54 protein-coding genes (2 of these 54 running past the window's edge) are annotated in these 57,671 nt (G+C 42.6%); 28 read left to right on the forward strand and 26 right to left on the reverse strand.

Features of this window, described 5'->3' with window-relative positions; genetic code table 11:
* Positions 1–181: the 3' portion of an alpha-L-arabinofuranosidase C-terminal domain-containing protein gene (locus tag BMW86_RS26905; RefSeq protein WP_089786025.1), read on the forward strand. The gene continues 1,307 nt to the left of window position 1, outside the view; 181 of the gene's 1,488 nt are visible here — the last part of the coding sequence; its start codon lies beyond the left edge, outside the window; its stop codon occupies positions 179–181.
* Here BMW86_RS26905 and BMW86_RS26910 read toward each other — a convergent pair.
* The 5 genes from BMW86_RS26910 to BMW86_RS26930 form a co-directional block, all read right to left on the reverse strand.
* Positions 164–457 (reverse strand): chaperone modulator CbpM, encoded by a 294-nt coding sequence (locus BMW86_RS26910; RefSeq protein WP_089786027.1) that lies wholly within the window; start codon positions 455–457, stop codon positions 164–166. The two genes, BMW86_RS26905 and BMW86_RS26910, sit on opposite strands and share 18 nt — an antisense overlap.
* An 18-nt stretch (positions 458–475) precedes the next feature.
* Complete coding sequence (locus tag BMW86_RS26915) at positions 476–1,369, reverse strand: DnaJ C-terminal domain-containing protein (RefSeq protein WP_089786029.1); 894 nt, start codon at positions 1,367–1,369, stop codon at positions 476–478.
* A 35-nt stretch (positions 1,370–1,404) separates the two neighbouring features.
* On the reverse strand, positions 1,405–1,611 hold the full coding sequence (locus BMW86_RS26920) for a YwbE family protein (RefSeq protein ID WP_089786031.1): 207 nt from the start codon (positions 1,609–1,611) through the stop codon (positions 1,405–1,407).
* 35 nt (positions 1,612–1,646) lie between these two features.
* On the reverse strand, positions 1,647–2,531 hold the full coding sequence (locus tag BMW86_RS26925) for an AraC family transcriptional regulator (protein WP_089786033.1): 885 nt from the start codon (positions 2,529–2,531) through the stop codon (positions 1,647–1,649).
* A 136-nt stretch (positions 2,532–2,667) separates the two neighbouring features.
* On the reverse strand, positions 2,668–4,170 hold the full coding sequence (locus BMW86_RS26930) for a sigma-54 interaction domain-containing protein (RefSeq protein ID WP_089786035.1): 1,503 nt from the start codon (positions 4,168–4,170) through the stop codon (positions 2,668–2,670).
* A gap of 409 nt (positions 4,171–4,579) precedes the next feature.
* Between BMW86_RS26930 and BMW86_RS26935 the strand changes: the two genes are divergently transcribed.
* The 9 genes from BMW86_RS26935 to BMW86_RS26975 all read left to right on the forward strand — a co-directional run bounded on the left by BMW86_RS26935 (position 4,580) and on the right by BMW86_RS26975 (position 11,821).
* Positions 4,580–5,437: an AraC family transcriptional regulator gene (locus tag BMW86_RS26935; RefSeq protein WP_255373021.1), complete on the forward strand. Its 858-nt coding sequence runs from the start codon at positions 4,580–4,582 to the stop codon at positions 5,435–5,437.
* 171 nt (positions 5,438–5,608) lie between these two features.
* The gene (locus BMW86_RS26940; protein WP_089786040.1) at positions 5,609–6,733 is read left to right on the forward strand and encodes an NAD(P)/FAD-dependent oxidoreductase; all 1,125 of its coding nucleotides are present in this window, start codon (positions 5,609–5,611) and stop codon (positions 6,731–6,733) included.
* Complete coding sequence (locus BMW86_RS26945) at positions 6,733–7,446, forward strand: methyltransferase domain-containing protein (protein ID WP_089786043.1); 714 nt, start codon at positions 6,733–6,735, stop codon at positions 7,444–7,446. Before BMW86_RS26940 ends, BMW86_RS26945 begins: the two co-directional genes overlap by 1 nt.
* A complete protein-coding gene (locus BMW86_RS26950) occupies positions 7,443–8,495 on the forward strand; it encodes a type III polyketide synthase (RefSeq protein WP_089786045.1) in 1,053 nt (350 codons plus the stop codon). The genes BMW86_RS26945 and BMW86_RS26950 overlap by 4 nt, the downstream gene beginning before the upstream one ends.
* Positions 8,489–9,286 (forward strand): SDR family oxidoreductase, encoded by a 798-nt coding sequence (locus BMW86_RS26955; RefSeq protein WP_089786048.1) that lies wholly within the window; start codon positions 8,489–8,491, stop codon positions 9,284–9,286. Before BMW86_RS26950 ends, BMW86_RS26955 begins: the two co-directional genes overlap by 7 nt.
* A gap of 55 nt (positions 9,287–9,341) precedes the next feature.
* Positions 9,342–9,785, forward strand: a complete 444-nt coding sequence (locus BMW86_RS26960) for a 3-hydroxyacyl-ACP dehydratase FabZ family protein (RefSeq protein ID WP_089786050.1) — start codon at positions 9,342–9,344, stop codon at positions 9,783–9,785.
* Entirely contained in the window at positions 9,778–11,046 is a 1,269-nt protein-coding gene (locus BMW86_RS26965; RefSeq protein ID WP_089786052.1) for a beta-ketoacyl-[acyl-carrier-protein] synthase family protein, read from the forward strand. Before BMW86_RS26960 ends, BMW86_RS26965 begins: the two co-directional genes overlap by 8 nt.
* Positions 11,047–11,301, forward strand: coding sequence for an acyl carrier protein (locus BMW86_RS26970; RefSeq protein WP_089786054.1), 255 nt, complete (start codon positions 11,047–11,049; stop codon positions 11,299–11,301).
* A 19-nt stretch (positions 11,302–11,320) separates the two neighbouring features.
* On the forward strand, positions 11,321–11,821 hold the full coding sequence (locus BMW86_RS26975; RefSeq protein WP_089786056.1) for a 4'-phosphopantetheinyl transferase family protein: 501 nt from the start codon (positions 11,321–11,323) through the stop codon (positions 11,819–11,821).
* On the opposite strand, the gene BMW86_RS26980 is transcribed toward BMW86_RS26975, so the two are convergent.
* From BMW86_RS26980 to BMW86_RS26990, 3 genes are all read right to left on the reverse strand, one after another.
* Positions 11,782–12,414 carry an HAD-IA family hydrolase gene (locus BMW86_RS26980; protein ID WP_089786058.1) on the reverse strand — a complete coding sequence of 211 codons (633 nt, stop codon included), beginning with the start codon at positions 12,412–12,414 and terminating at the stop codon, positions 11,782–11,784. The two genes, BMW86_RS26975 and BMW86_RS26980, sit on opposite strands and share 40 nt — an antisense overlap.
* 3 nt (positions 12,415–12,417) lie before the next feature.
* A complete protein-coding gene (locus BMW86_RS26985; RefSeq protein WP_089786060.1) occupies positions 12,418–13,545 on the reverse strand; it encodes an MFS transporter in 1,128 nt (375 codons plus the stop codon).
* 276 nt (positions 13,546–13,821) lie between these two features.
* The gene (locus tag BMW86_RS26990) at positions 13,822–16,263 is read right to left on the reverse strand and encodes a hypothetical protein (protein WP_089786062.1); all 2,442 of its coding nucleotides are present in this window, start codon (positions 16,261–16,263) and stop codon (positions 13,822–13,824) included.
* Between the two features lie 152 nt (positions 16,264–16,415).
* Between BMW86_RS26990 and BMW86_RS26995 the strand changes: the two genes are divergently transcribed.
* A complete protein-coding gene (locus tag BMW86_RS26995) occupies positions 16,416–16,997 on the forward strand; it encodes a Crp/Fnr family transcriptional regulator (RefSeq protein WP_089786063.1) in 582 nt (193 codons plus the stop codon).
* Here BMW86_RS26995 and BMW86_RS27000 read toward each other — a convergent pair.
* Genes BMW86_RS27000 through BMW86_RS27025 form a run of 6 tightly spaced genes read right to left on the reverse strand, consistent with a single transcriptional unit; the run spans position 16,994 to position 20,434 of the window.
* Positions 16,994–17,608 (reverse strand): alpha/beta hydrolase, encoded by a 615-nt coding sequence (locus tag BMW86_RS27000; protein WP_089788152.1) that lies wholly within the window; start codon positions 17,606–17,608, stop codon positions 16,994–16,996. The genes BMW86_RS26995 and BMW86_RS27000 overlap by 4 nt on opposite strands.
* Before the next feature lie 5 nt (positions 17,609–17,613).
* A complete protein-coding gene (locus BMW86_RS27005) occupies positions 17,614–17,916 on the reverse strand; it encodes a GNAT family N-acetyltransferase (protein ID WP_089788154.1) in 303 nt (100 codons plus the stop codon).
* A gap of 4 nt (positions 17,917–17,920) precedes the next feature.
* Positions 17,921–18,781 carry a pirin family protein gene (locus BMW86_RS27010; RefSeq protein ID WP_089786066.1) on the reverse strand — a complete coding sequence of 287 codons (861 nt, stop codon included), beginning with the start codon at positions 18,779–18,781 and terminating at the stop codon, positions 17,921–17,923.
* Positions 18,778–19,107 (reverse strand): hypothetical protein, encoded by a 330-nt coding sequence (locus tag BMW86_RS27015; RefSeq protein WP_089786068.1) that lies wholly within the window; start codon positions 19,105–19,107, stop codon positions 18,778–18,780. The genes BMW86_RS27010 and BMW86_RS27015 overlap by 4 nt, the downstream gene beginning before the upstream one ends.
* Positions 19,108–19,112: 5 nt before the next feature.
* Positions 19,113–19,688 carry a nitroreductase family protein gene (locus BMW86_RS27020; protein WP_089786070.1) on the reverse strand — a complete coding sequence of 192 codons (576 nt, stop codon included), beginning with the start codon at positions 19,686–19,688 and terminating at the stop codon, positions 19,113–19,115.
* Positions 19,689–19,717: 29 nt separating this feature from the next.
* Positions 19,718–20,434, reverse strand: coding sequence for a pirin family protein (locus tag BMW86_RS27025; protein ID WP_089786072.1), 717 nt, complete (start codon positions 20,432–20,434; stop codon positions 19,718–19,720).
* A gap of 130 nt (positions 20,435–20,564) precedes the next feature.
* Between BMW86_RS27025 and BMW86_RS27030 the strand changes: the two genes are divergently transcribed.
* Positions 20,565–21,179, forward strand: a complete 615-nt coding sequence (locus BMW86_RS27030; RefSeq protein ID WP_089786074.1) for a DUF4760 domain-containing protein — start codon at positions 20,565–20,567, stop codon at positions 21,177–21,179.
* A gap of 168 nt (positions 21,180–21,347) precedes the next feature.
* Here the strand turns inward: BMW86_RS27030 and BMW86_RS27035 are convergent, their stop codons facing one another.
* The 4 genes from BMW86_RS27035 to BMW86_RS27050 are packed head-to-tail and all read right to left on the reverse strand — an operon-like array spanning position 21,348 to position 24,934.
* Positions 21,348–21,962, reverse strand: a complete 615-nt coding sequence (locus BMW86_RS27035) for a class I SAM-dependent methyltransferase (protein WP_089786076.1) — start codon at positions 21,960–21,962, stop codon at positions 21,348–21,350.
* Entirely contained in the window at positions 21,962–23,500 is a 1,539-nt protein-coding gene (locus BMW86_RS27040) for a DHA2 family efflux MFS transporter permease subunit (protein ID WP_089786079.1), read from the reverse strand. Before BMW86_RS27040 ends, BMW86_RS27035 begins: the two co-directional genes overlap by 1 nt.
* Positions 23,501–23,556: 56 nt before the next feature.
* Positions 23,557–24,297, reverse strand: coding sequence for an SDR family oxidoreductase (locus tag BMW86_RS27045; protein ID WP_089786081.1), 741 nt, complete (start codon positions 24,295–24,297; stop codon positions 23,557–23,559).
* Positions 24,298–24,349: 52 nt separating this feature from the next.
* Positions 24,350–24,934, reverse strand: a complete 585-nt coding sequence (locus tag BMW86_RS27050) for a TetR/AcrR family transcriptional regulator (RefSeq protein WP_089786083.1) — start codon at positions 24,932–24,934, stop codon at positions 24,350–24,352.
* Positions 24,935–25,135: 201 nt separating this feature from the next.
* Between BMW86_RS27050 and BMW86_RS27055 the strand changes: the two genes are divergently transcribed.
* From BMW86_RS27055 to BMW86_RS27090, 8 genes are all read left to right on the forward strand, one after another.
* Positions 25,136–27,532, forward strand: coding sequence for an ABC transporter permease (locus tag BMW86_RS27055; protein WP_089786085.1), 2,397 nt, complete (start codon positions 25,136–25,138; stop codon positions 27,530–27,532).
* A gap of 191 nt (positions 27,533–27,723) precedes the next feature.
* The gene (locus tag BMW86_RS27060; RefSeq protein ID WP_089786087.1) at positions 27,724–28,017 is read left to right on the forward strand and encodes a DUF6660 family protein; all 294 of its coding nucleotides are present in this window, start codon (positions 27,724–27,726) and stop codon (positions 28,015–28,017) included.
* Positions 28,018–28,062: 45 nt separating this feature from the next.
* Positions 28,063–31,188, forward strand: coding sequence for an efflux RND transporter permease subunit (locus tag BMW86_RS27065; protein ID WP_089786089.1), 3,126 nt, complete (start codon positions 28,063–28,065; stop codon positions 31,186–31,188).
* Positions 31,166–32,305 carry an efflux RND transporter periplasmic adaptor subunit gene (locus BMW86_RS27070; protein ID WP_089786091.1) on the forward strand — a complete coding sequence of 380 codons (1,140 nt, stop codon included), beginning with the start codon at positions 31,166–31,168 and terminating at the stop codon, positions 32,303–32,305. Before BMW86_RS27065 ends, BMW86_RS27070 begins: the two co-directional genes overlap by 23 nt.
* A gap of 9 nt (positions 32,306–32,314) precedes the next feature.
* Positions 32,315–34,246 carry a heavy metal translocating P-type ATPase gene (locus BMW86_RS27075; protein ID WP_255373022.1) on the forward strand — a complete coding sequence of 644 codons (1,932 nt, stop codon included), beginning with the start codon at positions 32,315–32,317 and terminating at the stop codon, positions 34,244–34,246.
* A gap of 75 nt (positions 34,247–34,321) precedes the next feature.
* Complete coding sequence (locus BMW86_RS27080; protein ID WP_089786096.1) at positions 34,322–34,516, forward strand: hypothetical protein; 195 nt, start codon at positions 34,322–34,324, stop codon at positions 34,514–34,516.
* Between the two features lie 8 nt (positions 34,517–34,524).
* Positions 34,525–35,292, forward strand: a complete 768-nt coding sequence (locus BMW86_RS27085; RefSeq protein ID WP_089786098.1) for a hypothetical protein — start codon at positions 34,525–34,527, stop codon at positions 35,290–35,292.
* 16 nt (positions 35,293–35,308) lie between these two features.
* Positions 35,309–35,815 carry a TlpA family protein disulfide reductase gene (locus BMW86_RS27090; protein ID WP_089786100.1) on the forward strand — a complete coding sequence of 169 codons (507 nt, stop codon included), beginning with the start codon at positions 35,309–35,311 and terminating at the stop codon, positions 35,813–35,815.
* Here BMW86_RS27090 and BMW86_RS27095 read toward each other — a convergent pair whose 3' ends face one another.
* From BMW86_RS27095 to BMW86_RS27105, 3 genes are read right to left on the reverse strand one after another with little or no spacing between them, the layout of a single operon-like run.
* A complete protein-coding gene (locus BMW86_RS27095; RefSeq protein ID WP_089786102.1) occupies positions 35,816–36,697 on the reverse strand; it encodes a hypothetical protein in 882 nt (293 codons plus the stop codon).
* 58 nt (positions 36,698–36,755) lie between these two features.
* Positions 36,756–38,186, reverse strand: coding sequence for a hypothetical protein (locus tag BMW86_RS27100; protein ID WP_089786104.1), 1,431 nt, complete (start codon positions 38,184–38,186; stop codon positions 36,756–36,758).
* Between the two features lie 17 nt (positions 38,187–38,203).
* On the reverse strand, positions 38,204–41,035 hold the full coding sequence (locus BMW86_RS27105) for a TonB-dependent receptor (protein ID WP_089786106.1): 2,832 nt from the start codon (positions 41,033–41,035) through the stop codon (positions 38,204–38,206).
* A 245-nt stretch (positions 41,036–41,280) separates the two neighbouring features.
* Here BMW86_RS27105 and BMW86_RS27110 point away from each other — a divergent pair, with 245 nt between their 5' ends.
* The 6 genes from BMW86_RS27110 to BMW86_RS27135 all read left to right on the forward strand — a co-directional run bounded on the left by BMW86_RS27110 (position 41,281) and on the right by BMW86_RS27135 (position 51,551).
* Positions 41,281–41,877 carry an RNA polymerase sigma factor gene (locus tag BMW86_RS27110; protein ID WP_089786108.1) on the forward strand — a complete coding sequence of 199 codons (597 nt, stop codon included), beginning with the start codon at positions 41,281–41,283 and terminating at the stop codon, positions 41,875–41,877.
* Between the two features lie 53 nt (positions 41,878–41,930).
* Entirely contained in the window at positions 41,931–43,031 is a 1,101-nt protein-coding gene (locus BMW86_RS27115) for a FecR family protein (protein ID WP_089786110.1), read from the forward strand.
* Positions 43,032–43,239: 208 nt separating this feature from the next.
* Entirely contained in the window at positions 43,240–46,836 is a 3,597-nt protein-coding gene (locus tag BMW86_RS27120; protein WP_177189412.1) for a SusC/RagA family TonB-linked outer membrane protein, read from the forward strand.
* A gap of 7 nt (positions 46,837–46,843) precedes the next feature.
* Positions 46,844–48,262, forward strand: a complete 1,419-nt coding sequence (locus BMW86_RS27125; RefSeq protein ID WP_089786115.1) for a RagB/SusD family nutrient uptake outer membrane protein — start codon at positions 46,844–46,846, stop codon at positions 48,260–48,262.
* A 77-nt stretch (positions 48,263–48,339) separates the two neighbouring features.
* Positions 48,340–49,275: an ABC transporter ATP-binding protein gene (locus BMW86_RS27130; RefSeq protein WP_089786117.1), complete on the forward strand. Its 936-nt coding sequence runs from the start codon at positions 48,340–48,342 to the stop codon at positions 49,273–49,275.
* Positions 49,272–51,551, forward strand: coding sequence for a Gldg family protein (locus BMW86_RS27135; protein WP_089786119.1), 2,280 nt, complete (start codon positions 49,272–49,274; stop codon positions 51,549–51,551). The genes BMW86_RS27130 and BMW86_RS27135 overlap by 4 nt, the downstream gene beginning before the upstream one ends.
* Positions 51,552–51,605: 54 nt before the next feature.
* Here BMW86_RS27135 and BMW86_RS27140 read toward each other — a convergent pair whose 3' ends face one another.
* Positions 51,606–52,454: an SDR family oxidoreductase gene (locus tag BMW86_RS27140; protein ID WP_089786121.1), complete on the reverse strand. Its 849-nt coding sequence runs from the start codon at positions 52,452–52,454 to the stop codon at positions 51,606–51,608.
* A gap of 166 nt (positions 52,455–52,620) precedes the next feature.
* On the opposite strand from BMW86_RS27140, the gene BMW86_RS27145 reads away from it, so the two are divergent.
* Positions 52,621–52,992: a winged helix-turn-helix transcriptional regulator gene (locus tag BMW86_RS27145; RefSeq protein ID WP_218149238.1), complete on the forward strand. Its 372-nt coding sequence runs from the start codon at positions 52,621–52,623 to the stop codon at positions 52,990–52,992.
* A 34-nt stretch (positions 52,993–53,026) separates the two neighbouring features.
* Here BMW86_RS27145 and BMW86_RS27150 read toward each other — a convergent pair whose 3' ends face one another.
* Positions 53,027–53,740: a DsbA family oxidoreductase gene (locus tag BMW86_RS27150; protein WP_255373023.1), complete on the reverse strand. Its 714-nt coding sequence runs from the start codon at positions 53,738–53,740 to the stop codon at positions 53,027–53,029.
* A gap of 86 nt (positions 53,741–53,826) precedes the next feature.
* On the opposite strand from BMW86_RS27150, the gene BMW86_RS27155 reads away from it, so the two are divergent.
* Positions 53,827–54,192: a winged helix-turn-helix transcriptional regulator gene (locus tag BMW86_RS27155; RefSeq protein WP_089788162.1), complete on the forward strand. Its 366-nt coding sequence runs from the start codon at positions 53,827–53,829 to the stop codon at positions 54,190–54,192.
* Here BMW86_RS27155 and BMW86_RS27160 read toward each other — a convergent pair.
* From BMW86_RS27160 to BMW86_RS27170, 3 genes are all read right to left on the reverse strand, one after another.
* On the reverse strand, positions 54,189–55,463 hold the full coding sequence (locus tag BMW86_RS27160) for an acetyl-CoA hydrolase/transferase family protein (protein ID WP_089786123.1): 1,275 nt from the start codon (positions 55,461–55,463) through the stop codon (positions 54,189–54,191). The two genes, BMW86_RS27155 and BMW86_RS27160, sit on opposite strands and share 4 nt — an antisense overlap.
* 62 nt (positions 55,464–55,525) lie before the next feature.
* Complete coding sequence (locus BMW86_RS27165) at positions 55,526–56,344, reverse strand: MBL fold metallo-hydrolase (RefSeq protein ID WP_089786125.1); 819 nt, start codon at positions 56,342–56,344, stop codon at positions 55,526–55,528.
* A 31-nt stretch (positions 56,345–56,375) separates the two neighbouring features.
* A protein-coding gene (locus BMW86_RS27170) for a glycoside hydrolase family 127 protein (RefSeq protein WP_089786127.1) crosses the window boundary here: on the reverse strand, positions 56,376–57,671 show its 3' portion. The gene runs 1,098 nt beyond the window's last position; only the last 1,296 of its 2,394 coding nucleotides appear in the window; its start codon lies beyond the right edge, outside the window — the gene reads right to left on this strand; the stop codon is at positions 56,376–56,378.

Here is a 57,671-nt window from a genome sequence, read left to right on the forward strand (position 1 = left end):
CGTAAAGATCAATGCAAAGATTACAGGCAGCTGGACTGCCCACGAACTGAATGCCCCGTCTATAGATGCTGTAAATACACTAAAGGGTCCAAACGTAGTGGATTATAAGCAACGGACGGTAAATTCAAAGAATTATACCATCGCTGCACACAGTATTGCCATCTTACAGGCCAGAGTATAACTGTAGCTTATGCTGTAACAGTTCCATCTCTCTCTGCATCACCTTAATCTTTTCCAGCAGGTATTTGATGATATCAATACCTTCTGTATTGATGCCCATCTCTGCATGCCAGCGGGTATAAATCTCAAGGTCGGACAGCTGTTCGGGTTCTATATAACTGCCTCCTTCAACAATGGTTACCGCTATCAGTCCTTCATCAGCCAGAGCGCTGATAAAAGAACTGTCTATATTATGTACGCTGCAATACTGACTGATAGCTATTAATTCTGTTTGCATAGAGCGTGGATTTTAATATTAAGACTTCGATAATTCCCTGAATAATTCTTTCTGTTTTTCAGTAAGGTTAGTCGGTATCTTCACATTATACGTAATGATAAGGTCTCCAGACTCACCCTCTTTTTTATACACAGGAAATCCTTTGCTTTTCAATCTTACTTTTGTTCCATTCTGCGTCTCTGGTTTCACTTTCAGCTTCACTTTACTATCCAGCGTATCTATCATTACATCTCCACCTAATACCGCTGTGTAAAGATCAATCTCAACAGTTGTATAGAGGTCATTCTCCAGTCGCTTAAACACCGGATCTTCCGTAATTACAAAAGTAATATACAGGTCACCGTTAGGTCCGCCATTAGCGCCGGGCGCCCCATGTCCTTTCAGTTTAATTACTTGTCCGTTCGCAATACCGGCAGGAATAGTGATTCTCACCTGTTTGCCGTTAACGGTTAATGTCTGTTGATGTGTTTTATGTGCATCACGCAGGCTCAGGTGTAACTCTGCATTAAAATCCTGACCACGGTATTTACGTCCGCCACCACCGCCACTGCTGCGGTTGCCAAAGAGGGATTCAAAGAAATCTGAGAAATGTTCATCTCCAAAGTCGCCGGAGAAACCGCCACCACTGGCATAACCAGCCTGGGACCTGCCACCACCCTGAGATCTCGCCTGCTCGTATTGATCAGCATGTTTCCAGTTCTCCCCGTATTCATCGTATTTCTTACGCTTCTCGGGATCACTCAGTACTTCATTCGCTTCGTTAACCTGTTGAAATTTGGTATTTGCTTCCTTATCGTTAGGGTTAATGTCTGGATGATATTTCCTGGCCAGTTTACGGTAAGCCTTTTTAATATCTGCTTCTGAAGCCTTTTTATCAACCCCCAGAATCTTGTAATAGTCAATAAAAGCCATATGTAATTTTTATTCTCCCTGCAAAATTACAAAAACTAATCCTCTTCAGGGGGGCCTATCTCGGTTACACGACCTATTTGCCCATCTTCAAGACGTACTTTTATACCCCGTGAATGAAACGGAGAGGAAGTTAGAAGATCCTTAACAATGCCATAAGTGATCTTTCCGCTACGCTGATCTTTTTTGAGGATAATACCGACTTCTAAACCGGGGTATATATCCTTCCTGTTCTGACCGTCCATAAAATAAAATTAAGCTCCAAAGCTAACTATTTTGTTCAGTATGGCATAATGTGGCACTCTTTTTTGAATTCCGAAAAGTTAATGCCGGTGGTGTTCTTGAAGAATTTACTAAAGTGTGCAATGTCTGAAAATCCCAGTTGCCACGCTACCTCTTTCATACATACATCAGAGTAGGCCGCCTGTCTTTTTGCTTCCAGTGCAATCCGCTGACGGATATGATGACTGGCAGGATAACCGGTGATTTTCTTTACAATTTCGTTCAGGTAATTAGGTGTTACGGATAGCAGCCTGGCATAGTCTGCAACTTTTTTCTGTGTCCGGAAATTCTTCTCCAGTTGTGATTTAAACTTCTCTGCCAGTTCAATGTTTCTGGATTGCATAGTATTTTTCAATACAGTAGGAAACTGTCTTGTCAGGTAAATGAGGAAAATCTTAAAGTAACGTCTGAGTATTTCTGCTTTAAACAGGTAGAGGTTCCCGCATTCTTTCATCATCTTCCGGGTGATCTCATGCATTTCGGCAGAGATATCATTTTCAATCCGGATGCTGGTTGATCTTGAGAAGGTCTCAAAGAAGCCGGAATGATACATCGGATCAAATTCATGCTCATTTTTAAACAGGAAATTCTCTGTAAAGAGAAAGATATAGCCTTCCATATCATGCTCTCCTTTTAACTGGTGCACCTGCCCGGGAGTGATACAGAATATGCTGTTTTCTGCGAGCGGATACTCTTTCAGATCTACATTCAGACTACCGGTCCCTTTTGTGATCCAGATTAGTTCCAGATAATTCTGCATATGTGGCATCTCATTGTGCAGTCTTATATTTTCTTCTGTCCGGCAAAATTCCATGATCATAAATGGTAGTTCAGTTGGCTTGTTTTCAAAGCTTAACAAAGGAAAGAATTCAGGATACTTCATATGCTAACGGTTTGGCCAGATGAAGACGAAATACGTGCCTGGATATAATGTGTTGTTAGTCAGTAGTTTATTAGCATTCACGACAAATGAAAAAGACGGTATTTCGCTGTTTTACTATTTTCTTAACGATATTTCGTTAATCCCTGGTGCCGGGATAATGTTGCCGTTTAATCCCCAGTTTTCTCATTTTGGATTCCAGGGTAGTAGGAGGAATGCCCAGCGCCTGGGCCGCTCCTTTTGCCCCGCTTACCTTGCCATTACACTTCGCCAGTACATAGAGGATGTACTCTTTTTCATGCTCTTCCCAGGTTTTAATGGAAAACCCTGTTTCTGAGCGGATATGGGAAGATGTCTGCAGGTGCAGCTCCTGTATGTAGTTGCCTTTACATAAAATGGCATTCCTTTCAATCACATGTTCCAGTTCGCGGATATTCCCCGGCCAGTCGTAGGCTGATAATTGCTGTAACACTTCAGGACTGATCCCGCTGAAAACCTTTCCCAGTTTAGTCCCTATCTGTTGCAGGAAATGTGTGGCCAGCAGGGGAATATCCTCTTTCCTTTCCCGCAGAGGAGGGATATTAATAGGAAATACGTTCAGGCGAAAGTAAAGGTCGGCCCGGAACCTGCCTTCCGCCACTTCCTTATCCAGCTCTCGGTTCGTGGCGGCTATAATCCGCACATCCACCTTAATCACTTTATTGCTGCCCAGGCGTTCTATCTCTTTCTCCTGCAGGGCGCGCAACAGTTTCGCCTGTAATTCAAGCGGTAATTCTCCTATTTCATCCAGGAACAGTGTGCTGCCATTCGCGACCTCGAATTTACCAATACGTTTATCAATGGCACCGGTAAAAGCCCCTTTCTCATGACCAAACAATTCAGACTCAATCAGCTGCGGAGGCAGGGCCGCACAGTTCAGCTTTACCAGTGTTTTAGTACTACGGGACGACAGGCGATGAATAGCCTGTGCAATCAGCTCTTTTCCGGTTCCGGTTTCGCCCAGTAAAAGCACAGAAACATCCGTTCTGCTTACCATGCTGATATTATCAAACACTTCAAGCAGAGGTTTACTTTTACCGATCATTTCTTCAAAAGGATAGCTCTCAGGTACAGAAGAGGGAATTAGCTCATTGTTCAACTTCTCATGTAACAGAATATAACAGGCTTGCATGGCTATAGGGTCCGCCAGCTTCTCAAACATCTCAGGAGAATGAAAATGGTTCTCCTGAAAAGATTCCATCACCAGGTATCCGGTTAATACATTATTTACACTTAAGGGAACAATACAGGCACTTTTAAAACCATTTTCTTTATGTAACAGGGATAGCGGAAAACGGGAGAATATATTGATTTGATGATGTTGGATAATAAATGGCTTCGACTGTGTAAGTGCGCCTTCGCAGATGAAAGTATTCTTAAATAAATTCTGTTTTACAAGAGGATGCATATTCTCTGTAAAACAGGAATAGTGAATATATCCTTCAGAGTACACGACAATATAAGAAGAATCAAAACTGATAATTCTGCGCAACTCTTTTTTAGTATTATTCATGAACTGTTTCCTGTTAATAACAGGCGTAACTGCATTGTTGACATTATAAGTTTGATCCTTTCCCGACGGTTCAATTCTTGTTCTTTTCATGGTTTGTGTATAAAAAATATAGCATCCTCAATGCAGGTCTGAACTGTTTCATGGATCATAGTTATCAGTTCTGGAGTATGTGCTGGCCTAAGCACCGTGAAAATAATCAAAAAATCCAGCCCCGGATATTCACTAAATAGAGTGACATGAATTAGTGAATTCACTTTATTTAGTGAGTTAATACTGAGTAAAGTCGATTTAAATAATTGATAATCAATTTATTAAATGGGTGGTATGTATTTTGCCTCTTAGGAGAAAAAATCTGAGACCCATGAAAATGCCTTGTTCCTTAACCAAGCCAGTTTAGCGTTTTATTAACCATTAGCACACATCAATTAACTACCTCACTATGACAAGTATGATCCGGTACTCCTCTAAACGGCAACCTGGGGATAGATCCTGGTTTGCAATGCAACACAAAAACTCCAATATGCCCTCTTTTGAATTACATGCTATCGAATGTGGGGAAGATCTTTTATGTATTAACAACGATGCACCGCATCGTAATAACTGCTTTAAAATAGTATGGATCACCGCAGGTTCAGGTACCTGCCAGGTAGATCTGGAACAGATGGAATTAACACCTAATCTTGTGTACTGTATCACTCCCGGCCAGTTGCATCATTTCAAAGCCAATGATGATGCAAGAGGTTATGTGCTTACCTTTAGTCCGGACTTTTTATTGATACCGGACGACACGGCCTCTCTCATCTTTCATGCAAATTCGCTGCAAAAGAACGCCTATACAAGGGTGATAAAAGTAAATGAAGAAATGCAGAAAGAGATGCTGGACATGCTGCATAAAATGCTGAAAGAGTATGATAACTTCTTCCTGTTAAGATCAGAGATTTTGCGAGGCCTGCTGAAGATCTTCCTGATTTATTTAACACGGCAGTACGAACCCTCCACTGCTAATGTGGTAAAGCCCAAGACAATAGACCTGGTCAACAAATTCTTCGATATCGTTGAGAAAAAATACATGACCCATAAACTGGTATCCGTATACGCAGAAGAATTATGTATCACTCCTAACCATCTCAATGAAATTGTAAAGAAGGCTTCCGGTTTCCCTGCCAGTCATCACATCCGCCAGCGTGTACTGCTGGAAGCAAAAAGACAGGCAGCTTATTCCGGGGCCAGCATGAAAGAGATCGCGTATAACCTGGGCTTTGAAGATATCTCTCACTTCAGTAAGTTCTTTAAAAATCTCTCAGGACTCAACTTTACCAATTACAAAAAGACGGCTATTCAATACGCACGTTATTAATTTGATTTTCAGGTGCAGGGTGAAGCTCTGCAAAACCCCCTTCAATTTTTTGGGATGGTGAGAAGCACTGTCACAAAAACATTACTCTTTGATCAAAATAAATCAAACCGGGTCACTACTGAAAACAACCCGTAAATTGTTTAAATTGTGCCTGATTATAGACATTGAACAATGAGGGATGTTATCATAGCGGGAGGGGGACTTGCTGGGCTCACCAGCGCTATCCACTTGTCCCGTGCGGGTTTGCACGTTACTGTCGTCGAGAAGCACCCATATCCCAGACATAAAGTTTGTGGAGAGTACATCTCTAATGAAGTATTGCCTTACCTGCAATGGTTAGGGGCAGACCCTGCTGTGCTGAACCCGGCACAGATCAACCGTGTAAGTATTTCTGCCGTTACCGGTAAGATGGTGGAAACCATATTACCCATGGGCGGCTTTGGCATCAGCCGCTATACCCTCGATCAGTTCCTGATGCAGCAGGCCGTTAATAATGGCTGCGAACTGCTGGAAGATACGGTAACGGATATCCTTTTTGAAGATAACAGCTTCAATGTCAACACCGCAGAGAACGGGAACTTAAAGGCCCGCTTCGTACTGGGTGCCTATGGCAAACGTGCCATATTGGATCAGCAACTGAAAAGATCATTTTTACAGGAACGCTCTCCCTGGCTGGCAGTGAAGGGGCATTACAAAGGCCACTTCCCGGACGGACTCGTAGCCCTGCATAACTTCAGTGGCGGCTACTGCGGTGTATCTAAAGTAGAGAATGACATCATCAATATCTGCTACCTGGTGAATTATAACACCTTCAAACAATACAAAAACATTGATACACACCGGCAGCAGGTACTGCACCGGAACAAACACCTGAAACAGGTTTTTGAGAACAGTGAACCTATATTTGATCGGCCGCTGACCATCAGCCAGGTATCCTTTGCTACAAAGAAGAAAGTAGATCAGCACATTTTAATGACAGGCGACACCGCCGGTCTCATTCACCCGCTTTGCGGAAACGGAATGGCCATGGCCATCCATAGCGCTAAAATAGCATCCGAAGAAGTACTACAATTCTTTGCAACAAATTCTCCTTCCCGTAATACACTGGAAAATAACTATATTAAAAACTGGAACAATGCTTTTGGAAAGAGAATCGCTGCCGGTAAACTGTTATCTGCCCTGTTCAGAAAACACCGGCTCTCAACAGCTATTATGAAAGGATTAGTATTGTTCCCGGCGCTGTTGCCGGTGATCATCCGGCAAACACATGGGAAAGAATTAAACGTAACTGACTGATGTTTATAAACACCCGGCAAAGGACACTGGCGCCTGAGATCATGGACGACTTTCTCCTGGAAGGGGAAGAGTTAAGGGATAACCTGGACGAGATTGCACAGATCAACCGCCTGCTGGGAGGCAATAAAGCTACTTTGAGCGGAGTAGCTACCCTGTTGCAGCAGCTAACTCCCGGACAAACAATCACCATCGCAGACATCGGCTGCGGCAACGGAGATATGCTGAGAGAGTTATCTGATTACGGAAAGAAACATCAGCTGCAACTGAAACTATTGGGCATTGATGCAAATAACTTTACTGTCACACATGCAACTGCCTTATCCGCAAACTATCCGGATATCAGTTACGAATGTATAGATGTCATGGACGAAAAATTTGAGCAGATCTCCTATGATATCCTGTTATGCACCCTCACCCTCCATCATTTTAAAACAGGGGAGATCATACAGTTAATGAACAGGTTCCGCCGTAAAGCCAGGGTAGGTATCGTGATTAACGACCTGCAACGCAGTGCTTTGGCTTACCGTCTGTTCCAGCTGGTCTGTTTGGTATGCCGGTTGGGGAAGATTTCAAGGGAAGATGGGCTCACCTCTATTCTCCGGGGCTTTAAAAGAAAGGAGATCATTGAATTGTCAGAGAAACTAAATATCGTACATTATACCATCAGATGGAAATGGGCTTTCCGTTACCAGTGGATAATTTCAAATTTATGAGCGTTAAAATACAAGCTGTCGCGAAAGCCTTACCTCAGTATTCAAGAACTACAGAAGAGATTATACCTTTCCTGGACCTCTGGTTAGCCGGACAGGAAGACCGCTTCATCCGCAAAGTGAAGAAGATTTTTGAGAATGCTGCAGTAGATAAGCGCTATTCGATTATGAGTCCTGAAGAAGTATTTAACAGCACTTCCTTCGAAGATAAAAATGACATTTACGTAAGGGAAGTAACCATCCTGGGCAAAAAATGTCTCAAAGATGCGCTGGAAAAAGCGGGTTTACAACCCCACGACCTGGACTATATCATCACCGTAAGCTGTACAGGGATCATGATCCCTTCTATGGATGCTTACCTGATCAATGAGATGCAGTTACGCCAGGATATCGTTCGCCTGCCCGTTACAGAGATGGGTTGTGCCGCCGGTGTATCAGGTATGATCTACGCCAAAAAGTTCCTGGAAGCCAATCCAGGTAAGCGTGCAGCCGTTATTGCGGTAGAATCGCCTACCGCTACTTTCCAGCTGGACGATTTTTCTATGGCTAATATTGTAAGTGCTGCTATCTTTGGGGATGGAGCGGCCTGTGTAATATTGTCTTCCTTTGAGGAAGATAAAGGCCCCGAAATCATTGCTGAAGAGATGTACCACTTCTTTGACGCCGTACATATGATGGGTTTCAAACTCACCAATACCGGCTTACAGATGGTACTGGACGTGGAAGTGCCGGAACGTATCGCTGCACATTTCCCGGATATCGTGCATCCTTTCCTGGCAAAAAATGGCACTTCCATCGAAGCCGTAGATCACCTGATCTTCCATCCCGGTGGTAAAAAGATCATACAGACTGTAGAAGAGCTGTTTGGAGGGCTGGGTAAAAATATAGATGATACGAAAGAGGTTTTGCGCTTATATGGTAATATGTCCAGCGCTACCGTTCTGTATGTACTGGAACTAATGATGGACAAGGGGATTCCCGCTGGTGATAAAGGACTGATGCTGAGTTTTGGCCCGGGCTTTTCTGCACAGAGAATCTTATTACAATGGTAAAGGAATTTGTAACCCATCAGTACTGGGCAGTTGTGCTGGGAGGAAGTAGTGGCCTTGGCCTGGCTGCCGTTCGTAAACTGGCAGAACATGGCATGAACATCTGTATCGTTCACCGCGATCCGCGTATGGACATGGAGAAGATCAATGCGGCTTTTGAGGCTGTAAGAGCCACAGGTGTCCAGCTGATCTCCTTTAACGCAGACGCCATCAACCCGGAGAAACGTGCAGAGATCCTGTTAGCGCTAAAGGAGCAGATGAACGGGATCGGAAAGGTGCGTTGCCTGCTGCATAGCATAGCAAGGGGCAACCTCAAGGCAATGGTTTCGGAGAACGGACCTGTGCTGGGTATAGACGACTTCCGCCTCACTATGGAAGGTATGGCCTTCAGCCTGTACGAGTGGACACAGGAGCTGGTAAACAGTGGTTTGTTTGCACCCGATGCCCGGATTATTTCCTTTACCAGTGAGGGCAGCAGTAAAGCATGGAAGCACTACGCAGCCGTATCTGCGGCCAAAGCGGCCCTGGAAGCCATTACACGGAACATAGCGCTGGAATATGCAGGACAGGGGCTCCGGGCAAATTGCATACAGGCGGGAATTACAAATACCCGTTCTTTGCAAATGATACCAGGAAGTGAACAATTGATCAGTTATGATAAAACAAGGAATCCTTTTCAACGTTTAACCACACCGGAAGATATCGCCAACGTAGTGTATCTCTTATGTAAAGATGAAGCTGCATGGATCAACGGTGCCATTATTCCTGTTGATGGAGGATCACATATCAGTTAATATTATTTAAATACCTATTATTTTTGCTAAAGGAGCATCACATATCAGCTTATACATGACTATAGAAGAAATTTTGCAATGCTTGCCCTATGGACCCGATTTTCTGTTTGTAGACGGACTGGATTATATCGATCAGAACAGTGTCAGAGGTCATTATACTTTTAATGCAGAAATGGATTGTTATAAAGGGCATTTTAAAAAATACCCGGTTACGCCAGGCGTGCTGCTTACAGAAACAATGGCACAGATAGGACTGGTTTGCCTGGGTATCTATATCACGGCTGATATGGAATCCTGCAGAGGAAGATCGTTTGCACTCACTTCCTCAGAAGTAGCGTTCAGATTGCCTGTTTTCCCGGGAGAAAAAGTAACGGTCATTTCCGAAAAAGTGTATTTCCGTTTTGGTAAACTGAAGTGTAAAGTAAAACTGCAGAACAAAGAAGGAAAAGAGGTATGTAGCGGTACTATTTCCGGTATGATTCTCAAAACCGATGCGTAAACGGGTTGTCATAACAGGATTAGGTGTAGCTGCTCCCAACGGGGTAGGCATCCCTGCATTCAGAACTGCTATCAAGACCGGCCTCTCCGGCATCCGTCATGATCCTCAACTCGAAACCTTACAGTTCTCCTGTCAGATCAATGGCAAACCCGATGTCCCTGAAAGCCTGCAACTGGCTTACTTAGACCCATTAGAACTACGCAACTTCAATAGCAACGGTATCCTCTACGGTCTCATCGCCGGTATAGACGCCTGGAAAGATGCCCAACTGCCCATCAGTTCCGGTGAACCCGACTGGGACAGTGGTACTATCTTTGGCGCCGGTTCCGCCGGTGTAGATAAACTGCGGGAGGCCATCTATAAAGTAGATGACCTGCAGGTACGCCGTCTGGGCAGCACCGTAGTACCACAGACCATGGCCAGCGGTATCAGCGCCTGGCTGGGTGGAAAGCTGGGACTGGGTAACCAGGTCACTACCAACTCATCTGCCTGTATCACCGGCGCAGAAAGCCTGCTGATGGCGTATGAACGCATCGTATCCGGACGGGCAACACGTATGCTTGCCGGTAGTACCAGCGATAGCGGACCTTATATTTGGGGCGGCTTCGATGCCCTCAAAGTATGCACCTTCAAACACAACGATAATCCTGCTGCGGGCTCACGCCCGATGAGTGCTACTGCCAGTGGCTTCGTACCGGGCAGCGGTGCCGGTGCCCTGCTTTTGGAATCGCTGGACAGTGCCCTGGAAAGGGGAGTACCTATCTATGCAGAAGTGCTGGGTGGCCATGTCAATTCCGGTGGGCAACGCGGAGATGGTAGCATGACAGCGCCTAACAGCATGGCTGTGCAACGCTGCATTACCGGGGCTTTACACCATGCCGGTGTTAGCGCCCAGGAAATTGATGCTATCAATGGTCACCTTACTGCCACCGGTAAAGATGCGCTGGAAATAGAAAACTGGAGTGTGGCACTGGGCCGTAAGGGAAAAGATTTCCCTTATATCAATGCGTTGAAATCTATGATTGGTCATTGCCTCAGTGCTTCGGGAAGTATAGAACTGGTAGCGGCAGTGTTACAGTTAAAAGAAGACTTCCTGTTTCCAAATATCAATTGTGAAGACCTTCATCCTGCTATCAGCGCCATTGTTGACGAAGAAAAAATACCGATGCAGTTGCTGTATAAAGAATTAAATTTGATCGCCAAAGCCAGTTTTGGATTTGGGGATGTCAATGCCTGTATAATTTTAAAGAAATATAAATAGATGAATAAAGAAACGTTGATCGCTGCAATCAAGGATATCGTAAAGCCTTATACGAAAGATGAAGAGGCACTGAATAACCTCAGCGAAAACACTGACTTTGTAACAGACCTTAAGATCAATTCTGCTAACCTTGTAGATATCATTCTGGATGTAGAAGAGAAATTCAATATTGTTATTGATAATGATTCCATGGAACGTATGCTTACTGTAAAAGCGGCCATGGAGATCATCGAAACAAAACTCGCCGGGCAATGATTATAAAACTCTTCATACAGTGATAGGGAATGATATAGTAGATCTTGATCTTGCTGCACAGGAGAGCCACTGGCAACGCCCCGGTTATCTGGATAAAATCTTTACTACTCAGGAGCAATCAATGATTGCAAATGCTGAAAATTCCACGTTAATGGTATGGCTCCTCTGGAGCCGCAAAGAAGCCGTTTACAAGATCATCAACAGGTTATCTCGTATAAGAACTTACGCCCCTCTTAAATATCAATGTTCAGAAGAAAACTTCGTTACTTACGAAGGCACATTATACCCTTTTAAAACTTATCAGACAGGTAACTGTATTCATACCATCGCAGTAGAAAGATCTGAGTTATTTGATACCCTGGAAGTCTATACAGGGCAAAGGGAACAATGGAACATCAGCAAAGATGAATACGGGATTCCTTTTTTAGAAGGCAAACCTGTATCTGTTAGTCATCATGGGCGTTATGCAGCCATGATAGTTTATAATGATAACAATCCTGGTAACTCACTCATATCATAAAAAACTTTTGCTCCCTCTTTCTCCAGCTCTTTCCCATTAAAAGGTTTCGCATAACCATAAGGAGTAAACCCACCTCTCACTGCTGCTGTAATCCCCGCCTTACTATCTTCCACCACTGCACAAACAGAAGGATCAAATCCCATCTTCTCCGCCGCATACAGGAATACCCCCGGATCTGGTTTCCAGCTGCCAATATCATATCCACTAAAAATCCTGTTCTCAAAATAAGGAATCAGACCAGTCACAGTAAGATTCAGTTTTATCTTCTCCACCGGCCCGCTGGATGCCACACAAAAAGGAATCTTCAACCCTTCAAGCACTGCTTTTACTCCCGGTACGGCCTTCATCTCTTTCTTAAATATCTCATAAGTCCTGGCCCGGAAATCCTGCTCCAGAGTCTCCGGAAAAGGGCGGCTGGCACGTTGCTGTAAAGCTTTGATAGCCTCTTTCAGCCTGATCCCGCTAAACTCTTCAACAGCCTCTGTAAGGTCCATACTCACTCCAAATTCGGCCGTCATCTCCAGTAACACCCTGTTGTTGATCACCTCACTATCTACCAATACACCATCACAATCGAAAATGATACATTCCATATATTAAGCTTCTTCTTTAACATGTCTTATCAGCCAGCTAATCACTAAGCCCAGGCAGGCCACAGTGGCAAATGCCCAGCGTAATCCCGCTGCTTCAGCTAAAAACCCTACCACAGGTGGTACTATTAAAAAACCAAGATACCCCACTGTAGATACCGCCGCTATAGCTGATCCGCTGCTCATATTTTTAGACCTGCCTGCCATACTGAATACCAGTGGTACCACGCAGGATGTACCTAAGCCTATCATCATAAATCCTATCCCCGCAGGAATGGGAAAAGGCATTGCTGCTGCCAGCAGCATCCCACACAATATAAGCAGGCCGCTGAATTTTATAATAACAGGAATCCCCAATCTGTTAACAAGTATATCACCGCTGAACCTTCCGCCGGCCATAGCGATCATAAAGGCCACATATCCCACGGTTGAGATAGCATGTACCGCTTTCTGGAAATAGATCCCGCTCCAGTCGTACATAGTACCCTCACAGGCCATCACCGCAAAAGAGATGAAACCGAACTTTAACAGGTGTTTATCCGGTAATATCAGGCGTTTGCCACCGCCTCCGGTAGAAGGAGGCTGATGTAAGGTGGTAGGGAAGAAGAAAAGTCCTAAAATGATCATGGAAGTACCTGCAAAAAGCAGGTGCCAGTAGGTAGGGAATTGCATGTACACCATGAGTAACCCAAGTAAAGCTCCGGCAAAACCAGCCAGGCTCCACACCCCATGAAAAGTAGTAATGATAGACCTGGGGAAGAGCGCCTGCACACCCACAGACTGTGCATTCATAGAGATATTCATCAGGTTGCGGGAGGATCCGAAGCAAAACAACACGATCACCAGTTGCCAGCTCTTAGTCACAAATCCCAGCAGGCATAACATCAGGTTAAATATCATGGCGCCCAGCATCATAATATTACGACTACTAAACTTCCTTAAAAGCATACCGGTAACTGGCAGGGTAAGAATCAGCCCCAGCGGTAAGGCAAACAGGACAAACCCCAGTTGCGCCTCATTGAGCTCTAATTTCCGCTGGATATCAGGAATCCTCGAAGCCCAGGAAGAATATCCAAACCCGGAAATAAAGAAGAATAATGTAATCGCTATTCGTGCCGCCCTCGGAGAATCCATATAATTGTACGCTGATCCGCCGGTAAAGGTAGAAATATTAAAAACAAAAGAGGAAGGAGTGAACTAAAAGCCAGAATTTATAACAAAACACAATAGGCTCCGGTAGGAGCCCCGTGTTTGTAGAAAACAGATTAAACAACAAAACACAGACTCCGTAGGAGTCCCCTTCTATTAGTTATTTAGAAGGGGACTCCTACGGAGTCAATTAAAGAGATATAGATATTGCTACAAACACGGGGCTCCTACCGGAGCCTGTTGAATGGAGCTTTTTAATCCTTAAAAAGTATCTTCTACACGTCCCACGCGACCATCTTCTGCAATCCCTTCTACAATCACCCTGAAATGCCTGGTGAAGTCATTATTATAAAAAGCGATCTTTGCCGTATGAGAAGCAGAATCCACATTCACACTTGGATTCCAGTAAAGTGTCAGTCGTTTATCTGCCAGCGCATGTACTTCTTTCCTTACAGAATAATCCGGTGAGTAAAACTCTTTCAGTATACTATATCCACCTTTCTTATACAGCTCAAAGCCCTTCACTGCCGGATCATTACTATCTCCGCCTTTCTTGGTATAAATGGCAATCGCTCCACCGGCGCCACCGCCAAAACCTCCCATAAAAGGAGGACGGAATACCTTGATCAACGCAATGTCATTGATATTCAGACTGCTGATCATATCCTTCTGTGTCGGCATCTCATTCAGGTACAAAGTGGGCGTACCACCTCTCCAGGATAAGGTCGGGTTATTATAATCCCCGGTTATCTGCAAACCAGCTACTCTCGACTGTAAATACTGAAACACGTTAAAGGAAGTAGGCGCTTCTTTAGTCAGGTCAAATGAATACCCATCACCACCGGCAAACATACCCGAAGCATATTTCTTATCAATCGTCTCTTCAGGAGCAACACGTCTTTCCTTGATATTCACTTCTTTCAGCATGATCGTTCTGTTACTGATAGCCCTGTTTACCCGGTTACTTTCATTCGCCGCATTCAGGAAGTTGGTCAGCACGCTTTTATCTAAAGGAGCCGGAACCCGGAAAGGGTAGGGAGACTTAAGCGCTACATAGTTATCAAAGAAATGAGAATTGAATTTTACGTTTACCGCTTTCGATTTGTCTTTGTCACTGCCTTTATAATATATATCCAGTGTATCCATGAACTGTAAATTATCTACAGTAAATTCTCCCATCTGGTTGGTAGTAGCAGAGGTAAAGGCAGTAGTACTATCCAGCGGATGTTTCAGGATCATAGAAATCTTTCCGTTGTTCAGCGGAACACGACCTTCCACATAGGCAGTACCCTTTATAGCAATCCCCTGTTCATAAGGGAAGCGGATCTGAGGTAAATCATTATTGATGATCTTTTCCCAGCTGAACCTTCTCCATCCATTGGTCATCATCACCAGGTCCAGTGCATCTGTTGCCAGTTTAGACGTATCTGAGAAATACCAGGCCGGATTATAAATATATCCTTTCAGGTCTGAAGTGAGCAGGAGATTGGAGTAGATATTATTCTCATCAGGATCTTCCATCACCAGGTCTGCATCCGTAACAGAAATAGATAAACTCGTTTTTAAAGTATCCGGTATTTCTATCTCAATCTTATTCTTGGATCTTTCATCCGTATTGATATAAGGATTTTTCAGATTGATCACCAGCTGATCATTCTTCTTTACAAATACCAGTCGTTCAGACAACGGTTTCCCATCAGCGCTGAATAATGTCAGCTGTAAAATGCCGCTTGGGATGCTGGCTGTAGGAATAAAGCCGCTGATTCTGCCGTCAGAGACTTTCAGAGAGGCCCTGTACACAAGCTGTTGCTGCATCTGAGCCACTAAGAATAAGCGGTCATAGGTCGTATCTTCTATATTTGCAGGTGAAGCCTGGTAGAAAATGCGTGTGCCCCTGTTGTATACTTTCAGACCGGCCCCGGTATTTTTAGCCACAGGCAGTATCACATCCTTCTCCTGGCCATTCGCGCTCTTCACTGCTGCATGGTAAGTTTCCCCGGCAATTGCTGTCAGTTCGAAAGAACCCATACCATCGTGTAGCGTCTGTACGGTGGCAATGGTTTTGCCCTTATTATTCTGGATATTTCCGCTTACCGCAATAGGATAGCCATTCTGATCGACCGCCTTAAAGGCTACCTGTGTAGGTATATTTTCCAGCAGGTCACCACCTTCGGGGAAGAACTGCACGGCAAAATCGCGGGGCAGCACACTATCCTTAGTGGTAGAAGGGGTACGGTTCCTGGCATCAAATACTTCGATGTTCCTGTAGTACAGGAAAGCAGGGTCGAAGTTCAGCATCCAGGCGGTATATGCCCTGATCTGGTACTGACCAGGTTTCTGATTTTCAGGTAGTTCGATATCGCCTGCAGCGCCGGCGCCACCTGCCATAATACGTTTCTTCATGATAATGGCCCCGCTTTTGTCCAGCAGTTCCACGTAAAGGTTACTGGCGCCAAGAGAGGGCAGGCCCTGTACCATGATATATGCTTTGAACCAGATCGTTTCGCCGGAAGCGTAATAATCTTTGTCAAGGTGCAGGTATACTTTTTCCTGTGGGAAGCGTTTGCCGAATAAATCCAGAGCATTGGTCACCTTATCGGGCCATTCTGTAGGAAGATAAGCAGCACTGGTTAATACTCCCAGCAGAATGACTGGTAAGATCCACTTTAAACGGGATAACTTTTTAACTCGTGAAGATTCCATGCGGAATTATTATTTAGTACAAAATTATGTCAAAATATATGCTAAGATAGAATAAGCAGATGATTTATACAGGAGTGGTAGCTCATAGATACGCTTCATTTGCTTATTATTGTAGTTAAATCGGATATTTTAAGACAATTTTAAGACAACTTATGTTCGAAAGGATAGACCAGTTTGTAGCGAGGGACATACAACTTACACCAGAAGAACTGGAAGTATTCCACTCCCTGCTGCAATATAAAAAGGTGAAAAAGAAAAGTTTCCTGCTGAAGGAAGGGGAGGTCTGTGACTTTGAGGCTTATATATTAAAAGGGTGTATCCGTACGTATTACGTCAACAAAGAAGGGGTAGAAACAATATTGTTATTTGCCGTGGAAGACTGGTGGGTAAGTGATTTGTCCAGTTTCTCAGAAAGAAAACCTTCCATACAGTTCATCGAAACACTGGAAGATTGTGAACTGTTGATGATCAACTACGAAGATAAAGCGAAGCTTTTTGAAGAGGTGCCGAAGTTCGAAAGGTTGTTCAGGCATATGGTACAACGCTCTCTGGGCGTGCTGCAGCAACGTTTCTATGCCAATGTCTCCCAGACGGCAGAAGAGAGATACCTGGCATTTATAGAGAAGTACCCGCATATTGTGCAGCGGGTGCCTCAGCATCAGATTGCCAGGTATATCGGGGTATCTCCTGAATTCTTAAGTAAAGTGAAAAGTTCGATGTATAAAAAGCTTTAGAAGATCAGCTTCGTCGCTTGTTCAATCTCATCCTGACTTACAGTATGTCCCATATTCGGATATACCTTCACTGTTACAGCTGCATGCATCTGCTGTAATACTTTCTCACTGGCCAGTACTCTGTCCACCGGAACATGAGGATCAGGATTACTGGTCCCGATAAATATAGGCGTACCGCCAAAATCTCCTGTATAATTCTCCGGATAAATCTTATCACCAATCAACCCACCTGTAAACGCTACCGCTCCACCATATTTAGTCGCATTCCTGGTCACAAATTCCAGCGTTAAACAGGCTCCCTGGGAAAAGCCGAGGAAGTATATATTTTCAGGTAAGATACCCTGTGCAACAACATCTGCTGTAATCTCTTTTATCACAGATAAAGCGGATGATAAATAAGGCTCATTCTGAGCCGGAGGCGCCATAAAAGAGTAAGGATACCAGGTACCACCAGACGCCTGTGGCGCTATCAGCGCAAAATCTTTTACCGGCAGGTAATTCGCCAGGGAAAGAATATCTTCTGCACTGGCACCACGTCCATGAATCATGATCATCACTTTGGATGCTTCACTGATCTTCTTTCCTGCTGTAACAACTTTCTTCGTATGCATATTATTTATTCTCCTGTTTGTTTCTGCCATATATCGGCATATGTATCCGGATGTTTTTTGAACTGTGCATGTACATAAGCACATAACGGTATCACCATCAGGTGATGTTCGCGGGCATATGCCACCATAGCATCCAGCAATTTCACGGCAAGGCCGTGACCTTCTGCCTGTGGCATAATTTCCGTATGATAAACCGTCAGGTTTTTATCATTCACGCCAATCACCATTTCTCCCACCTGTTCGCCATTCTGCATCAGGTAAAAAGCCCCGTGATTTTTCTGATTTAATCTTAATACTACTTCTTCCATAAAATTAATCTGCAAGTGTACCAAAAATACCATTCTTATAATCTGCCATCGCCTGATCAATCTCCTCTTTTGTATTCATTACGAAATTATCTTTCGCAGCCACCGGTTCATCTATCACCTGAGCAGAAAGGAACAATATCTGACTATCCTCATTCGCTGCCACAGAGAACATGGTGCCCTCTCTTTTAAATACAATCAGGTTATGTTCCGCTACAGGAGTGATCTCATCAATTGTTACTCTTCCATGCACAACATACAACAGCGTCCAGTAATCTTCTGTCACTTCAAACTCCACTTCTTTACCATTGGCAATCTCACCCACAGCGCTGATCACAGGTGTAAATGAGATATTCACTGGTCCGCTTTTCCCGTCAAAAGATCCACTCACCAGTCTTATATTCACCCCTTCCTGTTCCAGTATTAAAGGCATTTCTGCCTTATGTACAAACTGATACCGGGGATCATCCCACTTATGTGCAGCAGGCACGTTCACCCATAACTGTAACAGTTCAGTTTTTCCACCTTCTATGTGTAATTTCTCAGAAGGCCCTTCACTATGTAAGATCCCTTTTCCGGCGAACATCCATTGTGCATCTCCTGCATTAATGATCTGATCATTCCCTGTGCTGTCTTTATGATGTGCCTGACCCTGCAACTGGAACGTAACCGGTGCAAATCCACGATGTGGATGTGGCATGATCCGGTTATCCGAACCCGGCGCAATAGTATCCGGTCCGCCATGATGCAATACTATGAACGGGTTGGCAAACCTGAAATCCGCATGAGGGAGGGGCTGTAATACCTTCTCTGTTGGAGTGATATGCTTTTCCTTTCCTGCAAGGATATGAGCAATATTCTTTTTCATGAGGCCAATTGAATATTTTCCTGGTCTAATACAAATTTGATTTCGTTGTTCAGCAACCCGCTGCCACCACCATAATGCCGTCTTACAATAACTGCCGGATTAAGCGCCAGCAGTTGTTCCTTTAAATGTACTTCTTCTTCCGGTGTTACACCAGCACACAATAATACAATGTGGAAAGAAGTTTTGGCAAAAGCTGCCAGCACTTCTTCCTCTGTGTTTGCTGTTACACCATACCATCCGGCAGGAGCATTCAGCAGCCTGTTCATGACCAGCATGATTTCCGGATTACGGCCCAGCGCCAGTATGTTCAATTGATCGATCTGCATATTCTTTAGTCTAACAAAGTGGTAAATTCACCCAGCGACTTACGGCTGCGTGGCGCCAGCTCTCTTGATTTATACGGCTCTTCCAGTTTCTCTGCTCCATCCAGGTAACCCAGTGCTATGATACAAACCGGCTCTTCAGTCTCGGGCAGCGACAGTTTTTCTGAGATCTGCTGTTTGCTGAATCCTGCCATCACATGACTGTAAATATCCATGCTCGATGCCTGTAGTAATATAAAGGAATTAGCCATCCCTATATCATGCAGGTAATAAGCGTTCTTCTGTTGAGTATCCGGTAATTCCCTGATACCAATCCCTGCTATCAGTACTGCTGCATTTTTAGCCCATGGCTGATTACCCGGAGCCAGTGTAGACAGCAGTTTCTCAAATCCTTCTGTTCCCTTATGAGCATAGACGTAACGCCATGGCTGGGAGTTGTTAGCGCTGGCAGCCCATGAACCGGCTTCCAGTATTGTTTGTATATCCTTTTCTGATATCGCCTTTTCTGCAAAAGAGCGGGCGCTCCAGCGGTGCTTAATCAAATCTATTACCTGGTGTTTCGTATGAGCAAACTTAATCGACATAAATAGTATAGTTTTTATAATGTTTTTTATTAAAGCATTGGTACATCCATGATCAGCAATTCGGCATTGTCATCGGTAGCTACAATACTAATATTCTCCGCACCACTAACGCCTATACCATCCCTTGTAGCTACAGCCTGCCCATCTATTGTAAATGAGCCACTTAATACAAATACATACACACCGTTACCTTCTTTTTTTACCTTGTAATCAACCTCTTTTCCCTTATCAAACAGCCCCATATTAAACCATGCATCCTGGTAAATCCAGGTCCCGGCATCATCTTTATCAGGCGAAATGATCTGTTGCAGTTGATTCTTCTTATCCTTAATGTCCAGCGATATCTGGTCATACCTGGGCGTCACATTCAACTGATTGGGAAACAGCCATATCTGTAAAAAAGACACGGGTCTGTCCTTATTGGCATTATACTCACTATGGAACACCCCGGTACCGGTACTCATCACCTGTACATCTCCCTGCCGGATGATCTCGGTATTCCCCAGATTATCCTTATGCTCCAGATCCCCTTCCAGCGGAATGCTTATAATCTCCATATTATCATGCGGATGGGCATCAAAACCTCTTCCACCGGCTACCTTATCATCGTTAAACACCCGCAGGGCGCCGAATTGCATCCTCTCCGGGTTATAGTAATTGGCAAAACTGAAGGTATGATGACTACTCAACCATCCATGATCCGCATGTCCCCTTGTATCTGCCTTATGTAAAATGTAACTTGCCATATCTGCTTTGTTTGTTACAACAAATATCGTATAAAACAGTGAGTAAAACCATTAACATAGCTTAAGAAATAAAATTTGTCCATTCTGGATAATAGAAATTTCTTATTTTAGATTTATAATATCCATTGTCATGTTACTCAATATATCTGTGAATAATGCAGCCCTTAGAGCTGTATTAGTATTTCTCGCTTTTCTTTTATTATTATCTCTTGCTTTTTATCTACACATGGAAGAACCTGATCTGAAAAAATCAGAGATCATTAAAATCATGAACAGTGGTTTAGTGATCATAGGGATCATGTATTCGATTCTCACTTACGAATTTAACCAGGTGAAAACACGTAATGATATTCGCATCAGTAAATGTTCAGCAACTTATAAAATCATGGGAGAATGGTATACTTCTCCTATGATAGAGTATGTGAAAATTTGTAAAGAATTTGAAAATAGATATGAGTATCAGTTATTGAAAGATGACATTGTGATTTTCACTAGAATAGTAGAGAACAATATCAATTATGAATTCAGGAAATCAATATTCTGCATTCTGAATTATTTCGAAGTAATAGCAGTGGGCATTAACGAGGATTTGATGGATGAACAATTTGTAAGAAAATATTTCAGGAAAATATTTTTTGATTTTTATGATACCTATTTTTCCTTCATTGAGCAAAGAAGAAAAATAAAAAATGATCATGAAATATGGAAAGAGTTTACTAATTTAGTAAACAAATGGAAGAATTAGTTAACCAATAAAAACCAACAATTATGTTAGCAATTAAAGGAGGAGGCATTATTAAAGTCGCAGATACTATTCCTGGCGCAGACACTATTCCAGGCGCAGGTACTATCTAGGCCAAAACAAAAATTAACAAATAAAAAAGAGAAGCACCTGCTTCTCTTTTTTATTAAACTATACTTCTTTTCTATACACCGCGGAATATATAAACCGGCCATAATGAAATTTCTCAAAGATTTTCTGATATTGATAACGGCTGAAAAGGTCATCCATATCATTCAGTTTCCCGGCTTCTATTCTTGCAAACACCTTAAAGAAGAGGTACATTGTTTTCAGCATGATCTGCTGCCATAACTGTTTAGGATCATCAATAAAATCTGCAAATAACCAGTTACCACCGGTTTTCAGAGAAGCATGTAGTTTATCAAAAATAGCAGCAGCATTAGTTGCAGAGAAGTTATCAAAGAGGAAAGGAGTGAGGATGATATCATATTGATGAGAGGGAGTAAAATCTTCAATAGATTGATGTATAAATTCAACATTGTTATGTTGAATTCTTTTCTTAGAAAGCTCCAGCATGCTTTCAGAGATCTCTACATAAGTGATTTCAAGACCTGCAGGCTGGAACTTTTCAAGTATCCAGCCTGTCCCTCCACCTACAATCAATACGCTGGTATTGGGTTTTATATAGGATAAAAGACATACCTGCGCATTGATAATAGAACGCCGGAAGATTGTCCTGCTAAGGAAATCATAATACCTGGCTATTGTATCGTAGTTATTTTTCATTAATGATCCGACAAGGCCACCTGTACCGGTTTACCTTTTCTCCTCGAAGCTAATAAAAGAATAGGTAACGAAATAAGGAAAACAAGTCCTATCAGCAGATAAGCATCATCAAAGCTCATCAGACTGGATTGTTTGGTTACATTCAGATCCATCAATCTCAAGGCCCGTGCTTTAGCTTCCAGTAATCCGGCACCTTTACTGATAAATAAGTTGGTATAGTCAGCCAGCCTTTTCACGGCCAGCGGATTATCCGTAGTAATATTGGCTACAAGGTCAGAACGATGTACAGCATTCCGTTGTGTAAGGTAAGTATTCACAATTGCCAGTCCGAATGAACCGCCCAGCTGTCGCATCATATTATTCAGCGCAGCCCCCTGCGGAATATCCTTCGGTTCCAGTGAAGAGACGGCCAGCGAAGCCAGTGGCACTGTAATGACTGCCAGTCCTATCGCTCTCCATATCAGTGATACCGTGATATCCGTTGCATTGGCATCCAGGCTCAATCTCGACATTTGCCAGCTAAACAGCATAAACAGCAGCATCCCGGTGGTGATCATAACTACGGGAGAAATGCCACGTTGTAGTAATTTAGCTGAGATCATCAGTCCGCCAATGGCCAGCAATGCCCCTGGTAGCAATAGTAACCCGGTTTGTGTAGGCGTGAAGTTAAGCAGCCGTTGTGAAAATACCGGCGTGAGGAATACGGAGCTGAACAACCCTATGCCGGAGACAAAGGTAAGTATAGCCGCCACACTCAGGTTTTTACTTCTCAACACCCTTAAATTGACGACAGGTGTTTTTGTTCTTAATTCCCACCAGATAAACAGCAATAATCCAAAGAAAGCCATCACGGAAAGAACAACGATATAATTAGCATCAAACCAGTCATCCACTTCACCTCTTTCTAATACTGTCTGCAGAGAACCTACCCCGATAGCCAGTAAAAATATCCCCAGCCAGTCTACTTTTCCGGCTGTTTGTTTAATCAATGGTTCATGTAATAATGAATAACATATAGCTGCCGCAGTGATACCGATAGGGATGTTGATATAAAATATCCAGGGCCATGAATAGAATTCAGTGATATAACCACCTAAAGTAGGGCCAATTGTAGGACCAATGAACACACCTATACCGAACAACGCACTGGCCACATTTATTTTCTCTTTAGGGAACAGTTCATACACAATTGCCTGTGATACGGACAGTAAAGCACCGCCGCCTATACCCTGTAAGAAACGGAAAGCGATCAGCATCCAGATATTGCTGGCTTGTCCGCACATGAAAGAGAAGAAGGTAAAGGCGATGATAGAGCCGATATAATAATTACGTCTTCCCAGTTTGGTAGCCAGGAAACCGGTGATAGGGATGATGATCACATTGGCGATAGCGTAGGAAGTGATGACCCAGGAAGTATCTTCCAGGGTAGCTCCAAGATTACCGCTCATATGCGATAGCGCCACATTAACGATAGAGGTATCTATCAGTTCCATTACTGCAGCAGCAATAACGGTAACCAGCAATATTGTTCTGTTCATGGTTGAAACTTAAAAGACTCTTATTATACCAATCGGTATAATAAGAGTCAAATTTTTTATCTGTTTGCGTTCATACCCTGCAGCGCATCGGCAGGAGAGGAGAGGTAGAATTTGTAGAAGTCTTCTGTACCAGCTACACGGATTTCGTAGTTATCAGTTTGTAGTGCCTGCAGCAGTTCATCTGCCACAACTTTAGGAGGGATACCATTTTCACCACCTATTTCAGCAGAGAAAGTTGTGTTTACAAGAGGAGGCATTAATTCGAATACTTTCACATTGCTTTTTTCCTGTGTTAGTCTGAGCGCCTGTGTATAAGAGTGTAGCGCAGCTTTGCTGGCACTGTAACCGGGAATATTAATACCAGGAGCAAACGCTACTATAGAGGATACGTTAACGATCGCTGCTTCTGTTTGTTTCTTCAACAGCGGTAATAATTTTTCATTCAGATCTATGATAGCGAAAAGATTCGTCTGCATTTCTTCTTTTGCTTTCTTAGCAGCATTTACACCTTCTTCCAGTTTATATGTGTATGCATTACCTGCATTATTGATCACTACATTCAGCTTTGGAAACTGCGTGTTTAGTGTCTGTACCAGTTTATCAAGGTCCTGTTCATTGGCCACATCAGAAACGATAGGTGTTACATTTTTTAATTGCGCAGCAGCCTTTTCCAGTCTTTCTGCATTTCTGCCGGTGATGATCACATGATTACCCTGTTCAGATAAAGATTTAGCTATTTCAAAGCCAATACCAAGGCTACCGCCAGTAATAAGAACGGTATTGTTTGTTGTTTTCATTTTGTTTGTTTTTTTATTATACCGATCGGTATAATTATAATTAAAAAAAGAGTTATAGATCGAGGATCATTTTTTCTACTGATTGTAACACCAGTTTCCTGTAGTTCAGTTTACCGGTTGCCTGTACCAGCATGATAGCACCTTCTATGGTAGCTATTAGCGTCAGCGCCCACTGATCAGGGTTTGCCGGCATTTTGAATTCTTTATTCTCTGCGCCTTCTTTCAGAAAATCTGTCACTTTATTTTTCCATTTGGTAACCGCCTCGCCTACTTTTTCTCTCAGCAGCGGATGTGTATCATCTGCTTCAGTAGATGTATTCAGCAACGGGCATCCTCCTTTTGGGAAGGGCAGTTTCATGAAGTTCTCATACACATATATGTACGCCAGCAATTTACCTTTGATGGTCTTCTCTTTGTCCATCTCCTGGTTAATAATAGCGACCACTTTCTTAAAATTATAATCAAATGATGCTAATGCTACTTCATCTTTATTGGCGAAGTTTCCATAGATGCTCCCCTTGGTTAAGCCGGTAGCCTCGGTCATATCTGTTAAAGAAGTTCCCGCATACCCTTTGGTATTAAAAATGGGAGCGGTCTTCTCCACAATGTATTGCCTGGTTTTTTCTGCTTTACTCATATCAATCACTTAAGACGATGTAAAATTATACCAATTGGTATAATTTGCAAAATATTATTTTGGATAATGTTCAATTACGGACAGTTTCCGTACCAAAGCCGGACATTATTCTACAAAATAAATATCTTTACTGATTGATTATCAATATTATATCAAAGTGGCCCTTTTTTAGCTCTCTGCCCATTAAATAAATTATCCGCTATGTTCCGGAACTATTTAAAAACAGCTTTTCGTAATCTGATCAGGAATAAATTATTCTCCGGATTAAATATCATTGGGCTGGCTACAGGGATGGCCTGTAGTATTCTCATTTTTTTATGGGTACAGGACGAGCGGAGTTATGACCAGTTCAATACGAACGCTAATCATATCTATCGCATTACATCACACGTGTCGGATCTGGATATGGCGATCACGCCCATTCCAATGAGTATAACAGCGAAGAAGGAGATTCCGGCTGTTAAAATGGCCACAACTATTTCTCCCTTAAAAAGTACTATTATCATCGATCATAAGAAGTTTGACGATAAGAATATCTTTTACGCAGATTCGAACTTTCTCAGAATGTTCAATTACCCGGTTGTTAAAGGAGACCCAGCTACCCTACTTACCGGTCCAGATGAAATAGTAATCACAGAAAGTGCAGCTAAGAAATATTTTGGAAGTATTGGAAATGCAATGGGGAAAGTGATTCGTTTAGAGAATAATGCCGGAGGTGCGCCTTTGACTTTAACAGTGAATGCTATCCTGAAAGATATTCCACATAACTCACACCTGCAGTTCGACATGCTGCTGCCCAAACAACAGTATGATAAGAAGAGGAACCCCACCGAGATATGGGGGAATTTTGATGTATACAGTTACCTGTGGATAGATGAACACGCAGATGGAAATCCTGTGGCCATCGCATCCCTGGAAAAGCAGGTAAATAGTATGCATGACCGCAATGATAATTTTCATATAAAAAGTACGTATAATTTGCAGGCCCTTCCCGATATTCATCTGCATCCCGGTTTATTTATGGATGTTGCGGGTGGAGGAAATAAGCAGTATGTGACTATTTTTTCATTGGTAGCCATATTTATTCTGTTGATTGCCTGTATTAACTTCATGAATTTGTCTACAGCTATTTCAGGCCAGCGGGCAAAGGAAGTAGGACTGCGTAAAACAGTGGGAGCGCAACGTTTTCAATTGATACTCCAGTTTTTAAGCGAGTCATTATTATTGTCACTTGTTTCCCTGGTGATCAGTATTGGCCTGGTGATATTATTGCTGCCTTTGTTTAATACACTTGCTGCAAAATCCATTTCTATCAACCTGTTAAGTATAAAAAATATAGGATTGCTTTTAGCCATTGCAGTAACAGTGGGAGTGATATCAGGAAGTTATCCCGCTCTTTTCCTGTCTTCTTTTAACCCGGTAAAGGTGTTAAAAGGAGTAAAGTATTTACATGGACGTACCAATTATTTCCGCAACGGGCTGGTAGTATTGCAGTTCTCTATTTCAGTGATTTTAATCATCAGTACGCTTGTAGTATATAACCAGCTGCAGTACATCCGTCACCGTGATATCGGGTTTAATAAGGATAACCTGTTGTATACCAAGGTTCCTGATGCGGGTGATTTCGGTGCAAATTTCAGAGCCCTGAAAACGAAATTGAGTGAACAATCCCAGATCACTGATTATACACTGATCAGTCATTTGCCCACAGATCTGCAGACTGGTCAGAAGGTAACCTGGCCGGGTATGAATCAGGAAACTTTACTGATTGCTCCGGAGATCTGGGTAGATGAAAACTTTGTTCGTGTATTTGGAATGAAACTGCTGGCCGGGAGATTTTTTCGGAAAGATGATATAGCAGATAGTAAGAATTATGTAGTGAACGAAACATCGCTGAAGAAATTTAATATGGATATTGTTACTGCAGTTGGTAAAAAGATAACAGTAGATGAGCAGGAAGGAGAGATTATCGGTGTTGTGAAAGATTTTAATTTCAGACCTATACAACAGAGCATCGAACCGCTTATCCTTAGAACTTATGATGGTTATGCCAACGGTACCGCCGGCTTCATTGTTGTAAAGACCAGGGCCGCAGGTATTGAGCGCAGCATGAGTGATGTCAGAAACATATTGCAACCTATATTTCCCGACTTCCCCTTTTTACAGGGTTTTATTGATGATGACCTGAACCGCTTATATATCGCAGAACAACGCATGGGTAAACTGTTTAACGTATTTTCTGTACTGTCTGTTATTATTTCCTGCCTGGGATTATTTGGCCTTGCCACTTTCGCTACCCAAAAACGCATTAAGGAGATTGGTGTGCGGAAAGTACTGGGCGCCAGTGCCACCGGCATTGTGGCTATGCTCTCAAAAGATTTCATCAAACTGGTAGCGGTGGCCCTGACCATCGCTTTTCCAGTTTCCTGGCTGATCATGAACAAATGGCTGGACAATTTCGCTTACCGTATTTCTATCAGTTGGTGGATGTTCCTCTTTGCTGGTGTAATTGCCATACTGATCGCGTCCCTTTCTGTTAGTTACCAGTCTGTAAAAGCGGCGTTGTCTAATCCGGTGAAGAGTTTGAGGTCGGAGTAATAAGCTCATTAAAAGCTTCGGAACACTCCCGGAAGATACATCTGTTCCGTTTATCCTCCGTAATTAACGGAAGATAAGCGGAACAGATGTATCTTCCGAAGCCTTTCAGAGAGTCTTAAGGCATAATATTCATCAACGTTGCAATCTTTTATCCCCTTATAAAGTACAGAATATTTTATATTTGACCCGGTTTGAAGATACTTACACTCATATTATCCATTTATGTACTGCTGATGGCAGTTATTCCCTGCTGCGCTTTCGATAAGTGTACAGAAGACCAGGAAATGAGTGCCGGAAGTCATAAAGAACCACAAGGGAGCTGTTCTCCTTTTTACAGCTGCCATAGCTGCTCCGTTCCGGTAATCCTCGAAAAGCCATTACAGATGGCTGCCGTTGAAAGTACAAACGAACCACATTACGCGGCTTACCAACCTTCTACCCTCCAAAGCTTTAGCTTTTCCTGCTGGAACCCTCCACGGGCCTGATCTCAATATCACAGGAATCATCTATTATTAAATTAAATCAGTTGCATGCTCGATAAGATCATCAGCTATTCCATACGGAATAAGCTGGTCATAGCATTGTTTACACTGGTGCTGATCGTATGGGGAATCTCCAGTTTAAGAGGATTGCCCATCGATGCCGTACCAGATATTACAAATAACCAGGTACAGATCATTACTACCGCGCCTTCACAGGCCGCACAGGATATTGAAAGACTGGTGACTTTCCCGGTAGAACAGTCAGTGGCTACTATCCCGGAGATTACAGAAGTACGTTCTTTTTCACGCTTTGGCCTTAGCGTGGTCACTGTGGTGTTTGAAGATAAAACAGATGTTTACTGGGCCAGACAACAGGTAAGTGAACGCCTGGCATCAATAAGGGAACAGATTCCGGCAGGAGTGGGGAACCCTGAACTGGCTCCGCTTACTACCGGACTGGGGGAGATTTACCAATACGTAATACACACCAAACCCGGCTATGAAAAGAAATACTCTGCCATGGACCTGCGCACTATACAGGACTGGATCGTGCGCAGACAGTTACTGGGCGTACCCGGAGTAGCAGATGTAAGCAGTTTGGGTGGATACCTCAAACAATACGAAATATCCCTGGACCCGGAGAAACTCCGTAGTATGAACCTGGGCATCAGCGACGTATTTATCGCCCTGGAGAAAAACAACCAGAATACAGGCGGAGCTTATATAGATAAAAGACCGAATGCTTATTTCATCAGAAGCGAAGGGTTGATCAGTAACCTGGATGATATCAGTAATATCGTAGTCAAAAATAATAACAATGGTATTCCGGTACTGATTGCCAATATAGGAAAAGTGAGCTTCGGACATGCCATCCGTTATGGAGCTATGACGCGGAATACCGAAGGCGAAAGGGTAGGAGCTATTGTGATGATGCTGAAAGGGGCGAATTCCTCTGCCGTCATTGCTGATGTAAAAAAACGCATCACACAGATAGAAAAGACACTACCCGAAGGAGTACTGATAGAACCCTTCCTGGATCGTACCAAACTGGTGAACAATGCCATTGAGACAGTCACCCGTAACCTTGCAGAAGGAGCATTGATTGTCATCTTCGTACTGGTATTGTTGCTGGGCAACTTCCGGGCAGGGCTGATAGTCGCTTCCGTGATCCCGCTGGCAATGTTGTTTGCCGTTTGTATGATGCGGCTGTTTAACGTATCCGGGAACCTGATGAGCCTGGGCGCTATAGATTTCGGGTTGATAGTAGATGGAGCGGTGATTATTGTGGAAGCAACGATGCATCACCTGGGACTACGTAACACCGGTAACAAACTTACCCAGAAAGAAATGGATGAGGAGGTGTATCAGTCGGCCAGTCGTATCCGTACTTCCGCAGCCTTTGGAGAAATTATCATATTAATCGTTTATCTCCCCATTTTAGCCCTCGCAGGCATAGAAGGCAAAATGTTCCGTCCAATGGCGCAAACGGTCGCATTTGCGATTGCAGGGGCCTTTATTTTATCGCTTACCTATGTGCCAATGGTAAGCGCCCTGTTTTTAGATAAAAACATCTCTGCCAAACGTACCTTCTCCGATAAGATCATGGACTTCTTTTACCGGGTATATAACCCGCTGATCCGCTTTGCACTGCGTTTCAAAAAGAGTATCGTGATATCGGCCATGCTGTTACTGGGCCTTAGCCTGTTACTATTCAACAGGCTGGGCGCAGAATTCATCCCTTCCTTAGACGAAGGTGATTTTGCAGTAGAAATGCGTGTATTAAAAGGCAGCAGTATGTCTGAAACAATTGCTGCCGCAGATAAAGCCGCAGGCATTATCTTAAAAAACTTTCCCAACGAAGTGAAAGAAGTGGTAGGCAAAATCGGAAGTGGGGAAATTCCCACAGATCCGATGCCGGTAGAAGCCTGCGATCTAATCGTGGTGCTGAAAAACAAAGCTACTGCTACGCCTGAACTGGCAGAAAGGATGTCCGCAGCCCTGGAAGAAATACCCGGTGTTACTTTCGGCTTCCAGCAACCGATACAGATGCGTTTCAACGAACTGATGACCGGTGCCCGTCAGGACGTAGTGATAAAGATTTACGGTGAAGACCTGGATTTACTGGCTGCCTACGCTCAGAAAGTAGGGGCAGTTGCAGGAAAGATCAAAGGAGCAAAAGACCTCTACGTAGAACAGGTAACCGGACTGCCACAGATCGTCATCAACTACAAACGGGATTTAATAGCCCGCTTCGGACTAAACATCGAAGACATCAACGATGTCATCAACACCGCATTTGCAGGTAAAAGCGCCGGCATTGTATACGAAGGCGAAAAACGCTTCGACCTTGTAGTACGACTGGATAAAGAAAACCGCCAGTACCTGGATGATGTAAAAGGACTATACATCACTGCTCCCAATGGTGTACAGGTACCCATCACCGAACTGGCAGACATAGAACTGAAAGTAGGACCTAACCAGATACAGAGAGACGATGCCAAACGCCGCATTACTGTCGGCTTCAATGTCCGTGGCCGCGACGTGGAAAGTATCGTCAGAGAACTACAGAAAAAAATAGGAGAAAAGGTAAAAATGTCGCCGGGGTATTACATCACCTACGGAGGAACTTTTGAAAACCTGCAACAGGCAAGGACACGTTTAAAAGTAGCCGTTCCGGCAGCACTATTACTCATCTTCGTGTTACTCTATTTTACATTCGGTTCTATCAAACAGGGCCTACTCATCTACACAGCTATCCCGCTTTCTGCCATCGGCGGTATCATCGCGTTATGGCTGAGAGATATGCCTTTCAGTATCTCCGCAGCTGTAGGGTTCATCGCATTATTTGGTGTAGCTGTACTAAATGGTATCGTATTAATAGCGGAATTCAACCGCCTGAAAAAAGAAGGACTTACCAGTCTGAAAGAGATTGTGTTACAGGGAACACGTACCCGCTTACGCCCTGTAATCATGACAGCCACTGTAGCCTCCCTGGGATTCCTGCCAATGGCCTTGTCGCACGGCAGTGGGGCAGAGGTCCAGAAGCCGCTGGCTACTGTAGTCATCGGTGGATTGATCACTGCCACCATCCTTACTTTACTGGTATTGCCCTGTCTTTATGTGTTATCTGAAATGATTAAACCAAGAAAAAATGAAACGTCTCATATACAGTAGTTTATTTTTTATTATTACCGCCTGTGGGAGTAAAATACCCAAAGCAGAAACTCCTCATGAAGAAGGAGCATCCTCTGTCGTTGAATTAACATCCGCTCAATATACCAATGCCGGTATAACTACCGGTAAAATAGAATTAAAGCAGATCAGCAGTAATATCAAAGCCAACGGAAAACTGGATGTACCTCCGCAAAGCCTGATTACCATTGCAGCTCCTTTTGGGGCATTTATAAAAAACACAGAGCTGTTACAAGGCTCTCTGATAAAAAAAGGCGAGGTTGTTGCTACACTACAACATCCGGACCTGATCCAGCTGCAACAGGATTACCTGGAAAATAAGAGTCAGGAAGAATACCTGCAAGCGGATTATGAACGGGAAACAACGCTGGCAAAAGAAAATGTGAACGCAAAAAAAGTATTAGAGCAATCAAAGGCAAACTATTTCTCTTTAATGGCAAAGATCAATGGACTTAAAGAAAAATTAAAACTCCTGAATATTGATCTGAAAGCATTGGAAGCAGGAAAAATACAGAGCACTATTTCTCTGTATAGCCCAATTACAGGCTATGTTACAGAAGTAAATACCAATGTAGGTGCTTTCGTAAACCCCAGTGACAAGTTGTTTGAAATCGTAAATACAGAACATCTGCACGCTGAATTAACCGTCTTTGAAAGAGACCTGCCCAAACTGAAAGAAGGGCAACGGGTGCGATTCACATTGGCGAATGAAAGCAAACAGCGTACAGCAAAAGTACACCTGATAGGCCGGCAGATCAGTGATGAACGCACGGTACAGGTACATTGCCACCTGGATAATGAAGATAAACAACTACTGCCAGGCATGTATCTGACAGCCTGGATAGAAACAGGCAATGCTATGGTAGATGCCTTGCCAGATGAAGCCATTGTACAGTTTGATGACAAGCCTTACATCTTTATTGAGAAAGGACAATATCAGTATGAAATGATAGCTGTAGAAAAAGGTAGCAGTGAACTGGGGTTCACAGAAATTATGTTGCCGCAGGGCTTTGATAAATTAAATACAAAGGTTGTTTTGAAAGGCGCTTATGCCTTATATTCGAAAATGAAAAATAGTGAAGAAGAGGAAGAACATTAAACTATGAAAATGGAACAAAAGCATAATTGTAATCATGATCATGAACATACACAGGGTCATAATCATGAACATGGGGGATGGTTCGGTAAAAATACTGAACTCATTTTTAGCCTGATCTGTGGCGGCTTGCTGGGAACTGGTTTCGCTTTGTCATTCATCACTAATGTTCACTGGGTTCCTCTTGCATTTTATATAGGCGCTTATTTCTTCGGCGGGTTTTACACCGCAAAAGAAGCCATTGAAAATATCAGATCAGGTACTTTTGATATCGATTCTTTAATGCTGGTCGCCGCCGTAGGCGCAGCCATCTTAGGCGACTGGGCAGAAGGTGCATTATTATTATTCCTCTTTAGTCTGGGGCATTCGCTGGAACACTACGCCATGAACAAGGCGCGTAAATCAATATCTGCTTTGGCAGAACTGGCGCCTAAAACGGCCTGGCTGAAAGACGGTAAGGAAGTAGGGATAGAACAGTTAAAGCCCGGGGATATCATTGTAGTGAAACCTAATACTAAAATCCCTGCAGACGGAGAAGTTGTACAAGGTAACAGCAGTGTAAACCAGGCACCCATCACAGGAGAAAGCATGCCTGTAGAAAAACAGGTAAACAGCAATGTATTCGCTGGTTCTATCAACGGTAATGGTTCACTGGAAATAAAAGTATCAAAACCAGCATCAGATTCTACTATCTCAAGATTAATAAAACTCGTTAATGAAGGGCAGCAGCAAAAATCTCCCACTCAACGGTTTACTGATAAACTGCAGAAGGTCTTTGTACCGGTTGTACTGATATCAGTAGTGCTGTTATGTTTTGCATTCCTGGTGATAGACGAAACGTTCAGTCAGAGTTTCTACCGCGCCATGTCTGTGCTGGTAGCTGCCAGTCCATGTGCATTAGCAATATCTACCCCCAGTGCGGTATTAAGTGGTGTAGCCCGTGCTGCCAGAGAAGGGGTGCTGATAAAAGGCGGCAGACCATTGGAAGACCTTGGTACACTCACCGCCCTGGCATTCGATAAAACAGGTACACTCACTGCCGGAAAGCCCAGGCTGACTAACATAATCCCCTCAGAAGGAGTAAACGAAGAGGAACTGCTGGAGGCTGTTGTAGCCGTAGAAGCATTGAGTGATCATCCGTTGGCAAAAGCGCTGGTAACAGATGGAACAGAAAAGCTGAAAGGTAAGACCATCACTCAGGCGCAGGAACTGGAAGCAGTACAGGGAAAAGGTGTGAAAGCAAAATGGCAGAACAGCACCATTTACATCGGCAACCGGGCAATGTTTGAAAACGCATTACCGGCAGCACTAAACGACAAACTCAGTTCCCTGGAAAGCCAGGGTAATACTTCGATGATCGTAAAAAGAGATGATCAATACTTAGGGATAGTGACAATGATGGATACCCCCAGAGAAGAAGCAAAGGAGGCATTACAACGCTTAAAAGAAGGGGGTATCAGGAAGATGATCATGTTATCTGGTGATAGCCAGCAGGTGGCAGATGCTATCGCTAAAGCAATCGGTCTGACGGATGCCTGGGGCAACCTGTTACCCGAACAAAAAGTAGATGCCATCAAAAAGCTGATCGCTTCCGAAGGGAAAGTTGCCATGGTAGGAGATGGAGTGAATGATGCCCCGGCAATGGCGAACAGTACCGTAGGCATCGCTATGGGAGCTGCCGGTTCTGATGTAGCCCTGGAAACCGCGGATATTGCCCTGATGGGTGACCGCCTGGACAAGCTGCCTTTTGCCATCGCTCTCAGCCGTAAGGCCAACGGTATCATCAAACAGAACCTGTTTATCAGTTTGGGGATGGTGGTGGTGTTAATCCCGCTCACCCTGCTGGGTATAGCGAGTATAGGCCCGGCTGTAATGGCACATGAAGGATCTACTATTGTAGTGGTATTCAATGCTTTACGATTATTGGTGTATAAGCATAAATGATCATATTGACACTACGCTTTGCAGAATGGCCTCTTTTTTGTTATATTTGTATCATAGGTATCAAATTAATACTTTATGAAGGCAAAGATTAGTAAACTCGGACTCGCATTTCTCCGCAACAGTAAAGCTGCAAATGCTTTATCAAAGGCGGTGGATAATAACAGTGACCGGATTTCAAACGGGGAGCCGGTAAAATTCAAGGCTGCCCTGGACAATACGAATAAAATTATTGAATTCACTGTGCGCAAGGTAAACGTTTCTCTACCCTGATATAATACATGAATATTGCAATAGGTGCATTCCTTATAACATTGCTTTTTATACCCGCCATTTCTTTTAGGTTAGCCCTCAATAACCATCGCCAATTAAAGGAATTATTAGGAGCACTTTCCATCACAGACACTATCTGGCTTTTTATATTAGTACCCATCTGTACGCATCTCGTATTGCTGCCAATCATCTATTTATTGGGCATACAGGTGAAGTATGACCTCATCCTGAATATCATCTATTCTAACCGTGATTTTCATATCAGTAATAAAATACTGGGATGGGATATCGTAATATTCCTGTCGTATGTACTCTTTGCATTTGGTGCGGCATTCCTGGCAAGCTGGCGCATCGTTAAAAATGAATGGCTGAGTAATAAGATCATCTCCCTGCTGGGAGCCGGAAATGAATGGTATGAACTATTCGATGGTAAGTATGCAGATAAGAACTTTGATGTGATCCTGCTGCATGTAGTGACCGTCTCCAAAGAAGCGACGCTGATCTATTCAGGTTATCTGGAAAACTATTACTTCCAGACAAAATCCACCGAACTTGATTATATTGTACTTACCCAGGTAATGAGGCGGGACCTGCGCCGCAGGGCCGTTTCTGATCAGAACGAAGCAGGTACTGAGAAATACAGTTTTTATGCCAACGAACCCGGTGATCCTATCCGTTTACCCGGTGACCTCGTGATCATCCCTGCCAAAGAGATCCTCAACATCAATGTCACTTATCTGGAGATGGAAGGGGATACAATTGAAGCAGAAGAATAAGTTTTAAACTATACATATGAAAAGGATATTACTCCCTGTATTATTATCTTTTATCACTATCACCGCCTTTGCCCAGACAGGTTTTCATACTGCCATAGGTAATAAAGTACCTGTTTTTTCTTTTGAAACAGAAAAGGGTAAAAAAGTGAAGATCACTGATTACAAAGGCAAACTGGTATTGATTAATTTCTTCGCTACCTGGTGTCCTCCCTGCAATATAGAGTTGCCGGAAGCACAAAAGAAAGTATGGGATAAACATAAAGACAATCCCAAATTTGCCTTTTTTGTTTTTGGCAGAGAAGAAGGCTGGGAAAAACTTACACCTTTCAAAGCAAAGAAAGGCTTCACATTCCCTATTCTCCCTGATTTAGACCGTAGTATCTTCAGCAAATTTGCAACGGATGGTATCCCCAGGAATGTATTGATTGATGCCAGCGGAAAAATCATTTATCAGTCTATAGGATATGCACCGGAAGAATTTGATAAACTGGTAGCCCTGATAGATCAGCAGTTAAAGAAATAACTAAAATCCCTGCTTCTGTACATAATACAATGTAGCAGCATGGCTTGTACTACTCTCGCAACTCATAAAGAACCTGCCGGGAGTAATATAATCCAGTCCTTCTGTTTGCCAGTCGGACTGATTCCCGATATTAAACCGTTTGGTTGTGCCACTGAAAAAATTATCCGTGGTATAACCATTCAATAACCAGATGAACGGCTGTATTTTCTTATTCATATAACCCAGTAAAGCCACTTCTTTTGTGTCAGGATTATAGGCAGCAGCGGTAATCTTCCCCTGTGAATCAAATGCTGTAAAAGGAGAGACTGCATAAGTGCCGGGTATAGCAGGCATTTTATAACAACGGGTTTTCAGATCACCGGCATCCTTGGTGAAAATATACAGGCTGTCATGAATAACCAGCAGCGATTCACAATCAAAATTACTATTGTCATTAGCACTGAAATCTGTCTGGTCTGTATAGGAGAAGTTAATCGCTTCTGCATTCACACTGGCAGCATTATTCAAATCTGATTTTTTAACCCGCAGGATTTTAAGATCAGTTCTGTCTCCACTGTTATTTCCAAAATCGCCAATGTAAATATACAAGGAATCAGCAGTTATATCTTCCCAATCGACATTAGGATAATTAACAATTGTTACCGTTTGCAATATAGCTCCGGTAGTAGTATCAATCTTATAAATAGCATTAGGATTGCCACTATCTCCAAAGCTCCATAACTGTCCATCTGTATAACACAATCCTGATGATTCTTTCAGCACAGCCGGTAAAGTGGCTTTTATACCTGTTATAAGCGTAGTATCAGGATGAACTGTAGTAACCGGAGTAGTATTTTTCTTACAGGAAACTATCAACAGACAAAGAATAATAAAATTTCTCATACACCAGAAAAAACAAGCATGGCAATACAATGTACTGCCATGCTTTTATTGATAAATATTAATGCTGATTGCCTGTACCATCTAACTGGTAACAACCTAAGTCTTTACCCGGACCAGTAATCCCGCTGGAACCAAAGTTCGCATCAACAGGTACATTCGTGATCGGAGTGAAGGCCAGGTAACCTTTACCAACAGCTGGTGAAGTAGCCTGTAAATGGAAATTATAGCTATCTACAGAAGCCTGTGTCTGGTAGTTCGCATTCGGAAGCGGATAGTTTACGAACAAAGGATTGTTCTGGCTAACGAGTGAAGTACCATCATATTGCATACCGAAAGTATAAGAAGCACCCAGGAAAGCAGCCATATTTGGTATACCTGTAGCCTGTGGATGAGTTACTACTGCCTGTGCAATATTTGTTGGTAAGAACTGGTTAGTCAGTGCTACATTATCTCCGTAGAAATAATTATAACCATATGCTGTCTGAACGATCGGATCTCCTGTGTGCGGGCCTGTTGTATCTGCCAGGTAAACTTTGGCAGTTACATTGTTACCACCTGCGATTCTTACACCAAAGGCGCACTCAACGATCAGGTTATTATAAACAAGCGCTCTTGAGTTGTTCTCTACTTCTACAGAACCACTTCTTGCGCCAAATGTACCTGTATTTCTGAAACCGTCATTTACATATGTATTGTTATACATAGCGATCATACACTGTGGCTGGATACCACCGTCATTGGCAGATTTTGTACCATTGGTAGCACCACCTATAATCAGGTTGTACGCCATGTTACCTTGTGTACCACCTTTGGCATTGAAGCCGTCTCCACCTGTACCACCACATTTTTCAAGGGTGTTACGCATGATGTTAACATGACCACCATAGAAACGTACCGCATCATCCGGTGTACCATAAATCCAGGAATCCTCCAGGATAAAGTTACCATTAGGATTACCAAAGTAGATACAATACTGATCTCCTACAGAAGGACCTGTAAAAGGAATAGTCTGTATACCTGCTCCGGAGAAATCAAGATGTGTCCACTTGATCACTAACAACGGACAGGTTTTATCGCAATAAATACCTGACCATCCACCGGCATAAGCAGAGTCTGAAGTAGCAGTAGATGAACCGGTAGTTTTTGTTCTTGATGGATCTGTGATTGTTACCGGGGCATCTTTGGTACCCAGACTCACAAATGTTCCTTTTACAACGATAGCAGCTGCATTGGTTACTTTAACAGTTACACCCTTTTGAATCAGCAGGGTATCACCAGCGTTAACAGTTACATCACCACTGATTGTGTAGGTTTCGCCAGTCAGCATAGTTCCTTTAATAGCGCCGGATAAAGGTGTGGAAGCACTTACTGCTTGTCCTACCTGTATCTGCCCGACAGAAACATTAGAAGAATCCGACTTTGAGCAGGATGTTAATGCAATTGTAAATGCCAGTAAAGCATAGATACTGCCAATTTTAATTTGTTGCATGTGTGTTTATTTTGTTTTTAAAAATTAAATCTGAACCCTAATGAATATGAAGCATAAAATTTATCGTATTGTACTGTTACATAATCCGGACTTTCCTGGAATGGCAGTTTGTATTTACCGCTGTAACTACTGTTGTTCTGTTTGATAATTAAATGGAAAGGTGTATTGAGAATATTATTCACTTTCACATAAAAGATGAAATGATGGCCAAACTCCTTTTGTGCGGAAAAGTCGAGGTTCACCGTAGGTTTCTCCCAGTTGTCAAGCCCCCTGTATAAAGAAAGTGTATTGATTCTTTCGCCGGTATATACCAGTGCCAGCTGTGCATCTATCTTGTTTTTGGGACTCTTATACAGCAGGGAGAAATTGCCTATATGAGCGCTCTGTCCCTGTAAGGGTCTTCTTTCACCCACCTTTGCATTAATAGCTTCGCCTGATGCAGATTGATAATAGAAAAATTTGGAGGAGTTGATAACAGAGTGGGTATAAGTGTAGTTGCCGGATACTCCAAAGTTGCTGAAGTATTTTCTGAATACTACCTCAAATCCAAAGTTGTTAGCGTTCCCGAAATTGTTGGGAGAAAGTATAATATCACCAAAACCGGTTTGTGTAAAGGCATACTCAATCGGGTTGCTGATAAACTTATAGAATGCACCTACCATGAACTGATCAAGTCCTTTAGGGAACATCTCATAACGTAGATCGATATTATCAATAACAGTATGCTGTAAATGTGGATTACCCTGCGTTTCATAATTGTCATTGGAACTTCCTCGCTCAGGGAATGCGATCAGATCAGCATAGGCAGGGCGGAAGATGGACCTGAAATAAGAGAAGCGTATGGCCCTTCCTGCATCAAGGGAATATTTACCTTGCAGACTGGGCAATACGTCCAGATAACTGATATCTGCCGACTTCCCATCTACGGTTACAGGCAGAGACGATACATAATTTTGATGTGTATTCTCCACCCTTACACCTCCCAATAATTCAATATGGTCATTCACGTTATACTTCAGGTCAACATAGGCGGCACCCACATTCTCTTTGAAATTGTATATACCCGGATTCCCAGCTGCATTGCCTAAAGCTCCATTGGCAGGAACAAATGTAAACTTCGAGGCAGGTATGGATACATACTGCTGATAATTCGAATTGGAATCACTTACGGGTGTAAGCTTATATGCGTTATCGTAGTTATCTCTCTCTTTATGGCGGTACATACCACCAAACCCAAACAGGGAAGTATGTCCTTTGATACTTGCTTTATAATGAAGATTGAGATAACCCGCAAGGTCTTTATCTGTATTATGAATCCATTCACGGGATTCATTACCTACCACTGGTGGGGAGATTGTAAAAGTACCGTTGTTGGTATTTGGATTTACTGCTCGTGCTGTTGAAAATTGTGCATTATCAGGTATTTCCCGTTTAGCCTGTGATACTACCAATGACCAGTCTGTAGTCAGTTTATTCGTTAATGTATTTTTACCCTGTAACGTAACATTGAAAATGTTTTGCAGGTCTGTCCTTATTTCCTGGCGCTGATAAATAGCATAGGGACCTACAAAATTATAAGCAGTAGAATATCCACCTAAGAGAGAATCGCTGGTTATTTTTACCCTTTGTTCATTTAACTGCAGGTAAGTAGCAAACAGACTGATAGAGTTGCCCGCGTTAAAGTTATAATCAATCTTTGTTTCAAGTCCGGAACGGTCTGTACGTGAATTAAACTGCCGGGCAAACACATCAGAGAATGCCGGTTGCTGCTCATGACTGGCATCAGCGGCAGGTGGTACTGTAGGGCTTTGCAGCAATGAACTAGAGTTGCTTCCTCTATATGCATTCTGATAACTGCCTGAAAAAATAATACCTAATTTATTATCTAAAAACCGGTTTCCCAGTGTAAGATTCACATTCTTATTCACGGGGGCTTTGCCGGTACTTGTCATTACATTCTGATAAGGGAATGCTGAGATAGGTGCATATACACCGGGTCCTGTTATTTCGGAAGGCGATTTACTACTTATATGAGATCTGGAATAAGAAACAAAATCCCTGTTCAGCATAATCTGGCTGTAACCTGTACCAATGTTGCCTTCCAGCTTAAATTTATCTGGTGCATTTTTCATCACCAGATTGATTACCCCACCGGCAGCATCTGCCTCCATATCAGGTGTCAGTGATTTGATCACTTCTATTCTGTCTAGTAATTCTGCCGGGAAAATATCCAGCGGAACATACCTGTTCCTGTTATCCGGACTAGGGATTTTTACACCATTTACAAGTGTGGTATTATACCTTTTATCCATCCCTCTGATGATAGCATACTGACCATCACCAGAGCTGCCGCGTTCAATGGAAACACCGGATATACGCTGCATTACATTGGCTACTGTGATATCAGGAGATATTGCAATAGCATGTGCAGAGACAATATTTACAATGTTGTTGGCTGTCTGTTCTCTTCTTTTGGCATATTCATCAGAGCCTTCGTTTTTCCCTGATTTAATCACAACATCAGACAGGTTATAAATACCCGAAGAAAGATAAATATTGATGTTGCTGATACTATTGTCTGTTACTTCAATACTGGTATCAGCAGCAGCATAACCAACATACGATATTGATAATTTGTAATGCCCTGCGGTAAGGTCTTTGAAGCTAAAGCTGCCATCCAGGGAAGACTGTACTTTTTTACCTGAAGGTAACAGTGTAATAGCTGCGCCTATCAGTTGTTCTTTTGTGTTTTTATCAAAAATGTGTCCCTTGATATCTCCCGCAACAAGTGTCTGGCAAAAAAATAATAATGTAATTAATTGAATGTAGAAGAAAGAGCGTCCCTTCATGTTAGCAGTAGATTTGGTTGGACAATACTACGAAGGGGGCATATTAATTTTTAGGGCAAATAACGAATTAATATAAGCGTAATCTTTCCTTAACGCATTGGTAACGTTGACTACAGAAAGAATTCAGAATTGGAAATTTATTAAAAAAGCTTAATTGGTTTTTAATCTGGTTTTAAGAATAAATCCAGAAAGAATTCAGAATTAGGTATTTTTATTTTTTGTAAATTCGTTTGATACATTTTTTAATGCCGGGACTCAACACATGCAGTGATCAGGAATTACTTTTACTGTTAAAAAAAGGGGACGACACTGCATTTACAGAAATTTATGCAAGATATTGGGAAAAGATGGCAACTTATGCCATCCGGCTAATAAAGTCCGAAACTGAAGGTGCAGACATTGTTCAGGAAATCTTTGTTTCATTATGGAACAGGAGAGAAACCATAGAAGTAAAGGGTACATTGATCTCCTACCTTATAAAAGCTACCCGTAACTTATCCCTTAGATATATAGAGAAAAATATCTCTACCAACAACTTCCTGGAACGCCTGTCTGATAACATGAAAGGCATATCCCTGACCATTGATGACCAGATATCAGTAAAGCAGTTGCAGGATGAGATTGATAATGCTATTAATAAATTACCTCTCAAAATGAGAGAAATCTATGTTTTAAGCCGTTATGAGCAATTATCCCATAAAGAAATAGCCCAAAAGCTGGGAATTGCCGAAACGACCGTTAAAAAGCAGATCAGTAATGCTATAAAGGTGCTTTCTTCCTCTATAAATAGTGAGTTCCTCACCGCTTTTGGCGTCATTTTCCTTCATTTTATAAAAAATTAAAGTTTTTTCAGGATTATCTACTACCAAATGCCCTTTTTCGGAATAGTATATATATGAACGAAGAACAGGCAAAGCATTTATTAGCACGTTACAGGCAAGGTCTGTGTTCTGAGGAGGAAAATCAGGCTATTGAAGCCTGGATAGCAGAGGAACAACGGCTTTATACATGGGATAAAACGGACCATGAACGGGTGCTATTCGGTATTTCCTTAAAAAAGAGGATCGATGCAAAGCGTGATAAGCCCATCAGGCGTTTAAATAACTCATGGTTGAGAGCGGCTATTGCGGCGTCCGTTATATTACTGCTTTCTGCTGGTTTCTACCTCTTTAATAATTCGCATACTACTCCCCGGATAGCAACAAACGTTATTACGCCGGGTTCCGATAAAGCTATATTAACCTTAGGCAACGGACGACAGATTCTCCTGGACAGTATTAAAAATGGTGTTATCGCCGATGATAATAACGCTACTATACAAAAAACAATGGGGGGGACAATTGTATACAGCGGTAAAGGCGGAACTTCCTGGAACACCATTAGCGTGCCTAGAGGTGGTCAATATGCGATTATCCTGTCTGATGGTTCAAAAGTGATGCTGAACGCGGCATCAAGCCTTAAATACCCTGCTACCTTCATCGGTAAGGAGCGCAGTGTAGAACTGACAGGGGAAGCCTACTTCGAAGTAGTACATAATAAAGCCCAACCATTTAAAGTAGTATCGAACGGACAGGAAGTAGCCGTATTAGGTACGCACTTTAACATTAATGCCTATACAGATGAAGACAATACAAAAACAACCTTATTGGAAGGGTCTGTTAAAGTATCGAACGCAACAGGGTATAAAATTATAACTCCGGGAGAGCAAACTATTTTACAGAATAAGAGTTTTATAATCAGAGTGGTGAATGCAGAGCAGGAGGTAGCCTGGAAGGATGGCTACTTCCGCTTTAACAATGAAAAGATTGAAAGCATCATGAGGAAACTCTCAAGGTGGTATAATATTGATGTTAAATATAGTGGAAGAGTACCGGTAGAAAACTTCTATGGTAAGATCTCCCGCTATAAAAATATAGATGAAGTATTAAGTATACTTGAAAATACGAACAGTGTCCATTTTAAGATAGAAGGAAGGGCTGTGATTGTCATGGAGTAAGTCTCAATAAAACCATCCCGGTTGCCGCCGGGATGGTTTAGCCGGGATTAATTTTTTGTAATAAGTAAACCTATTATCAACCACGAAGTGCCCGCAACATCGGAAATGGGGAGGCACAACGTATTAAACCAATGCCCAGCAAATGTACAGATTTTATCCCGGAATCTTTGTGCAGCCACCCGGCTGTATAACCAAAATCATGTTGATTATGAAGCTGATTGCGTTGCTCATGGTCACTGCCGTTCTTCATGTTAGTGCAGGTTCATACGCACAGAAGATCTCGTTATCTGAGAAGAATGCACCATTGGTGAAGGTATTTGATGATATCAGTAACCAGACTGGTTTTGATTTCCTGTTTACCGCTAAAACATTACAGGGAGCAAAACAGGTAAGCATTGATGTGAAGAATGCAGATCTGAGTGTAGTATTGAATGAAATATTCAGGGACCAGCCTTTTAGCTACAGTATAAAGAACAAAACGATTGTCGTTAGCGAAAATCGTCTTCCAAAGCTACTTACGGTGGAAAATTTCGGTGATCTGAAAGGTACTGTGGTGGATTCCCTGGGAAGGCCGTTGTTTGGTGTAAATGTGAGATTGGGCAGTGTCCCTTCATCAATGTCTACTACCAACGAAATGGGGTATTATTCCATTAACCAGATTCCCGCAGGAACTTACAAAGTGACGATCAGTTATGTAGGTTACCAGACAGTTGTGAGAACGGTGAACATCGCGAATGAAATTGGCGCTAATACAACTGTAGAATTAAATATAATGCTCCGGGCAATCGCTTCAGATCTGAATGAAATTGTTGTTAGCACGGGGTACCAGACACTGCCAAAGGAAAGAGCAACCGGTTCTTTTGAAACACTGGACAATAAACTGTTTAACAGAACAGTATCTCCCAACCTGCTGGACCACCTGGACGGATTAGTATCAGGTGTTCACTTTGACAACAGGCAGGAGAGTAGTAATTTTGGCAGTTCTTATACACGTTATCCGCAGGGAACACCTCAATTCAGCATCAGGGGATTAAGCACTATTACCACTTACATCAATAATACGGCTACCACCTCTCAGCAGCCATTGATCGTGTTGGATAATTTTCCTTATTCGGGAGATATCAACAGCATTAATCCGAACGATGTGGAGTCACTGACCATATTGAAAGATGCAGCTGCAGCAAGTATCTGGGGGGCCAGAGCTGGTAATGGTGTACTGGTGATTACTACAAAAAAAGGAAAGTATAATCAGAAACCCGTAGTGGATTTTAATACCAGTCTTACAATCGGTAGCAGACCTGATCTGTTCTCTCAACGCCAAATGTCCACAAACGACTATATAGGTTTGGAGAAAGATTTGTATACACAGGGTAAATATGATGCTTACTACAATCCGGATCCGGCTAACAATTATAATGGAGGAAAAGCAGTCAGTGATGTAATAGACATTCTGTTTGCTGTAAAAAGCGGTACCATAACCCAGGCACAGGCGGATGCTCAGATCGCTGCGCTGGCTAAAAATGATATACGTAATGACCTGAAAAAATACTTTTTCAGAAATGCCATTAATCAACAGTACAATGTAAATGTGCGCGGTGGTTCTACATATAGCAGGTATTATCTTTCTGCTGGTTATGAGAACGATCAGGCAGTGGATTTCAGCTCTCAGAAACGTTTCACCCTTTCAGGTGGCAATACATTTAGGGTATTTAAAAATCTGGAGATAACGATTCCGCTTTATTTTACCCAAAACAAAACGATCAATAACGCAGCATATAATTCGGATATAGCTTCCATAAGCCCATATAGCCGGCTGGTGGATAATGCCGGCAATCCGGTTAGTGTGAAGATTGCCAACGGTTATAGTACAGATTTCATATCCAAAGTAAATGCTGCCGGATTATATGACCTCAGTTATTATCCTTTAACGGAACTGCATGCTAATCAATTTGAAAATACTACACTAACACAGTTCAGGATCAGTCCGGATATCAGGTATACACTTCCGCTGGGATTCTCCGCTGAATTTCAATACCAGTACAGCCGGGCAATGACCAATACGACTAATCTGCAGGACGAATCCACTTTCGCCATCAGAAACCTGGTTGATCAGTACGCCCAGATCGCTGCAGATGGTAGTATTACTTATCCTATCAGTAAAGGAGGGATATTGAAAACTGCTAATTCAGCACAGGTGGAGAATTTTTTAAGGGCGTCACTCAGTTATAATCATGAAATAACACCTAATCACAGGATAGACTTTATCGGTGGGTTTGAAAGTAATCAAACAGCCATTGATGGCAGTTATAACAGCATGTACGGATATAATACAAAATCCGGGACATTCCAGACGAATGTGGACTATAACACTTATTATAATAATACGATCTATAGTTTATCCGGACTGCCATTCTCATACACTCAGCAGATACCTTCACTGCAACAGGGAATAACAGGCTATTTCACTGCCTACAGGTCGTATTTTGGGAATGCTGCTTATACATTTAAAAGCCGTTATATCCTGTCAGGAAGTGCCCGTGTAGACCAGGCAAATCTGTATGGCGTAAATACCAACCTGAGGAAAAAAGCATTGTGGAGCATAGGTGGTAGCTGGATCATTAACCATGAGGATTTTTATCGCGTAAAGTGGCTCCCTTCTCTGAAACTAAGAGCAACTTACGGTTTCCAGGGTAACCCGCCGTCCAGTGTCGTTACATCACTGGCCACTGTCAATTATTATTCTCCTACATCACTATCATCAGGATTGCCTTATGCCACACTTACCGGATTGCCTAATCCAAACCTGACCTGGGAGAAAGTGAGTCAGTTGAATCTGGGACTTGATTTTGGATTGAAAAACAATATCCTCTCAGGATCTGTGGAATACTACAAAAAGAATTCAAATAACCTGATCGCCAGTTATGCAATAGATCCAACAACAGGTGCCAGTACCCGCACAGGCAACGTGGCTAACCTTACAGGCTACGGTATTGATATTAATCTGGTCTCTCAGAATATCGATACGAAAAATTTCAAATGGTCTACCCGGTTTCTGTTTGGCTACAATACAGATAAAGTAACAAAATACCTGGCTGTACCCACCACGTATTCTGCCATATATAATGCTCCCTCACCTATCGTAGGGAATGCAGTGTATGGTGTATATAGTTATAAATGGGGAGGACTGGATGCATCCGGTAACCCACAGGGATATGATACAGCCGGTAAGCTAAGCGCAGATTATAATTCAATCGTCAATAATACTCCCTTAAAAGATCTGGTGTATAACGGCAGAGCAACACCTTCTATATTCGGCTCTTTCATAAATAGTTTCACCTACAGGAACTTTACTGTTTCAGCAAATATTACCTACGAGGCAGGTTTTTACTTCCGTGCACGATCTGTAAACTACTCCAATCTATATGGAAATAATATGCTGGGTTCAGTACTGGATGGTGTTGATTATAATAAAAGATGGCAGAAGGCGGGAGATGAAAACCATACTTATGTACCATCAGCACCAACCCTTGCCAATATCGATTATTACCGGGATCAGTTCTACCAGTATTCTTCCGTACTGGTACTAAAAGGAGATAACATACGCCTGAAAGATATCAGTGCAAATTATAGTTTTGATAATCTAAGTTGGTTCAGGAATACTCCATTCAGCGCCTTTCAGATCTATAGCTATTATAAACCGAATACCCTTCTCTGGAAAGCAAATAAGCTGGGCATAGATCCGGACTTTCAGGTTATAAAACCTGCTAAGACGATCACTTTTGGTATCAGGGCTATTCTTAAATAACTGACATATGAAACTTAATAATATAATATACATACTCTCTGTGGGAGCGCTTACTTTCTCCGCCTGTAAGAAAGATGCACTGGACCAGAAAACAGATATTCATTTAACAGTTCCTTCTACCGTAGATGATTATCAGCAATTGCTCGACGGATTATCCAGCGGTACAACCAACAATACTGCAGGTCTGTTTTCTTACAGGTCGCTGGGAGATTATATGTCGGATGACATTTATCTTACTGATAATAGTTACAATAACTTTTTCTCTTCTGTTCCTTTTATAGCGAAACTTTATGCCTGGGATAAAAATCTGTTCAGTCCTTTAAGCAAGTTGAATGAATGGGAAGTGCAGTATAAAACCGTCCTCACCGCAAATGTTGCATTGGAAGGAATTGGGGTTATTACACCGGACAATAACAATCAGGCTGCCTGGAACAACGTAAAAGGATCTGCCTTGTTCCTGAGAGGGCAAATGTTTTATAACCTGGCCCAGTTCTGGGCACAGCCTTACAATAGTGCATCTGCAACTAAAGACCAGGGGATCGTATTACGTTTGTCTTCTGATGCTGATGTAGCTTCTGTACGATCTACTGTGGACCAGACTTACAAACAGATCATCAGTGACCTGACGGCTGCCGCAGAGCTTTTGCCCAATACCTCTTCACAGAACACACAGGTAAGTAAGGTACGCCCTTCCAAAGCAGCAGCCTTTGCTTTGCTGGCACGCACTTACCTGACGATGGGGGATTATACCAATGTGATCAGGTATACAGATTCTACTTTGAATCTCTACTCTTCCTTACTCGATTATTCAACATTAGGGGTGACTAAATTTTATGAAGTACCTAATTTCCACAGTGAGATACTTTACTATTGTATGGACCAGAGCGGGGAAGTAGGTGGAACTTTCGGTTTCTGGAATGCCAGTCAGGACCTCTATGATTCTTACGCTGATAATGACCTGCGTAAATCAATGTTTTATAATAACAGCTTCTTCTACGGACTCCTCTTCGTAGGGGATTATTCCGGTGATGCAGGTCGTAGGTTCATGGGGGTGGCTGTAGACGAATTGTACCTGATGCGCGCTGAGGCATATGCCCGTACAGATGATCCTGCATCCGCCATGGCAGATTTGAACACCCTGCTGGTTAAACGCTGGAAAGAGGGCACTTTCATTCCCTATACAGCGAGTAGTGCAGATGATGCATTAGTGAAGATCATCGCAGAAAGAAGAAAAGAACTGCCGGGAAGAGGATTGAGATGGACAGACCTGAGAAGACTGAACACAGATGCCCGTTTTGCAGTAACGATCACTCACACATTACTCGGGCAAACTTATACATTACCCGCCAATGATAGCCGGTATACACTTCAGGTACCTGCTTATATTATTGCAGCATCCAATGGTAGTATAATACAGACTCCATAACATATTCATTTTGTATTGCTTACACCGGTATTTTACCGGTGTAAGCAATGCTTTTGTGCCTTTTAAAATAGTATAACATGAATAAGGAAATAGTAAAAGTTGACAGGCTCTCTCATCAGTATGGAGGAACACAATGGGCTATAAAAGATATCAGCTTTGAAATCAGTCAGAGAGGTATTCTTGGATTACTTGGATCAAACGGAGCAGGCAAGTCTACCACCATGAATATTATTTGTGGTGTGTTAAGCCAGACATCAGGGGATGTATTCATCAATGGCATTAACCTTCGCGATAATCCTACTGCCGCTAAGAAGAACCTGGGATTTCTGCCGCAGAAACCACCATTACATCCGGATCTTACTGTAGATGAATACCTGCATTATTGTGCCGGATTAAGGTCTGTCAGCGCTGCTGATATTCGCAAAGCAGTAGACCGTGCCAAAGCAAAATGTGGTATTACCCACTATAGCAAAAGGCTGATCCGTAATTTATCCGGGGGGTACCAGCAAAGGGTCGGCATAGCACAGGCCATTGTACATTCTCCTGAATTCATTGTGCTGGATGAGCCTACAAATGGTCTTGATCCCAATCAGATCCTGGAAATAAGGCATCTCATTAAAGAGATTGCAGAAGACCATGCCGTGTTGCTCTCCACTCACATTTTATCAGAAGTACAGGCTACCTGTGATCAGATAAAAATGATTGAGCATGGGAATATGGTATTCTCCGGAACACTAAAGGAATTCAACAATTATATAGTACCGGATACCTTCCTGATGGAATTACAACACCCACCTGCTGACAATGAGCTGCTTGCTATAGAAGGTGTTTCCAGCCTGGAAAAATTAAGCCCAACCCTGTTCAGGATTAAATATGCTGATTCCGTTGATATCATTAAGAAAATAGTGGCATTAAGTGTACAGCGTGAGTGGGATCTGATAGAAATACAGGCAGAGAAGAGTTCTATGGATGCTGTATTTGCTAAATTATCAAAAAACAAACCTAATAAATGAAGAAGATATTCAAGATCGCCAGAACGGAATTACAAACGCTTTTTTATTCACCTATAGCCTGGCTTATACTGGTTATATTTGCAGTGCAGACGGCTTTTGTGTTCACTAACTCCGTAGACCAGGTATTAAAAAACCAAATGCTTGGGTCACATTTTACAGGGCTTACTTTATGGATGTTCAACTTCGAAGGCATGCTGGATTACCTGTATGCATACATGCCTCTTTTAACCATGGGGCTTATCAGCAGGGAACTGGGTACAGGTTCAATTAAATTACTCTATTCTTCACCCATCACTAATACACAGATCATTCTGGGCAAATTTCTGGCCATGACGATCTATGGATTTTTGTTGATAGGTATACTGGTAGTCTATGCAATTTTCGGTGTTGCCGTTATTAAACAGGCGGATATACCTGTGCTGCTTGTTGCACTGTTAGGTATCTATTTACTGATATGCGCGTATGCCGCCATTGGCTTATTTATGTCCAGTCTTACCTCTTACCAGGTAGTGGCTGCAATGGGTACACTGGCGTTGTTAGGGGTATTAAAATATGTAGGTTTCGCAGGGCAGAATATCGACTTTTTAAGAGATATCACTTACTGGTTATCTATCAGCAGCCGCTCAAGATTATTCATGTTTGGTTTGATCAGCAGTGAGGATATCCTATATTTTGTAATTGTAATATCCCTGTTCCTGGTATTTAGTGTACTGAAACTAAACGCTACTAAAAACAATAAATCTTTTACCTTGAATGGAGTGCGGTTTCTGACCGTATTCATTGTTGCTATGCTACTGGGATATTTATCCTCCAGACCAGTACTCAAAGGCTATTATGATGCTACCCGCACAAAGATGAATACACTTACGCCTAACAGTCAGCATATCGTTGAACGGTTAAAGGGAGGCCTTACTATTACTACTTACGTAAATCTGTTTGATAAGGAATACTATAGGGGAACACCGGAAGCTGTGAACATAGATAGGCAAAACTTTCTGCAATACACATGGTTCAAGCCGGAAATAAAAATGAAGTATGTGTATTATTATCATCAATCTGATAACCCTTCTTCTGCTATGGAAGGCGTAAACGGATATGGTAAAGATGCAATGGAAAGAATTTGTATGATACTTAACCTGGACCCAAAATTATTTTTATCCCCTGATGAAATAAAAAAACAGATCGATCTTGAACCGGAACATTATCATTTTGTAAGACAGATACAGCGTGATAGCGGTCAGAAAACATTCCTTAGGATCTACAATGACATCTCAGTAACACCTTCGGAAAGAGAGATCACAGCAGCATTGAAACGACTGGTAATGGAATTACCGAAAGTGGGATTTCTTACTGGTCATGATGAACGTAGTATTGATAAGGAGAATGACAGGCAGTATTATGAAATGGCTAAAAATGTATCTTATCGACAGGCATTGATCAACCAGGGATTTGATGTACAGGATATTGATGCAGACAAAGACATTCCTAACGATATCAATACACTGGTGATTGCAGAAATGAAGAAAGGATTATCTGCTGCTGAAACTGAAAAACTGAATTATTATATAACTAAAGGTGGTAACCTGTTCATCCTGGGAGAACCAGGGCGGCAGGAATTCATGAACCCGCTGGTCGCACAGTTTGGTGTGCAGTTTATGCCGGGAGAGCTGGTTAAACCAAGTGAAAGTAATTCTCCTGATATTATTGCAGTAAGACCAACTGCAGCGGCGTTGGGCATGTCAGATATGTTTAAGGAGTTTGAATTATATAAAGGGCTTGTGTTGATGCCCGGTACAACCGGATTAAGTTATGATACTACTAAGGGATATCATGTGACACCTTTATTTGTATCAGACAGTACAGGTAGCTGGAATGAGTTGCAGACAACCAACTTCAATGATGATAAACCTGTGCTGGACGTAAGCAGTGGTGAGCAGGAGAAATCGTTCCCTGTCATTCTTGCACTTACCAGGAAAACAGGCGGTAAAGAACAAAAGATAATCATCTCCGGTGATGCAGATTGTATCAGCAAGGCCGCATTGAATGCTCAGTTGAAAGGCATTAATTCAATGAATTTTGGTCTGATCAATGGCGCATTTTTCTGGCTTTCCAATGGAGAAGTACCTATCGACGTCAGCAGGCCCGGCCTGCCGGATGATCATGTGAATCTTACATTAAACGAACTTTCCTGGCTGAAGCTCTGGTTCATCTGGATATTGCCATCCCTGTTAACGTTGGCAGGTATTCTCATCTGGGTGATCAGAAAAAGGAGATAAATCAAAAACCAAGTATTAGAGAAAGAGGGTGTAGCTTTATACACCCTCTTTACATTATTTCAATATCTCTCTCAGCGCTGCTTCCAGATCCAGTGGTTTTCTGTGTAACAGATTCTCCAGAGCAGGATCTGCAAAGTCCAGTTCCCCGCTGGAAATTGTTTCTGCAATACTGTTCAGCAATCCTATAACGAATTCTGGTAAACCAGCCTGTTTCAGTGCAGCTGTCTGGTCATCCAGAGATACAGGCGTATAGTTAAGAGTCTTTCCGGTGATCTTGCTGATGATACCAGCTACTTCAGGTAATGAATAAGTTTTGCCTGATGTGATCTCATATATCTTATTCTTGTGTGCGGATGGATCAGCAGCTACATTCGCCAGGGCTTCTGCCATCTCTTTACGGGAAGCAAAGTTAGCTTTGGCAGTACCACCTGCATAGTACCAGTTACCGCTTGTAAGTGCGTCGCCAGCCAGCATGGTAATTACATCTGCATAGAAGGTGTTGCGTAATACTGTGTAAGAAATACCTGAATTTTTCAGGGAAGCTTCTGTATGAAAATGATCAATACCGGCAGTAAATTTGGATGTAAGAGAAGTGCGCAGCATACTGGTGTAAATGATATGTTTTACACCACTTTCTTTGGCTGCATTAATAGCATTATTATGCTGTTGTACTCTGCCTTCCAGGGTACCTGAGGATACCAGTACCAATGTATCCACACCTTTAAATGCTTCCACCAGGGCAGGGTAATCGGCATAATCACCCTTACGGAGTTGTACAGTAAGATCTGTTGCTTTGGCAGTATCTCTTACTAAAGCAGCAATAGTATCTGAGGATTGTTTTTTCAGCAGGAAATCGATGGTAAGTTTTCCTAAATGGCCGGTAGCCCCTGTTACAAGAATCATAAAAATTGTTTATTTAGTGACTATATATAGTATCTTTACGTACCCGACGGTAGTAAGTTACCTTTGGTAAGTCAAAGGTATTAAGTTGTTGAATATCAAACAATAAGGTACTCTGAGGTTTGCCAATTACCTTGGGGTAAGTAATACTGAACATCAACTGATTAACATGGAAAATAATTTGAAAAATCGTAACAGAGATCCTAATTGCCCGGTAAGAAGTGTGCTGGACCGTATCGGTGATAAATGGGCTGTACTGGTGATCACGACCCTGGGAGAGGAAGGGACCATGCGTTTTAACCAGCTGCATGAAACCATTGGAGATATCTCTCAGAAGATGCTGACAGTAACGTTGAAAAAACTACAGGAAGACGGGTTAGTATCCCGTAGGATGTACCAGGAAATACCGCCAAGGGTAGAGTATACTTTAACCGATACAGGTGTAACGCTGGTACCGTTGCTGAATGCCCTGGCTGAATGGGCAAATGCTAATATGAAGGTGATTAAAAAGTCGCGCAGTGTATATGCTGAAGTTAGTTAACAGGGGTTACTAAAAGCCAGCAACCCCTGATATCTTATTTACATTCTCCATCCGGAGTACAAACTTCTCCTTCTATTGTTTCAAATGCTGCCGCAGGATTTTCCTTACGCCATTCAGCAAAAGACTTATTCAGTACATCCAGGAATATTTCAGATGCCTGCGCTCCTGAAACAGCATATTTACGGTCAAATACAAAGAAGGGAACTCCTCTGATACCCAACGCCTGTGCTTCATTAATATCAGCATTCACTTCTTTCGCATAGGTATCGCTGGCCAGGGTTTCCTGTACACTTGCCTCATCTAAACCAATCTCCTTACCCAATTGCGCCAGCACCGCATGATCCCCGAAATCCTTACTTTCCGTAAAATAGGATTTGAATAAACGCTCTTCTGCTTCATCTCCCAGGTTGTTCTTCTTGGCAAGATGAATCAGTCTGTGTGCATCAAAGGAATTGGCCACTACTGCATTAGCCGGATTAAACGTAATCCCCGCAGCTGCTGCCATTGTTGCCACCTGAGCATTCATCTGCACTGCCTGTTCGTAAGGGATACCTTTTCTTTCAGATAAATACTGATACAGATCTTTACCATGCCCGGATTCAATAGTCGGGTCCAGCTGAAAACTGCGCCATTCCAGTTCTATACCGGCGGCATCAGTAAATTTACTCATGGCAGCCTCAAATTTACGCTTACCTATATAACAGAACGGACACATAACATCCGACCAGATTTCTACTTTCATTTTCATAATTGCAAATTTCGGTAACATACTTTACTTTTGGAAGTGCTTTCCAACATGAAAGTGCTTTCTTTGAGGATACTAACTTAGATGTTATGAGTAAGAAAATAGAAGCGAGAGAAATGACAGAAGCCTGTGTAGGCCAGCTGAGAGCCATTCATGATACCCTGGACCTGCTTAACGGTAAATGGAAAATAGCCATTATTGGCTCGCTGAGCTTTGGTAAAAGACGTTTTATGGAGCTGCAACGTGAAGTAGAAGGCGTTGGCTCTAAAATGCTCTCCAAAGAACTCAGAGATCTGGAAATGAATGAGTTGGTGAAGAGAACGGTATACGATACCAAACCGGTAACTGTAGAATACGAACTCACCCCTTATGGTAAAACCCTGGAAGATATTATAGGAGAATTAGCCAAATGGGGACTGAAACACCGTAAGCGCATCATGCACGCTGATAATTAACGATACCGTTCAAAGAATGCCTTTTCCAGTTGCTCCCTATGATCAGGATGGGCTATTTCTATTAACGCCTTTCCCCGCTGTTTCAGGCTTTTGCCAAACAGGTTGGTAATACCGTATTCAGTAATCACCCAGTGTACATGCCCACGGGTAGTGACTACACCAGCGCCTTCTTTCAGAAAAGGCACAATCCGGGAAATCCCTTTGTTAGTCACTGAAGGCAGAGCAATGATAGGCATCCCACCATCAGACAAAGACGCACCCCGCATAAAGTCCATTTGTCCGCCTATACCAGAGTACTGATAAGTACCAATAGAATCAGCGCATACCTGTCCGGTAAGGTCTATTTCAATCGCACTGTTAATAGCCGTAGCCCTGGGATTCTGACGAATTATACTTGTATCATTCACATAACCGATATCCATCACCCTTATAGCCGGATTATCATGCACAAAATCATATAGCTTACGCGTTCCCGCCATAAAAGCAGTTACAGATCTCCCTGTATTCAGTTTCTTCTGCGTATTATTGATCACTCCACTTTCTATCAAAGGAATTACCCCATCAGACAACATCTCTGTATGTAATCCAAGGTTTTTAAGATGACCTAAATTCCTTAATACCTGATCAGGAATACTCCCTATACCCAACTGCAAAGTAGCCCCGTCTTCCACCAGGGAAGCCACATTCCGGCCTATCTGAGCCGTTACCTCCGTACTCTGGGAATAGTCTAATTCCGGTAAAGTTGCGGATTGCCACACCGCAGCATGAAACTTAGACATATGTATAAACCCTTCTCCATGCGTCCTGGGCATTAACGGGTTCACCTGCGCCACCACATATTTAGCCATTTCTACAGCAGCCCGGGCAATATCCACAGATGTGCCAAGTGAACAGTAACCATGTTCATCAGGTGGAGATACCGACACCAGCGCTACATCTACCGGTAATATTTTTTTCCTGAATAACTGAGGGATCTGACTCAGAAATATAGGCACATAATCGCCATCATGACTATTAGCCACTGAACGTGTAGCTGCTGAGACAAATAAAGAATTTACAAAGAAACTTTTGCGGTAAAGCGGGTTATCAAAATCAACATTTCCAAGCGTAGTAATACTCACCAATTCCACATCATGTAACTCTGCGTGTCTGTGCTGGAGTTCCTGTAACAGGTATTGTGGAGTAGCTGCGCTACCATGGATAAATACCCGGTTGCCGGATTCCACGCATTTCACGGCTTCTGCTGCTGAGATATAATTTGCATTGAACATAGTGCAAAATTATGCAGTAAATGAATACCGAAATATGATGGTGATCAGAATAAGAGATGATCTTAGTTAAACATAGATAATTGCAGCGGTTTGATGTTTACTACCGGGGGAGTGGCCTGACTGATATAATACACTTCCGTTTCCTCATGCCTGGAAGCAACAATGATTTTGGTATCGCCGGCATGCTGATTAAACAGATTCAGTACCAGTTCGGGGTTATTATTATCCTTAGAGAGATGAGATAATAGCAGATGACTCATATAAGCAGGCTTATGCGTCTTGAACAATTCCAGCGCCTGTGTATTGGATAAGTGGCCATGCCCGCCACGGATACGCTTTTTCAGGTAATAAGGATAACGCCCCTGTTCCAGCATCTGTTCATCATAATTCGCTTCTAAAAAAGCAGCATGGCATTGCTGAAAATGTTTGATGAGATGTTCGCAGGGTGCTCCTATATCTGTAAATACCCCGATCCTTATTTCATTACAGGCCACTATAAAACTATGAGGCTCTGCGGCATCATGAAATTTAGGGAAGGCCGTCACTGAAATATCTCCTATCTGAACAGGGACATACGCCTGAAAGGACAACACTTGTTGTTCATTCAGGGTAAGTCCGCCATTCAGTAAAGTATCATTAGTAATATAAACGGGTAACTGGTATTTCTTGGATATCACCTGTACACCTTTGATATGGTCCGTATGTTCATGAGAGATAAAGATCGCCTTTATCTTATCCATACTCAATCCCAGGCGACGCATGCGCTTCTCCGTTTCCTTGCAGGAAATGCCGGCATCAACAAGGATAGCTTCCCTGTCATTCCCGATATAATAGCAATTTCCGTTGCTTCCCGAATTCAATGATGTGATGAAAAGTGACATGTGGCTACAAAGTAAACTAAATTTTTTAGTATTACTTCACAATCCATTCATGAATACCCGAAGCATTTTCTACAGGCAGTTGTATTTCCAGTTTTAAAGCGGTTGTTTTCACCGGTTCAAACTGCACAGAATTGTATTTATCTTTTGCTATTTCGTAAGGAGTAGTATTTACAACAGGTACCCACTCATCACCTTTCTTATAAAGAATCCTCCAGCTAAGAGGTACTCTGCATCCGCCAAACGGACCATCATCATACCAGTATACCTGTGAAGAAGAGACGGTATACTCCTGATCGAAAGTGTACTGTACCCATTCCAGTGAATTCTTCTTAGGCCACCAATGCATATAAAGGGCGCTGTTATCTTTTGAATCTACCGGCTCGTACTGATCGTTCAGTGCCATGTACATCCGCTTATTAGGTACAGAAGCGGTAATTGTGGCTTTAGACGCAATGCTGGGCGCAGGTTTTGGCCTGGCGGCAGAAGCCTCATAAGGAATCCATACGGTCATTTCACTGGCACCGCGGTTAGCCCAGGCATAATAGGGGATAGCCGTCACCGTCTGTACAGAATTGATCAGCGCATCGGTATTTAACTGCCTGCTGGCAGAAGCACCCTGCATTTCCAATACGGTAACACCATTCAGCATACCTGGTTTGTACACGGCGCTGATCGCCGCATTTTTATCTACTACAATATTCTGCACGGTAGCATCTTTGTTATCAGGTCCTTCCAGGCAATACATGATAGGGCCGCGTTCCAGTGCAAAGCGGTTCTTATCCTCTTTCACATTGCTGTTGGCCAGTACTTTCTGTACTTCCATCGGGAAATTAATATTGATCTTATCTCCGGCTTTCCAGTTTCTCTGTAATACAGCATAGCCTTTTACCAGTTCATACTTTACCGGTTTACCGTTTAATGTAATGACAACCGGTGCAGAAGTACTGTCCTGATCATGATAAAGATCTCCCGGTACCGGCTGACCTTTAGCCCATTCCGGTATCCTGATATGCAACGCAAAGGCGGCTGCTTTTGCTGGCGTAACGGTAATGCCTACCGCTCCATTCCAGGGATAATCTGTTTTTTGTGTTAAGCTAACCTTAGTGGCTGGTAACTGAATGCTGGCAGTGCTGCCTACAAACAGATTCACGTACAGGTTATTCTTATCCTGCGCATAAATATAGCCAGGCATAGACGGCAGGAAACGTGTCATATTGGATATACAGCAGGCGCATCCAAACCATGCACTACGCTGGTGTTGCCCCATAGACGCTAATGGGTTTGGATAGAAAAAGCGGTCGCCGCTGAGTGAAACCCCCGACAGCAG

It is taken from the genome of Chitinophaga sp. YR573 (assembly GCF_900110995.1).
Lineage (GTDB): Bacteria > Bacteroidota > Bacteroidia > Chitinophagales > Chitinophagaceae > Chitinophaga.

Coding starts and splice junctions, on each gene's coding strand:
- BMW86_RS27065 (WP_089786089.1), top strand. CDS start 28,063: ATGCTCGATAAGATCATCAGCTATTCCATACGGAATAAGCTGGTCATA.
- BMW86_RS27110 (WP_089786108.1), top strand. CDS start 41,281: ATGCCGGGACTCAACACATGCAGTGATCAGGAATTACTTTTACTGTTA.
- BMW86_RS27090 (WP_089786100.1), top strand. CDS start 35,309: ATGAAAAGGATATTACTCCCTGTATTATTATCTTTTATCACTATCACC.
- BMW86_RS27075 (WP_255373022.1), top strand. CDS start 32,315: ATGGAACAAAAGCATAATTGTAATCATGATCATGAACATACACAGGGT.
- BMW86_RS26950 (WP_089786045.1), top strand. CDS start 7,443: ATGAGCGTTAAAATACAAGCTGTCGCGAAAGCCTTACCTCAGTATTCA.
- BMW86_RS27130 (WP_089786117.1), top strand. CDS start 48,340: ATGAATAAGGAAATAGTAAAAGTTGACAGGCTCTCTCATCAGTATGGA.
- BMW86_RS26925 (WP_089786033.1), bottom strand. CDS start 2,531: ATGAAGTATCCTGAATTCTTTCCTTTGTTAAGCTTTGAAAACAAGCCA.
- BMW86_RS27140 (WP_089786121.1), bottom strand. CDS start 52,454: ATGATTCTTGTAACAGGGGCTACCGGCCATTTAGGAAAACTTACCATC.
- BMW86_RS26945 (WP_089786043.1), top strand. CDS start 6,733: ATGTTTATAAACACCCGGCAAAGGACACTGGCGCCTGAGATCATGGAC.
- BMW86_RS27135 (WP_089786119.1), top strand. CDS start 49,272: ATGAAGAAGATATTCAAGATCGCCAGAACGGAATTACAAACGCTTTTT.
- BMW86_RS27120 (WP_177189412.1), top strand. CDS start 43,240: ATGAAGCTGATTGCGTTGCTCATGGTCACTGCCGTTCTTCATGTTAGT.
- BMW86_RS27050 (WP_089786083.1), bottom strand. CDS start 24,934: ATGAGTAAAGCAGAAAAAACCAGGCAATACATTGTGGAGAAGACCGCT.
- BMW86_RS26930 (WP_089786035.1), bottom strand. CDS start 4,170: ATGAAAAGAACAAGAATTGAACCGTCGGGAAAGGATCAAACTTATAAT.
- BMW86_RS27045 (WP_089786081.1), bottom strand. CDS start 24,297: ATGAAAACAACAAACAATACCGTTCTTATTACTGGCGGTAGCCTTGGT.
- BMW86_RS27055 (WP_089786085.1), top strand. CDS start 25,136: ATGTTCCGGAACTATTTAAAAACAGCTTTTCGTAATCTGATCAGGAAT.
- BMW86_RS26980 (WP_089786058.1), bottom strand. CDS start 12,414: ATGGAATGTATCATTTTCGATTGTGATGGTGTATTGGTAGATAGTGAG.
- BMW86_RS26995 (WP_089786063.1), top strand. CDS start 16,416: ATGTTCGAAAGGATAGACCAGTTTGTAGCGAGGGACATACAACTTACA.
- BMW86_RS26940 (WP_089786040.1), top strand. CDS start 5,609: ATGAGGGATGTTATCATAGCGGGAGGGGGACTTGCTGGGCTCACCAGC.
- BMW86_RS26960 (WP_089786050.1), top strand. CDS start 9,342: ATGACTATAGAAGAAATTTTGCAATGCTTGCCCTATGGACCCGATTTT.
- BMW86_RS27155 (WP_089788162.1), top strand. CDS start 53,827: ATGAGTAAGAAAATAGAAGCGAGAGAAATGACAGAAGCCTGTGTAGGC.
- BMW86_RS26990 (WP_089786062.1), bottom strand. CDS start 16,263: ATGGAATCTTCACGAGTTAAAAAGTTATCCCGTTTAAAGTGGATCTTA.
- BMW86_RS27165 (WP_089786125.1), bottom strand. CDS start 56,344: ATGTCACTTTTCATCACATCATTGAATTCGGGAAGCAACGGAAATTGC.
- BMW86_RS26915 (WP_089786029.1), bottom strand. CDS start 1,369: ATGGCTTTTATTGACTATTACAAGATTCTGGGGGTTGATAAAAAGGCT.
- BMW86_RS27010 (WP_089786066.1), bottom strand. CDS start 18,781: ATGAAAAAGAATATTGCTCATATCCTTGCAGGAAAGGAAAAGCATATC.
- BMW86_RS27125 (WP_089786115.1), top strand. CDS start 46,844: ATGAAACTTAATAATATAATATACATACTCTCTGTGGGAGCGCTTACT.
- BMW86_RS26955 (WP_089786048.1), top strand. CDS start 8,489: ATGGTAAAGGAATTTGTAACCCATCAGTACTGGGCAGTTGTGCTGGGA.
- BMW86_RS26965 (WP_089786052.1), top strand. CDS start 9,778: ATGCGTAAACGGGTTGTCATAACAGGATTAGGTGTAGCTGCTCCCAAC.
- BMW86_RS26985 (WP_089786060.1), bottom strand. CDS start 13,545: ATGGATTCTCCGAGGGCGGCACGAATAGCGATTACATTATTCTTCTTT.
- BMW86_RS27095 (WP_089786102.1), bottom strand. CDS start 36,697: ATGAGAAATTTTATTATTCTTTGTCTGTTGATAGTTTCCTGTAAGAAA.
- BMW86_RS27100 (WP_089786104.1), bottom strand. CDS start 38,186: ATGCAACAAATTAAAATTGGCAGTATCTATGCTTTACTGGCATTTACA.
- BMW86_RS27085 (WP_089786098.1), top strand. CDS start 34,525: ATGAATATTGCAATAGGTGCATTCCTTATAACATTGCTTTTTATACCC.
- BMW86_RS26920 (WP_089786031.1), bottom strand. CDS start 1,611: ATGGACGGTCAGAACAGGAAGGATATATACCCCGGTTTAGAAGTCGGT.
- BMW86_RS27000 (WP_089788152.1), bottom strand. CDS start 17,608: ATGCATACGAAGAAAGTTGTTACAGCAGGAAAGAAGATCAGTGAAGCA.
- BMW86_RS26970 (WP_089786054.1), top strand. CDS start 11,047: ATGAATAAAGAAACGTTGATCGCTGCAATCAAGGATATCGTAAAGCCT.
- BMW86_RS26910 (WP_089786027.1), bottom strand. CDS start 457: ATGCAAACAGAATTAATAGCTATCAGTCAGTATTGCAGCGTACATAAT.
- BMW86_RS27160 (WP_089786123.1), bottom strand. CDS start 55,463: ATGTTCAATGCAAATTATATCTCAGCAGCAGAAGCCGTGAAATGCGTG.
- BMW86_RS27005 (WP_089788154.1), bottom strand. CDS start 17,916: ATGGAAGAAGTAGTATTAAGATTAAATCAGAAAAATCACGGGGCTTTT.
- BMW86_RS27105 (WP_089786106.1), bottom strand. CDS start 41,035: ATGAAGGGACGCTCTTTCTTCTACATTCAATTAATTACATTATTATTT.
- BMW86_RS27040 (WP_089786079.1), bottom strand. CDS start 23,500: ATGAACAGAACAATATTGCTGGTTACCGTTATTGCTGCTGCAGTAATG.
- BMW86_RS27145 (WP_218149238.1), top strand. CDS start 52,621: ATGGAAAATAATTTGAAAAATCGTAACAGAGATCCTAATTGCCCGGTA.
- BMW86_RS27115 (WP_089786110.1), top strand. CDS start 41,931: ATGAACGAAGAACAGGCAAAGCATTTATTAGCACGTTACAGGCAAGGT.
- BMW86_RS26935 (WP_255373021.1), top strand. CDS start 4,580: ATGCAACACAAAAACTCCAATATGCCCTCTTTTGAATTACATGCTATC.
- BMW86_RS27025 (WP_089786072.1), bottom strand. CDS start 20,434: ATGGCAAGTTACATTTTACATAAGGCAGATACAAGGGGACATGCGGAT.
- BMW86_RS27035 (WP_089786076.1), bottom strand. CDS start 21,962: ATGAAAAATAACTACGATACAATAGCCAGGTATTATGATTTCCTTAGC.
- BMW86_RS27080 (WP_089786096.1), top strand. CDS start 34,322: ATGAAGGCAAAGATTAGTAAACTCGGACTCGCATTTCTCCGCAACAGT.
- BMW86_RS27030 (WP_089786074.1), top strand. CDS start 20,565: ATGTTACTCAATATATCTGTGAATAATGCAGCCCTTAGAGCTGTATTA.
- BMW86_RS27150 (WP_255373023.1), bottom strand. CDS start 53,740: ATGAAAATGAAAGTAGAAATCTGGTCGGATGTTATGTGTCCGTTCTGT.
- BMW86_RS27070 (WP_089786091.1), top strand. CDS start 31,166: ATGAAACGTCTCATATACAGTAGTTTATTTTTTATTATTACCGCCTGT.
- BMW86_RS27015 (WP_089786068.1), bottom strand. CDS start 19,107: ATGCAGATCGATCAATTGAACATACTGGCGCTGGGCCGTAATCCGGAA.
- BMW86_RS27020 (WP_089786070.1), bottom strand. CDS start 19,688: ATGTCGATTAAGTTTGCTCATACGAAACACCAGGTAATAGATTTGATT.